Origin of the sequence: Variovorax boronicumulans, assembly GCF_030812215.1 — a bacterium.
GTDB classification, from domain to species: domain Bacteria; phylum Pseudomonadota; class Gammaproteobacteria; order Burkholderiales; family Burkholderiaceae_C; genus Variovorax; species Variovorax boronicumulans_C.
In genome coordinates this window covers 443,569-499,645 of the sequence record NZ_JAUSSG010000002.1, presented here as the reverse complement: position 1 = coordinate 499,645, position 56,077 = coordinate 443,569, and the positions used below count along the sequence as shown (strand labels likewise).

Below are 56,077 nucleotides of genomic sequence, written 5' to 3'. Positions count from 1 at the left end.
TGAAGGTGTTTGCGCCGAACGAAGACCTGCCCGTGGTCGATTCGCTGCAGCCCGTCTGGAATGCCGCGACCTGGTTCGAGCGCGAAGCGTTCGACCTCTACGGCATCGTGTTCGATGGCCACGACGACCTGCGTCGTATTCTGACCGACTACGGCTTCATCGGCCACCCGTTTCGCAAGGACTTCCCGGTGTCGGGTCACGTCGAGATGCGTTACGACGAAGAACAGAAGCGCGTCGTGTACCAGCCGGTCTCGATCGAGCCGCGGGAAATCACGCCACGCGTGATCCGCGAAGACAACTACGGCGGCGGTTTGCACTGATATGGCCGAAATCAAGAACTACACCCTCAACTTCGGCCCGCAGCATCCGGCCGCCCACGGCGTGTTGCGCCTGGTGCTCGAGCTGGACGGCGAAGTGATCCAGCGTGCCGACCCGCACATCGGCCTGCTGCACCGCGCGACCGAAAAGCTCGCCGAATCGCGCACCTTCATCCAGTCGCTGCCGTACATGGACCGCCTCGACTACGTGTCGATGATGTCCAATGAGCACGCTTATTGCCTCGCCATCGAGCGGATGATGGGCCTCGATGTGCCGATCCGCGCGCAGTACATCCGCGTGATGTTCGCCGAGATCACGCGTCTGCTGAACCACCTGTTGTGGCTCGGTGCGCACGGTCTCGACTGCGGCGCGATGAACATGCTCATCTACTGTTTCCGCGAGCGTGAAGACCTGTTCGACATGTACGAGGCCGTCTCCGGCGCGCGCATGCACGCGGCGTACTTCCGTCCGGGTGGCGTCTACCGCGACCTGCCGGACGCGATGCCGCAGTACAAGGTCAGCAAGATCAAGAACGCGAAGGCCATCGAGCGCCTGAACGAAAACCGCCAGGGTTCGCTGCTCGACTTCGTCGATGACTTCTGCAAGCGCTTCCCGAAGATGGTCGACGAGTACGAGACGCTGCTCACCGACAATCGCATCTGGAAGCAGCGCACCGTGGGCATCGGCGTCGTGACGCCGGAGCGCGCGCTGAACCTGGGCTTTACCGGCCCTATGCTGCGCGGCTCGGGCATCGAATGGGACCTGCGCAAGAAGCAGCCCTACGACGTCTACGACCGGATGCAGTTCGACGTGCCCGTGGGCAAGACCGGCGACTGCTACGACCGTTACCTCGTGCGTGTCGAAGAAATGCGCCAGGCCAACAAGATCATCCAGCAGTGCTCGGCATGGCTGCGCGCCAACCCCGGCCCGGTGATCACCGACAACCACAAGGTCGCTGCGCCCGCGCGCGAATCGATGAAGGCGAACATGGAGGAGTTGATCCACCATTTCAAGCTCTTCACCGAAGGCTTCCACGTGCCCGAAGGCGAGGCCTATGCCGCTGTCGAGCATCCGAAGGGCGAGTTCGGCATCTATCTCGTGAGCGACGGCGCCAACAAGCCCTACCGCCTGAAGATCCGCGCCCCTGGCTTCCCGCACCTCGCCGCCCTCGACGAAATGTCGCGCGGTCACATGATCGCCGACGCTGTCGCGGTGATCGGCACGATGGACATCGTGTTCGGCGAAATCGACAGGTGAGAAAGAGCGAATGACGACTTCCTCGACCCATCACCACGACACGGCGCCCTCGGCGCCGTTGAAGGCTGAAATCCTCGAGCGTTTCGCGCGCGAGGTCGCCAAATACCCCGAAGCCGGCAAGCAATCCGCCGTGATGGCGTGCCTGGCCATCGTCCAGCAGGACGAAGGCTACGTCAGCATGCAGCGCGAGCGCGAGATTGCCGACTACCTCGGCATGGCGCCCATTGCCGTGCACGAAGTGACGACCTTCTACAACATGTACAACCAGCATCCGGTGGGCAAGTTCAAGCTCAACGTGTGCACCAACCTGCCGTGCCAGCTGCGCGACGGCGTCACCGCGCTCGTCCACCTCGAGAAGAAGCTCGGCATCAAGATGGGCGAGACGACCGGCGACGGCCTGTTCACGTTGCAGCAAAGCGAGTGCCTGGGCGCCTGTGCCGACTCACCCGTGATGCTGGTCAACGACCGCACCATGTGCAGCTTCATGAGCAACGAGAAGCTCGACCAGCTCATCGAAGGCCTGCGTGCTTCGACCAAAGGGGAGGCTGCCTGATGTCGCCCGAACAAGTACTCCAGCAGTTCCAGGCCACAGGCGTCCAGACCTGTTTCCATGACCGCCACATCGAACCGCAGATCTACGCGGGCCTGAACGGCACCAACTGGCGCCTGGCCGACTACGAAGCGCGTGGCGGCTACAAGGCGCTGCGCAAGATCCTCACCGAGGGCCTCACGCCCGACCAGGTGATCGCCGAAGTCAAGGCCTCGGGCCTGCGCGGCCGTGGCGGTGCCGGTTTTCCGACGGGCCTGAAGTGGAGCTTCATGCCCCGCCAGTTTCCGGGCCAGAAGTACCTCGTCTGCAACTCCGACGAAGGCGAGCCGGGCACGTGCAAGGACCGCGACATCCTGCAGTTCAACCCGCACATCGTGATCGAAGGCATGGCCATCGCCGCGTATGCGATGGGCATCAGCGTGGGCTACAACTACATCCACGGCGAGATCTTCCAGAGCTACGATCGCTTCGAGGAAGCCCTCGAAGAAGCGCGCGCCGCCGGCTACCTCGGCGACAAGATCATGGGCAGCACGTACAACTTCCAGTTGCACGCCGCCCACGGCTTCGGCGCCTACATCTGCGGCGAAGAAACCGCGTTGCTCGAATCGCTCGAGGGCAAGAAGGGCCAGCCGCGCTTCAAGCCACCGTTCCCGGCGAGCTTCGGCCTGTACGGCAAGCCGACCACGATCAACAACACCGAGACCTTCGCGGCGGTGCCCTGGATCATCAACAACGGTGGTCCGGCGTATCTCGAATGTGGCAAGCCGAACAACGGCGGCACCAAGATCTATTCGGTGAGCGGCGACGTCGAGCTGCCGGGCAACTACGAAGTGCCGATGGGTACGCCGTTCTCCAAGCTGCTCGAACTGTGCGGCGGTGTCCGCAAGGGCCGCACGCTCAAGGCCGTGATCCCCGGTGGATCGTCGTCGCCGGTGCTGCCGGCCGACATCATGATGGCTTGCACCATGGACTACGACTCCATCGCCAAGGCCGGCTCCATGCTGGGCTCGGGCGCGGTGATCGTCATGGACGACAGCCGCTCGATGGTCGAGTCGCTCAAGCGCCTGTCGTACTTCTACATGCACGAGTCCTGCGGCCAGTGCACACCGTGCCGCGAAGGCACGGGCTGGCTCTACCGCGTGGTGGACCGCATCCACAACGGGCAGGGCAAGGCGACCGACATGGACCTGCTCAACTCCGTGGCAGACAACATCCAGGGCCGCACCATCTGCGCCCTCGGCGATGCAGCGGCAATGCCGGTGCGCGCCATGATCAAGCACTTCCGTCACGAGTTCGAGGCCTTGATTCCGGGCTACGTCCCGAAAGCGCCCGTTCAGGCCTGAGCCCGAGAAATACATATATGGTTGAAATCGAACTCGACGGCAAGAAGGTCGACGTGACCGAAGGCAGCATGATCATGCATGCGGCCGACAAGGCAGGCACGTACATCCCGCACTTCTGCTATCACAAGAAACTCAGCATCGCGGCCAACTGCCGCATGTGCCTGGTCGACGTGGAAAAGGCGCCCAAGCCGATGCCGGCCTGCGCCACACCCGTCACGCAGGGCATGATCGTTCGCACCAAGAGCGAGAAGGCCATCAAGGCGCAGCAGTCGGTCATGGAGTTCCTCCTGATCAACCACCCGCTGGATTGCCCGATCTGCGACCAGGGCGGCGAATGCCAGCTGCAGGATCTGGCCGTCGGCTACGGCGGTTCTTCTTCGCGCTACGAAGAAGAAAAGCGCGTCGTCTTCCATAAGGACGTCGGCCCGCTGATCAGCATGGAAGAGATGAGCCGCTGCATCCACTGCACGCGCTGCGTCCGCTTCGGCCAGGAAGTGGCCGGCGTGATGGAGCTGGGCATGACGCAACGCGGCGAACACTCCGAAATCGAGACTTTCCTCGGCGACTCGGTCGACTCGGAACTCTCGGGCAACATGATCGACATCTGCCCGGTCGGCGCGCTCACGAGCAAGCCTTTCCGTTACAGCGCCCGCACCTGGGAACTGTCGCGCCGCAAGTCGGTGAGCCCGCACGATTCCACCGGCTCGAACCTGATCGTCCAGGTCAAGAACCACCGCGTGATGCGCGTGGTGCCGCTGGAGAACGAAGACGTCAACGAATGCTGGATCGCCGACCGCGACCGCTTCTCGTATGAAGCGCTCAACGGCCCGGAACGCCTGACGCAGCCCATGCTCAAGCAAGGCGGCCAATGGCAGCAGGTCGACTGGCAGACCGCGCTCGAATACGTGGCCAATGGCCTGAAGCAGATCAAGACCGACCATGGTGCGCAAAGCATCGGCACGCTGGTCAGCCCGCACAGCACGCTCGAAGAGCTGCAGCTCGCCGCCATGCTCACGCGTGAACTGGGCAGCGACAACATCGACTATCGCCTGCGCAACGCCGAATTCACGGCGTTCGAAGGCGTGCGCTGGCTCGGCACCTCGATCGCCTCGCTCACGCAAGTGCAACGCGCGCTGGTTGTCGGCTCGAACCTGCGGAAGGACCACCCGCTGTTCGCGCAGCGCATCCGCCAGGCCGTGCGCAAGGGCGCCGCGCTGTCGGTGATCACCTCGGCCGGCTTGATGGCCGACCGCGAAGCCTGGGCCATCAGCGTGGCGCAGTCGACCATCGTCGACGCAGACCAATGGGTCGAAGCGCTGGCCGCGGTTGCCGCCGCCATCGGCAAGACCAACGGTGTTGCTGCACCGCTGGCGCCGAAGAACGAACCCGATGCCGCCGCGCAAGCCATCGCAGCATCGCTGCTGGGCGGCGAACGCAAGGTCATCCTGCTCGGCAATGCCGCCGCCCACCACGCACAAGCCAGCAGCCTGCTGGCCCTCGCGAACTGGATCGGCGCACAGACCGGCGCGACCGTCGGCTACCTGACCGAAGCTGCCAACACCGTGGGCGCGCAGCTCGTCGGCGCCTTCCCGAAGAACGGCGGCCTCGATGCCGGCCGCATGCTCGCCGCGGGCTCCGGCCTGAAGGCCGTGCTGCTGCTGAACACCGAACCGGTGTTCGACTCGGCCGCCGGTGCTGCCGCCGCCGATGTCATCGGCAATGCGCAGATGGTCGTCACGCTGAGCCCGTTCAAGGCCAACCTCGAATTCAGCGACGTGCTGCTGCCCATCGCCCCGTTTACCGAAACCCCCGGCACGTTCGTCAATGCCGAAGGTCGCTTGCAGGGTTTCCATGCCGTCGTGAAGCCGCAAGGCGAAGCGCGTCCGGCGTGGAAGGTGCTGCGTGTGCTGGCCAACCTGCTCGGCCTGCCCGGCTTCGCGTTCGAATCGACCGCTGAAGTGCTCAAGACGGTAGGCGAGGGCGGCACCGTGCCGGCCAATGCGCTGAACAACGCAACGGCCGCAACGGCCATCAACGCTGTCGCATCCAGCGGCACCGCACAGGCACCTGTGGTCGCGAGCATCTACCAGCTCGATTCCATCGTGCGCCGCGCCCCGTCGTTGCAATTGACCGCCGATGCGCGCAACGCTTCGACCGCGCCGGTCGCATCGGGTCAGGCCGAGGAGGCATTGGCATGATCGACGCGATTCATGGCTTCGGCCAGGGACTGGTTGCCGCAGGCTGGTGGACGGCCGTGGCATGGCCCGTGATCTGGACGCTGATCAAGATCATCGTGGTCGTGATCCCGCTGATGGGCGCCGTGGCGTACCTCACGCTGTGGGAACGCAAGGCCATCGGCTTCACGCAGATCCGCATCGGCCCCAACCGCATCGGACCGCTGGGCCTGCTCCAGCCGATCGCCGACGCGCTCAAGCTGATGACCAAGGAAATCATTCTTCCGACGGTTGCCAACAAGGGGCTGTTCCTGCTCGGCCCGATCATGACCATCATGCCGGCGCTCGCCGCATGGGCCGTGATTCCCTTCGGCCCCGATGTGGCGCTCGCCAACATCAACGCCGGCCTGCTGTTCGTGATGGCCATCACCTCGCTCGAGGTGTACGGCGTGATCATTGCCGGCTGGGCGTCGAACTCGAAGTACGCGTTCCTCGGCGCGCTGCGCGCTTCGGCGCAGATGGTGAGCTACGAAATTGCGATGGGCTTCTGCTTCGTCGTGGTGCTGATGGTCACCGGCAGCCTGAACATGAGCGACATCGTCACGGTGCAGGGCAAGGGCATGTTCCATGACTTGGGGCTTGGCTTCCTGTCCTGGAACTGGCTGCCGCTGCTGCCGATCTTCGTCGTCTACTTCATCTCGGGCCTGGCCGAGACCAACCGCCATCCGTTCGACGTGGTGGAAGGCGAATCGGAAATTGTTGCGGGCCACATGATCGAGTACTCGGGCATGAGCTTCGCGATGTTCTTCCTGGCCGAGTACGCCAACATGTGGCTGGTCTCGATCCTGACCGTCATCCTGTTCCTTGGTGGCTGGCTGCCTCCGTTCGAGTTCCTCGCCTTCATTCCGGGCTGGATCTGGCTGGGCCTCAAGACCTTCTGCGTGGTCACCATGTTCCTGTGGGTTCGCTCGACGTTCCCGCGCTTCCGTTATGACCAGATCATGCGTCTGGGCTGGAAGATCTTCATTCCGGTCACCCTGGTGTGGCTGGTCGTGGTCGGTGGCTGGATGCAGACGCCGTTCAACATCTGGAAATAACTGGAAGCGCCAACATCATGTCTGCTGCGCACACCGCAACACCGTCCGCGCCGTTCTCGCTGAAGGACTTCCTCGGCAGCTTCATGCTGTTCGAATTGTTCAAGGGCCTGGCGATCACGGGCAAGTACGCCTTCGCCCGCAAGATCACGGTGCAGTTCCCCGAAGAGAAGACGCCGCTGTCGCCGCGTTTCCGCGGCCTGCACGCACTGCGCCGCTATGACAACGGCGAAGAGCGCTGCATTGCCTGCAAGCTTTGCGAAGCCGTCTGCCCGGCGCTGGCGATCACCATCGAATCCGATGTGCGTGACGACGGCTCGCGCCGCACCACGCGCTACGACATCGACCTGACCAAGTGCATCTTCTGCGGCTTCTGCGAAGAGAGCTGCCCGGTCGACTCGATCGTGGAGACCCACATCTTCGAATACCACGGCGAAAAGCGCGGCGACCTGTACTTCACCAAGGACATGCTGCTGGCCGTGGGCGACCGCTACGAAAAAGAAATTGCAGCGAACAAGGCGGCCGACGCCAAGTACCGCTGATCCGTCCAGCCCGAAACCCGTACCCACTCGAATTCCAATGGACGTCAAGACCGGTCTGTTCTATCTGTTTGCCGCGGTGCTGCTCTTTGCGGCTTTCCGCGTCATCACCGCCCGCAATCCCGTGTACGCCGCGCTGTACCTGGTGCTGGCTTTCTTCCAGGCTTCGGCCATCTGGCTGCTGCTGCGCGCCGAGTTCCTCGCGATCTCGCTCGTGCTGGTGTATGTCGGTGCCGTGATGGTGCTGTTCCTCTTCGTCGTGATGATGCTGGACATCAACGTCGACAGCTTGCGGCAGGGCTTCTGGAAGCACTTCCCGCTCGCGGCCGGCGTGGGCGCGCTGATCGCGCTCGAAATGGCGGCCGTGCTGATGGGGGGCTTTCGCCTCGGCGAAGCACCGCGCGCCATGGCGGTCACCTCGCCCAACACCTCGAACACGATGGAACTGGGCAAGCTGCTCTATTCCGAGTACCTCTATCCGCTGGAAATCGCCGCGGTCATCCTGCTCGTGGCCATCGTGGCCGCCATTGCACTGACGCTGCGCACCCGCAAGGACAGCAAGTACACCAACCCGTCGGACCAGGTGCGTGTGAAGGCGCGCGACCGCGTGCGCATCGTGCAGATGCCTGTGACGCGTGCGGCCGAACCCGTGGCGGAAGCGGCACCGGCTGACGCGGCAAAGGAAAACAAGGCATGACGATCACGCTCGGACACTTCCTCTCGCTCGGCGCGATGCTCTTTGCGCTGTCGGTGATCGGCATCTTCCTGAACCGCAAGAACCTGATCGTGCTGCTGATGGCCATCGAGCTGATGCTCCTGGCGGTCAACATGAACTTCGTGGCTTTCTCGCACTACCTGGGCGACATGCACGGACAGATCTTCGTGTTCTTCATCCTGACGGTGGCGGCGGCCGAGTCGGCCATCGGCCTGGCCCTGCTGGTCTTGCTGTTCCGCAACAAGTCGAACATCAACGTCGACGAGCTCAACTCGCTCAAGGGTTGAAATCAACATGAGCGCAACCCTTTCCGCATCCACATTGCTGGCCGTGCCTCTGGCACCCCTGGCCGGCGCCGCCCTCGCGGGTCTCTTCGGCACCAAGTTCGGCGGCAATCACATCGGCCGCAAGGTCACGCATTCGCTGACCATCCTCGGCGTGCTCGTCGCCTTCATCATCTCGGCCATGACGCTCAAGAGCGTGGTGGTCGACGGCGCCCGCTTCAACGCCACGCTCTACGAATGGATGATCGTCGGCGGCCTGAAGATGGAAGTGGGCTTCCTGGTCGACGGCCTCACGGCCATGATGATGTGCGTGGTGACCTTCGTGTCGTTGATGGTGCACATCTACACCATCGGCTACATGGAAGAAGACGACGGCTACAACCGCTTCTTCTCATACATCTCGCTGTTCACCTTCTCGATGCTGATGCTCGTCATGAGCAACAACATGCTCCAGCTGTTCTTCGGCTGGGAAGCGGTGGGCCTGGTGTCATACCTGCTGATCGGCTTCTGGTTCAACAAGCCGACGGCCATCTTCGCGAACATGAAGGCCTTCCTGGTCAATCGCGTGGGCGACTTTGGTTTCATCCTCGGCATCGGCCTCATCGCGGCCTACGCCGGCACGCTGAACTACGGCGAAGCCTTCGCCAAGGCCAACACGCTGGCCGGCATCACCTTCCCCGGCACCGAGTGGATGCTGATCACCGTGATCTGCATCTGCCTGTTCATTGGCGCGATGGGCAAGAGCGCGCAGTTCCCGCTGCACGTGTGGCTGCCCGACTCGATGGAAGGCCCGACGCCCATCTCCGCGCTGATCCACGCGGCAACGATGGTGACGGCCGGCATCTTCATGGTGGCGCGCATGTCGCCGCTGTTCGAGCTGAGCGACACGGCCCTGAGCTTCATCCTCGTGATCGGCGCCATCACAGCGCTCTTCATGGGTTTCCTCGGCATCATCCAGAACGACATCAAGCGCGTGGTCGCGTACTCGACGCTCTCGCAGCTGGGTTACATGACCGTGGCGCTCGGTGCCTCGGCCTACTCGGTCGCGGTGTTCCACCTGATGACGCACGCGTTCTTCAAGGCGCTGCTGTTCCTCGGCGCGGGCTCGGTGATCATCGGCATGCACCACAACCAGGACATCCGCTGGATGGGCGGCGTGCGCAAGTACATGCCGATCACCTGGATCACGTCGCTCCTGGGTTCGCTCGCGCTGATCGGCACGCCGTTCTTCGCCGGCTTCTACTCGAAGGACAGCATCATCGAGGCGGTGCACGAGAGCCACCTGTGGGGCGCGAACTTCGCGTACTACGCGGTGCTGGCCGGCGTGTTCGTCACGGCGTTCTATTCGTTCCGCATGTACTTCCTGGTCTTCCACGGCAAGGAACGCTACGACCAGAATCCCGATGCGCACCACGACGACCATGCGCACGATGCCCATGGCCACGACGATCACGGCCACGGCCATGACGCTCACAAGCCGCACGAGTCGCCCTGGGTGGTCTGGCTGCCGCTGGTGCTGCTGGCGATTCCCTCGGTGGTGATCGGTTTCATGACCATCGATCCGATGCTGTTCGGCAGCTTCTTCAAGGACGCGATCTTCGTGGACGGTGCCAAGCACCACGCGATGGGCGAACTGAAGGAAGCCTTCCACGGCCCGGTCGCCATGGCGATCCACGGCCTGCAGACCGCGCCGTTCTGGCTGGCGCTGGCCGGCGTGGTGCTGTCGTTCTACATGTACATGATCAACCCGGCGCTGCCGGCCGCGATCAAACGCGCGTGCAGCCCGATCTACAACCTGCTCGAGAACAAGTACTACCTCGACTGGATCAACGAGAACATCATCGCCCGCGGTGCGCGCCTGCTCGGCACGGGCCTGTGGAAGGGCGGCGACCAGGCCCTGATCGACGGTGCCGTGGTCAATGGTTCGTGGAAAGTGATCGGCCGTGTCTCCAGCGTGGTGCGCTGGGTGCAGTCGGGCTACATCTATCACTATGCCTTCGCGATGCTGCTCGGCATCTTCATCCTGATGACGTACTTCGTCTGGTTCAAACGCTGAGCCCGAACGCTGGAGAAAAAGAAAAATGGGTTTGTTGAGCCTTGCCATCTGGGTGCCGATCGCATTCGGCGCCGTGCTGCTGGCGTTTGGCCGCGAAGAGCATGCCAAGGGCGTGCGCTGGGTCGCGCTCGTCGGTGCCATCGTGAGCTTCCTGGTCACGGTGCCGCTGTTCACGCGCTTCCAGAACGGAACCGCCGCCATGCAGTTCGTCGAGAAGACGAGCTGGATCTCCCGCTTCAACGTCAACTACCACATCGGTCTTGACGGCCTGTCGCTGTGGATGGTGCTGCTGACCTCGTTCATCACGGTCGTGGTCGTCATCTCGGCCTGGGAAGTGATCACCGAGCGCGTGAACCAGTACATGGGCGCCTTCCTGATCCTGTCGGGCTTCATGATCGGCGTGTTCTCCGCGCTCGACGGCATCCTGTTCTACGTGTTCTTCGAAGCCACGCTGATCCCGATGTACCTGATCATCGGCATCTGGGGCGGCCCGAACAAGATCTACGCGGCGTTCAAGTTCTTCCTCTACACCTTGCTCGGCTCGCTGCTGATGCTGGTGGCGCTGATCTTCCTGTACAACAAGTCGGGCGGCAGCTTCGACATCCTGGCCTGGCACAAGCTGCCGCTGGGTTCGACCGCGCAGACCTTCCTGTTCTTTGCCTTCTTCGCGGCCTTCGCCGTCAAGGTACCGATGTGGCCAGTCCACACGTGGCTGCCCGACGTGCACGTCGAGGCACCCACCGGTGGCTCCGCCGTGCTGGCCGCGATCATGCTGAAGCTCGGTGCCTACGGCTTCCTGCGCTTCTCGATGCCCATCGCTCCCGACGCGTCGCACGAATGGGCCTGGCTCATGATCGCGCTGTCGCTGATTGCGGTGATCTACGTGGGTCTGGTTGCCCTGGTGCAGCAGGACATGAAGAAGCTGGTGGCTTACTCGTCGGTCGCCCACATGGGCTTCGTGACGCTGGGCTTCTTCATCTTCAACGAGCTCGGCGTGTCCGGCGGCATCGTGCAGATGATTGCCCACGGCTTCGTCTCGGGCGCCATGTTCCTGGGCATCGGCGTGCTGTACGACCGCGTGCACTCGCGCCAGATCGCCGACTACGGCGGCGTGGTCAACACCATGCCCAAGTTCGCCGCGTTCGCGTTGCTGTTCGCCATGGCCAACTGCGGCCTGCCGGGCACCGCCGGTTTCGTGGGCGAGTGGATGGTGATCCTGGGCGCCGTGAAGGCCAACTTCTGGATCGGCCTGGGGGCAGCCACCGCGCTGATCTTCGGCGCCGCATACACCCTCTGGATGTACAAGCGCGTGTACCTCGGCCCGGTCGGCAACGACCACGTCAAGGAACTCACCGACATCAACGCCCGCGAGTTCCTGATGCTGTCGCTGCTGGCGATCGCCGTGTTGTGGATGGGCCTGTATCCGAAGCCCTTCACCGATGCGATGGACGCCTCGGTGACCGAGCTCCTGCGCCACGTGGCAGTTTCGAAACTGCCCTCCTGATGCCACGCTGAAGACAAGAGAACGAGATGATTGACAAACTCAGCTGGGTCACGATCTACCCCGAAATCGTGTTGCTGGTCATGGCCTGCATCATTGCGCTGGTCGACCTGTCGGACACGAGCCCGCGCCGCACCCGCACCTATGTGCTGACGCTGCTCACGCTGCTGGTCGTGGCCGTGCTCACAGGCATGGCCGCCCTCGACGGCAAGACCTCGTACGGCTTCGGCGGCATGGTCGTGAGCGACTCGATGGGCAACTGGCTCAAGTGCTTCTCCACCATCGCCTTGATGGTCACGCTGATCTACGGCCGTCCGTATGCGGCCGACCGCGAGATGCTGCGTGGCGGCGAACTGTTCACCATCAGCATGTTTGCGCTGCTGGGCATGTTCGTGATGATCTCGGGCAGCAACTTCCTGTTGATCTACCTGGGCCTGGAACTGCTCACGCTCTCGAGCTACGCGCTCGTGGCGCTGCGCCGCGACAACGCGGTGGCCAGCGAAGCGGCGATGAAGTACTTCGTGCTCGGCGCGATGGCCAGCGGTTTCCTGCTGTATGGCCTCTCGATGATGTACGGCGCGACCGGCTCGCTCGACCTGAATGAAGTGTTCAAGGCCATCTCGACCGGCAAGGTCAACCATCAGGTGCTGGTGTTCGGTCTCGTGTTCATCGTGGCCGGCCTGGCGTTCAAGGTGGGGGCAGCGCCTTTCCACATGTGGGTGCCTGACGTCTACCAGGGCGCGCCCACGGCTGTCACGCTGCTGATTGGTGCCGCGCCCGAGCTGGCTGCCTTCGGCATCATCATCCGCCTGCTGGTGGACGGCCTGCAACCGCTCGCGATCGACTGGCAGCAGATGCTCGCCGTGCTGGCCATCGCCTCGCTGCTGATCGGTAACCTAGCCGCCATCGCGCAGAGCAACCTCAAGCGGATGCTGGCCTACTCGACCATCTCGCAGATGGGCTTCATGCTGCTGGGCCTGGTCGCCGGTTCGGACCTGTCGGGCACGCAGAACGCACAGGCGGCCTACAGCGCCTCGATGTTCTACATCGTGACCTACGTGCTGACCACGCTCGCGAGCTTCGGCATCATCCTGCTGTTGGCGCGTGAAGGCTTCGAGAGCGAAGAGATCACCGATCTCGCAGGCCTCAACCAGCGCAGCCCGCTGTACGCCGGCGTGATGGCCATCGCGATGTTCTCGCTGGCAGGCTTGCCGCCGCTGGTCGGCTTCTACGCGAAGCTGGCCGTGCTGCAGGCGCTGATCGCCTCGGGCCAGGCCATCTACATCGGCCTCGCGGTGTTCGCCGTGATGATGTCGCTGGTCGGCGCCTTCTACTACCTGCGCGTGGTCAAGGTCATGTACTTCGACGCACCGGTCACGGCCACCACGGTGTCGGCATCGTTCGACGTGCGCACCGTGCTCACGATCAATGGCGCGCTGATCCTGATTCTCGGCGTCGTGCCCGGGGGCCTGATGACGTTGTGCTACGAGGCCATCGCGGCCACGCTGGCCCACTGACGCGGCCGGCCCACGGTGTCGCAAACCGCGTCGGTCTGGGTCGTCCTGCTGGTGGCACTTGTGGCCGCCAACCTGCCGTTCTTCAACGAGCGCCTGTTCGGCGCCGTGCCGCTGCCTGCGGGACGCAAGTCGCTCGCGATCCGCGTTGCCGAACTCGTGGTGCTGTACTTCATTGCCGGCGGCATCGGCCTCTTGTTCGAACGCAGGGCGGGGCAGATCTCGCCGCAGGGTTGGGAGTTCTATGCGGTGACCGGCGCGCTCTTCATCGTGCTGGCCTTTCCAGGGTTCACCTGGCGCTACCTGATGAAACACAGGCACTGACCACATGACGTCTCCCATCGCCGATTCGCACCTGAAGGAAGAGCTCGTCAGCAGCGAAGAGCTCTTCAAGGGCAAGTTCCTGCAGGCCAAGCGCGACACCATCCGCCTGCCCGACGGCCACAACGCCACGCGCGAGTACGTGGTGCATCCCGGCGCGGTGGTGGTGATTCCGCTGCTTGACGATGGCCGCGTGGTGCTGGAGCGGCAGTTCCGTTATCCGGTGGGCCATGTGATGGTCGAGTTTCCGGCTGGCAAGCTCGATCCGGGCGAAGACCCGCTGGTCTGCGGACAGCGCGAGCTGCTCGAGGAAACCGGCTACACCGCGCGCGAATGGGCGCATGCGGGTGCGATGCACCTGGCGGTGGCGTACTCGACCGAGATCATCCATATCTACTTTGCGCGTGGCCTTTCGCTTGGCGAGCGGCAGCTCGACCATGGTGAATTCCTCGATGTGTTCACCGCCACGCCGCAGGAGTTGGCCGGCTGGTGCGGCGACGGCACGGTGACCGACGCCAAGACGCTGACCTGCACCCTCTGGTTGCAGAACGTCCTTTCCGGCGCATGGGCACTCGACTGGAAAGCGGCGGCGTCGCAAGGCGGCGCGGGATAATCCGCGCATGAAGGTCCTCGATCTCCGCTGCGCGCATGGCCACGGCTTCGAAGGCTGGTTCGCGTCCAATGAGGCCTTCGAGACGCAACTTGCCGGGGGGCTGGTCGAATGCCCGGTTTGCGGCGACACCGCCATCGTCAAGTTGCTGAGCGCGCCGCGCCTCAATCTCGGCAATGCCAAGGCGCCGGCGGCAGAAGCGGCGCCTGCCGCACCTTCGCAGGTGCCGGCTCAACTCTCTCCCGAAGCCCGCTGGATGCGCGCCGTGCGCGAGGTCATCGCCAAGACCGAAGACGTCGGCGACCGCTTTGCCGAGGAAGCCCGCAAGATGCACTACGGCGAAACGGAGGAGCGCGGCATCCGTGGACAGGCGACGCCCGAGCAGACCGAAGCGCTGCTCGACGAGGGCATCGCGGTGATGCCGCTGCCGATGCCCGCAGCGCTCAAAGAGACGCTGCAGTAACCAACCGCCCCGCGGCTCAGGCCGTGAACTGAAGCGCGGCGAGGCGGGCGTAGACCCCGCCTTGCGCCACGAGCGCCGCGTGCGTCCCCTGTTCGACGATGCCGCCGTGGTCCAGCACGATGATGCGGTCGGCCTTCTGCACGGTCGCCAGGCGGTGGGCGATGACCAGCGTCGTGCGGCCTTCCATCGCCGATTCGAGCGCAGCCTGCACCATGCGCTCGCTCTCCGCATCGAGCGCACTGGTGGCCTCATCCAGCAGCAGCAAGGGCGGGTTCTTGAGGATCGCGCGTGCAATGGCGATGCGCTGGCGCTGGCCGCCGGAGAGGCGCACGCCGCGTTCGCCGAGGAAGGTGTCGTAGCCCTCGGGCAACGTTGTCAGGAAGTCGTGCGCGAACGCGGCGCGGGCGGCTGCATGCACCTCGTCGGCCGTGGCATCGGGCCGGCCATAGCGGATGTTCTCGAACGCGCTGGCCGAGAAGATCACCGCGTCCTGCGGCACAAGACCGATGCGGGTGCGCAGGTCGGGCAGCGCGAGCGATGCGAGCGGTGCGCCGTCGAGCAGCAGCTGCCCCGACTGCGGGTCGTAGTAGCGCAGCAGCAACTGGAACACCGTGCTCTTGCCCGCGCCGCTGGAGCCGACCAGCGCCACCGTTTCGCCAGGAGCGATGTCGAGGCTGAAGTCGCGCAGTGCCGGCGTGCCGGGCCGTGAGGGGTAGTGGAAGGTCACCGCATCGAGCTTGATCGCACTGCCCGCGGCTGGAACTGGTGTGACCGTCGGATTGGGCGGCGAAGTGATCACGGCTGGCGCATGCAACAGTTCCATCAGGCGCTCGGTGGCGCCGGCTGCGCGCAGCAGGTCGCCGTACACCTCGCCGAGCACGGCCGTCGCGCTCGCGAGGATGGCCACGTAGACCACGGTCTGTCCGAGATGGCCCGCCGTGATGTCGCCGCGCAGCACGGCTTGCGTGCCTTGGTAGAGGCCCCAGAGCAGCGCCGCCGAGGTCGCGATGATGATGAAGGCCACCAGCACCGAACGCGCCTTGGTGCGGCGCACGGCGGTGCGGAAGGCGTTTTCGGTCGAGGCGTCGAAGCGGGCCGCCTCGCGCGACTCGGCCGTGTAGCTCTGCACCACCGGAATCGCATTCAACACTTCGGCGGCGATGGCGCTCGAATCGGCCACGCGGTCCTGGCTGGCGCGCGAGAGCTTGCGCACCCGCCGGCCGAACCACATGCTCGGCAGCACCACCAGCACGAGGATCCCCAGCACCTGCACCATCACATAGGGGTTGGTCCAGACCAGCACGGCCAGCGCGCCCACGCCCATCACCGCATTGCGCAGGCCCATGCTGAGGGACGAGCCGACGACCGTTTGCACCAGCGTCGTATCGGCCGTCAGGCGCGAGAGCACTTCGCCTGTCTGCGTGGTCTCGAAGAAGGCTGGGCTCTGGTGCAGCACGTGGCCGTAGACCGCATTGCGAAGGTCCGCGGTGACGCGCTCGCCGAGCCAGCTCACCGTATAGAAGCGTGCAGCTGAAAACAGGCCCAGTGCCACGGCCACGGCGAAGAGGGCGCCGAAGTGCTCGCGCAGCGCCATGGTCTGGGCGCCTTTGTCGGGGTTGATCAGCCCGCCGTCGATGAGGCTGCGCAGCGCCAGCGGAAAAGCCAGCGTCGTGATGGCCGCCATCACCAGGAAAACGCCCGCCAGCACGATCTGCACGCGGTAGGGGCGAAGAAAGGGGCTCAGGCCCGACAGCGACCGGGGCGAGCCCTTGGCCATGGAAGACGGTGGGGAGGAAGCCATGGGCGCGGATTCTACCGACCGCTGCCGCTACAAAGGCAGCCTTGACAATAATTGCCTCGGCAGCTAATATTTCGGCCCATGAGCGATGCAAACATTCCCAAGGCCTCGTCGGTCTCCGATGACGCTGTGCGTCGGCCCCCTGTCTTCTATCGGGCGGAGGACTATCGCGCCGAGGAAAGCATCGGCTACCTGATGCGCCGCATCGTCTCGGCGGTGGGTCAGTCGGTGGAAACCCGCATGTGCGAGCCGGGCAGCCCGACCTATCCGCAATGGGTGCCGCTGTACAAGCTGCACATCGGCGCGGCCACCACAGTGGCCGAATTGGCCCGGGCCTGCGAGCTCGACACCGGCGCGATGACGCGGCTGCTCGACCGCCTCGAAGCCAAGGGCCTGTGCCGCCGCGTGCGTTCGCTGGAAGACCGCCGCGTGGTCAACATCGAGCTCACCGACGAAGGCCGTGCCGCCGCAAAGGAAGTGCCTTACGTGCTCAGCCGCGTGCAGAACGAGCACCTGGCAGGTTTCACCACCGAGGAATGGGAGCAGCTCAAGGGCTACCTGCGCCGCATCCTCGACAACGCGCAGGCCCTCGCGGCCCGTGGAGATAAAAATGAATGATTCCTTCGCCGTGCGCGCTGTGCGTCGCACTCCTGTCGTGGCAGCCGCGTTGCTGCTGGTGGCGCTGGCCGGCTGTGCCGACATGGCCGGCATCGGCTCGCAGGCCAAACTGCGCGATGCGTCGTCGCTGGGCATCGCGCCCGACAGCGCCGCTGCACCGGCTTCCAAGCTCGACGCCCAGTGGTGGCTCGCCTTCGGCGACACGCAGCTCAACACGCTCATCGACCAGGCCGTGGCCGGCAACCCGAACCTGCAGGTCGCGCAGGCCCGCCTCGCGCGTGCGCAGGCCTCGGCGGACATCGCGGGTGCGGCGCTCAAGCCCAAGGTCAACGGCGAGCTCGACCTGAACCGCCAGAAGTTCAACAGCAACTACATCTACCCGGCACCGCTCGGCGGCTCGACGCAGAACATCGGCCTGCTGCAGCTCGGCGCGAGCTGGGAGCTCGACTTCTTCGGCAAGAACCGCACCGCGCTGGACACCGCCATCGGCGCCGCCAATGCAGCAGCGGCCGATGCCGATGCCGCCCGCGTGCTGCTCGCCAGCAACGTCGCACGCAGCTACTTCCAGTGGGCGCGCCTGAACGACCAGCTCACCGTGGCGCAACGCACGCTGGCCCAGCGCGACGAAACCCTGAAGCTCGTGCGCGACCGCGTTTCCGCCGGCCTCGACACCCGTCTCGAACTGCGCCAGAGCGAAGGCGGCCTGCCCGAAGCGCGCCAGCAGATCGAAGCGCTCAACGAGCAGATCGCACTGCAGCAGCACGCGCTCGACGCGCTCGTCGGCCAGCCCAACGCGTCGGCCTCGCTCAAGCCGCCGGTGCTCGCCGGCGTCAAGCCGATGGCGCTGCAGGCCAACATCCCTGCCGACCTGCTGGGTCGCCGCGCCGACATCGCCGCCGCTCGCTGGCGCGTCGAGGCGGCCACCAGCGACGTGGCCAATGCCAAGACCCAGTTCTATCCCAACGTGAACCTCACGGCCTTCGCCGGCTTCCAGAGCCTGGGCTTCGGCAAGCTGCTCAAGTCGGGCAGCGAGCAGTGGGGCGTGGGCCCGGCCATCAGCCTGCCGATCTTCGAAGGCGGGCGGCTGCGCGCCAACCTGCGCGGCAAGTCGGCCGACCTGGACGTGGCGGTCGAAAGCTACAACGCGACGGTCATCGACGCGGTGCGCGATGCGGCCGACCAGGTGTCGAGTGCGCAGTCGATCACCCGCCAGCAGACCGAGCAGCGCGCCGCGCAAACGGCCGCCGAAGGTGCCTACGACATCGCCGTGCAGCGCTACCGCGCGGGGCTGGGCAACTACCTCAACGTGCTGACGGCGGAAACCTCCGTGCTGGCGCAGCGCCGGCTGGCGGTCGATCTCGCCGCGCGTGCGCTCGACACCCAGGTGGGCCTCGCGCGGGCCCTCGGCGGCGGCTGGCAGCCCCCGGCGACTTCGACTGCCACGGCATCGGCCCCGACGGCCGCAGTGAACTGAACGGAACCGCGCCGACACGGCTCCCGACTCCCTCGTTTTCGGAAAGAAATTCATCATGAGCGACAACAACACTCCGACGTCCGCTGCTTCCGCAGCCCCTGTTGCACCCGAAGCGCCCGCCGGCAACGGCAAGCGCCGCCGCGCGCTGACCGCACTGGCAGCCGTGGTCATCGTCGCCGGCGGCGGCTGGGGCCTCTACGAATGGCTGGTCGCCAGCCACTACGAGGACACCGACAACGCCTACGTGCAGGGCAATGTCATCCAGATCACGCCGCAGATCGGCGGCACCGTCATGGCCATCAACGCCGACGACACCGACTTCGTGAAGGCCGGCCAGCCGCTGGTGCAGCTCGACCCGGCCGATGCCAAGGTCTCTCTCGAACAGGCCGAGGCCGCGCTGGCCCAGACCGTGCGCCAGACGCGCACGCTCTACGCCAACAACGGGTCGCTGGCCGCGCAGATCACGCTGCGCCAGGCCGACATCGTCAAGGCCCAGAGCGACATCGCCAAGGCACAGGACGACCTGCAACGCCGCCGCGCGCTGTCGGGCAACGGCGCGGTGTCGAAGGAAGAACTCAACCACGCCGAAACGCAGCTCGACACGGCCAAGAGCCAGCTCGCCGCCGCGCAGGCCGGAGTGGTCGCCGCGAAGGAAGCGCTGGTCAGCAACCAGTCGCTGACCGAAGGCACCAGCGTCGCCCAGCACCCCAGCGTGCTGGCCGCCGCCGCCAAGGTGCGCGAGGCCTACCTCGCCACGCAGCGCGTCGCGATGCCCGCGCCGGTCGACGGTTACGTCGCCAAGCGCACCGTGCAGCTCGGCCAGCGCGTGGCCGCCGGCACGCCGATGATGTCGATCGTGCCGCTCAACCAGCTGTGGGTCGATGCCAACTTCAAGGAAGTGCAGCTGCGCAACATCCGTATCGGCCAGCCCGTGAAGCTCACGGCCGACGTCTACGGCAAGAAGGTCGAGTACGACGGCAAGGTCGCCGGCCTGGGCGTGGGCACCGGCAGCGCGTTCGCACTGCTGCCTGCGCAGAACGCCACCGGCAACTGGATCAAGGTGGTGCAGCGCGTGCCCGTGCGCATCGCGCTCGACCCCGAGCAGCTCAAGGCCAACCCGCTGCGCATCGGCCTGTCGATGGACGCCGAGATCGACATCTCCTCCAAGAGCGGCAAGATGCTCGCCGACGCACCGCGCGGCAGCGCGCTCACGCAGACGCAGGTCTACAGCCAGCTCGATCGCGGCGCCGATGCCGAAGTGGACCGCATCGTCGCGGCCAACCTCGGCCGCAGCGCTTCGGCGAATGCCGCGAGCACCACGAGCGTGCCCGCGAAGCATCCGGCTGCGACGCCGGCCACCGGCGCTCAGGTGGCGGTGCAGGGCCAGCCCGGTTGATCGTTGCCCGCTTCGCTTGACATAAAGAAGCACGCGCAATGGCCACCGCCGCTCCCGCTTACATAGCGCACGCACCGCTCGAGGGCTCCGCCCGCGTGTGGGGCACGATCGCGCTGTCCGCGGCAACCTTCATGAACGTGCTCGATTCCTCGATCGCGAACGTGTCGTTGCCAGCCATCTCGGGCGACCTGGGCGTGAGCACCACGCAGGGCACCTGGGTCATCACCAGCTTCGCGGTGGCCAACGCCATCGCGGTGCCGCTCACGGGTTTCATGACCCAGCGCTTCGGCCAGGTGCGCCTGTTCATGGCGAGCGTGATCCTGTTCATGATCAGTTCGCTCCTGTGCGGCCTCGCGCCGAACATGACCACGCTCATCCTGTTCCGCGCGCTGCAGGGCTTTGTCGCGGGCCCGATGATTCCGCTGTCGCAGACGCTGCTCCTGTCCAGCTATCCGAAGGCCAAGGCGGGGCTCGCGATGGCGATGTGGTCGATGACCACGCTGGTCGCGCCGGTGATGGGACCGCTGCTGGGCGGCTGGATCACCGACAACATCTCGTGGCCGTGGATCTTCTACATCAACATTCCGGTGGGCATCGTCGCGGCTTCCATCACCTGGGCGCTCTATCGCAAGCGCGAGAGCAACACGCACAAGGTGCCCATCGATGCCATCGGCCTCGCGCTGCTGGTGCTGTGGGTCGGCTCGCTGCAACTCATGCTCGACAAGGGCAAGGAGCTCGACTGGTTCCACTCGGCGCAGATCGTCACGCTGGCGGTGGTCGCCGTGGTTGGCTTCGCGTTCTTCCTGATCTGGGAGCTGACCGACAAGCACCCCGTGGTCGACCTGTCGCTCTTCAAGCGCCGCAATTTCTGGTCGGGCGCGGTGGCAACGGCGGTGGCCTACGGCCTGTTCTTCGGCAACGTGGTGTTGCTGCCGCTGTGGCTGCAGCAATGGATGGGCTACACCGCCACGCAGGCGGGGATGATCATGGCGCCGGTGGGGCTGCTGGCGATCTTCTTCTCGCCGATCGTCGGGCTCACGGTGGCCAAGATCGACCCGCGCCGCTATGCAACGTTCTCGTTCCTGGTGTTCGCGCTGATCCTGTGGATGCGGTCGAACTTCAACACGCAGGCCGACTTCGTGACGATCATCATCCCGACGATCATCCAGGGCATCGCGATGGCGTTCTTCTTCATTCCGCTGGTGACGATCACGCTCTCGGGCCTCACGCCCGACCGCATTCCCGCCGCCTCGGGGTTGTCGAATTTCCTGCGGATCACCGCCGGCGCCATGGGCACCTCGCTCACCACCACGCTGTGGGACAACCGTGCGACGCTGCACCACGCGCAGCTTGCGGAATCCATCAACCAGGGCAACAGCGCGGCCACCAGTGCGATGTCGGGGCTCTCCAGCAGCGGCTTCAGCGCAGACCAGGTGATGGGGCAGATCAACCGCCTCGTTGACCAGCAGGCCTACATGCTGGCGACGAACGACATCTTCTATGCGTCGGCGATTCTGTTCCTGTTGCTGATTCCGCTGGTGTGGCTGGCCAAGCCGCAGAAGGGCGGCGCCGGCGGCGACGCCGCAGCCGGCGCGCACTGACCTCGCGGTTTCCATCACCCCGTCACCGTCACCCCCAGGCTTCGCAAGAGCCCTGGGGGTTTCTTTCGAAAGGCAGCTTCCCGCATGGACCAGTTCACCGCCATGAAGGCTTTTCGTGCGGTCGTCGAGGCCGGCGGCTTCACCGCCGCCGCCGAGGCGATGGATGTTTCGCACACCGTCGTCTCGCGCCACGTGAAGCAACTGGAAACCGCCCTGGGCGTGCAGTTGCTCAACCGCACGACACGGCGTTTCGCCCTCACGCAAGCCGGCCAGACCTACTACGAACACAGCCGCCAGATCCTCGACCAGGTCGAGGCCGCGGCGCTCCTCGTGGCGCAGCACCAGGTCGAGCCGACGGGCCTGCTGCGCATCAACGCGCCGATGTCCTTCGGCCTGGAAGCGCTGGCGCAATGGCTGCCCGCCTTTCTCGACGCGCATCCTCGGGTCAGGGTCGATCTCGTCTGCAACGACCGCTTCGTCGACCTGATCGAGGAGGGCTTCGACGTGGGCCTGCGCCTTGCCTACTCGCTCTCGGATTCGACGCTGATCGTCAAGCGCCTCGCCGGCTTCGAGGAGTGGTGGGTGGCATCGCCCGCCTATCTCCGGCAACACGGCACGCCTGCCGTTCCCGCCGACCTGCGCGCGCACCAATGCCTCAACTATTCGCTCGCGGGGAAGGCCGGCCAGCCCAGCTTCACCGCGCAAGACGGCAGCGTCCACACGGTCGACGTGGGCGGCAGGTTGCAGGCCAACAGCGGCATCGTGCTGCGCGCGGCCGCGCTGGCCGGCACGGGGCTCGCGGCGTCTCCGGAATTCCTCGTGCGCGAGCAGGTCGCGCGAGGTGAGCTGGTGCGCGTGCTGGCTGGGTTCAGCCAGCAGCGGCTGAACCTCTACGCGCTCTATCCACAGAACCGGCACCTGTCGCCGAAGGTGCGCGCGTTCGTGGATTTCGCCGCTGCGCGCTGCTTGCAGCCAGCCGCTCAGGCAGGCTGCAGCGACTGATCGAGCAAGCGCAGCACGTCGTCGGTCGTGCGCACTTCGGCCACCACGTCCGACACGCCGCGCAAGGCGGCGCGATGCAGCTCGCGATGGCCCAGCACGCCGCCGCCGTCTTCCTGATCCAGGTCCAGGTCGCGCGTCGCGCAGGCGTCGCTCACGATCAGGCTCTGGTAGCCGCGCGGCGCGGCGTCGAAGGCCGTGGCCGAGACGCACATGTGCGTCATGAGTCCGGTGAGGAGCAGCGTCTTGATGCCGCGCGCCTGCAGTTCCGCTTCCAGCGAAGTGCCCGCGAAGGCGCTCGGCGTCGCCTTGGTCAGCACGGTGTGATGCGCGGCCGGACGCAGTTCGGCGTGGATGCCGAAGGCCTTGCTGCCCTCCGCGAAGATCGGGCTGTCCGCGGGCGCGAGGTGCTGCGCATGGAACACCGGCATCGCATGCCGGTCCGCCCAGTCGATCAGGCGCCTCGCCTGGCGCAGCGCCGCCGGGCCATCGGGAATGGGCATGCGGCCGTCGAAATATTCGTTCTGGAAATCGATCGCGAGCAATGCCGTCGTGGATGGGTCGAGATGGGTCGTCGGCTGGGCGCCGGTGAGGGTGCGGATGCTGGGGTGCTTCATGCGGCTTCTCTGGGTGAAAAAAAGAAGCCTGAAGCGTACGAAGCGGCAGCGCTGCCGTGTAGATGCGAAACCGCACAAGACTTGTGCGGATCGCGACCGTCGACCGGTTACTTCACGGCGCTGTCCAGCGCCTTCAGCACGTCGTAGCACGCGCCCATCGTGTGATAGTCGGTCTTGCCGGCCGGGCTCTTTTCATCGCTGATCTTCTGGTTCTGCGGCGTGAGGATGCGATACCACGCGCCGTGCCTGTGGTCCACGAAGTGTTTCCACGAATACGCCCAGATGCTGTCGTACCAGTTCCAGTAGCTCGCATCGCCGGTGCGCAGCGCGAGCAGGGCGGCGGCGGCGAAGCTCTCGGCCTGCACCCAGAAATACTTGTCGCCGTCGTACACCGAGCCGTCGGGCGCAAAGCCGTAGACCAGCCCGCCGTTGTCCGCATCCCAGCCGCGGAACATCGCGGTGTCGAAGAAGTGCCGGGCGCGCGGCACGATCCAGTCGGCTTCGGTGCCTTGCGCATTCAGCAGGCGTTCCAGCTGCAGCAGCAGCTTGGCCCACTCGGTCAGGTGGCCGGTCTGGAAACCCCAGGGCCTGAAGATGTCGCTGCGGTCGCCGCGGTTGAAGTCCCAGTCGACCGACCAGTCGGCGCGGTAGTGCTCCCACACGAGGCCATTGGCCAGCGCGGCCTGCTGCCCCGTCACGGCTTCGGCGAGTGCGAGCGCGCGGTCGAGGTAGCGCGCCTCTTGCGTTGCCTCGAAGGCGGCCATCATCGCTTCGCAGGCGTGCATGTTGGCGTTCTGGCCGCGGTAGGGCGACACGCGCCAGTCGGCCGTGGCCTCGTCGGCATACAGGTGGTGGCGCGGTTCCCAGAAATGCTGCTCCATCAGGTCCCACGCATGTTCAAGTCCTGCACGTGCCTCGCTCACGCCGGCCATCAGCGCGTGCGCGTGCGCGAGCAGCACGAAGGCCAGGCCGTAGCAGTGCTGGGTGCCGTCCAGCACCGTGGCGCGGCCTTCGTGCCAGTCGATCTGCCATGCGTAGCCGCCGCCGGGCAGCGCATGCGCGCGCCGCAGGAAGGCCAGGCCGCGCCGCACGGCGTCCAGGTCCGCCGCGTTGCCGAAGCCGCGGTAGGCGTTCGCGTGGTTGAACACGAAGCGCGTGCTGCTCACCAGGTGGCGCGTGCGGCGGTCGTAGACCGTGCCGTCGTCCTTGAAGAAATGAAAGAAGCCGCCTGAAGGATCGGTGTCGCGCGGTTCGTAGAAGGCCAGCGTGTGCCGGATGTGGTCGATCAGGAAATCGGGTGAGCGGAAGTCGGGCATGAAAAAAAGAAATGGGGTTCGTCAATCCCAGGCGTGCAGGCCCATCTGGCGCAACCCGAGGGGCGTCAGGTCATCGGGCGTGGCACGGCCTTTGAAATCGACTTCGTAGTCTTCGGGTGCGAAATCGGGGCTGCTGCGCCCGGCCAGGAAGGCAGGCGCCTGCCGCGCCATGAAAGCGCGGTTCTTCTCGCACCAGGGTGCGGCGGCGATGTAGATCACGCTGCTGTGCTGGCTGCCGCGGTGTTCGTCCTCCACGGCGTGGATCACGTCGGAGTGCCACCACACGGTGTCGCCGGGCTCGACCAGCGGAATCGGGATCAGCCCGTCGCGCAACTCGGCATGCCACTCGGCCGTGGCGCCGAGCGCGCGGCCGGGCTGCGCGCCGCAGAGGTCGCCTTCGGGCACGTCGGGCTGCAGCGCGCGCAGCAGCATCCAGGGCGCGGTGCGCGCGATCGGCACCAGCCGCAGCGTGCCGTCGCCCGGGCCCTGCCGCGACAGCGCGGTCCAGCCCTGGAAGGTGCGAAAGGCCGAGCACACGGCGGGGGAGGGGATCTCGCGCGTCTCGATGCGGCCTTCGGCATCGAAGGGGTCGAAGCGCGAGAGGTCGCCTTCGAACACCTCGCGGTACACGTGCCGGAAGGTCGGCTCGCACCAGCGCTCGACCGAGCCGCCATCGGAATGCGGCGACAGCCCCAGCGTCGAATCGCCGGGCTCGCGGCGGCGGATGCGGTCGGCGTAGTTGGCCTGCCGGTCGGGGTCGAAGAAGCGGGTGCCGTTCTTCTCGAAGGTCCAGAGGCGGTTGAGGAAAGCGCGCGTCGCGTGCATGCGCTCGTCCTGCCGGGCCTGCATCTGCGGGCGCGACCAGTAGAGGCCGAAGATCTGAGGCCGGCCCGAGGCCAGCGCGCTGAAGTACTTGTCCAGGCCCGCCTTGGCGCGTGCGTGCGCGTAGTAGTCGTTGCCGTCGATGTAGCGGTGGATCTCCTCGTTCCACGCCTGCACCTGCGCCGCGTCGAACACGCCGCGCACCACCACGCAGCCGCGCCGGTGGATGCGAGCGATCTGTTCCGGCGACACGCGCCCGTGCGCGATGTCGGCATAGGCCAGCTCGGGCACCGCGCCGCCGCTGGCCTGCTCGGCACGCACCGTCGCCACCTCGTCCTCGAGGAACTCGGTTTCGAGCGCGAAGCGCCGGGCGAGGTCGGGCACGCTCGCGCGCAAGGCCCGTTGGGCCTGCACCACCGCACGGGGAATGTCGTTCATCCAGTCGGCCATGGGCGTCATCTCGTTGTCCTCCGTGCCAGAGGTCAGCCGATCAGCGTTTCCGCCTCGGCGTCGAAGAAGACGATCTTCGACAGGTCGATCGAGAAATGCGCCGTGGCCCCGGGCTGCAGCGTCACGTCAGGTGGCAGGCGCGCGGTGAAATCATGCCCGCCAAGATCGAGCAGCACCAGCGTATCGGCCCCAGTCGGCTCCACCACCTGAACGCGCGCATTCACCCGTTGCTGCGTACCGCGCCCTTCGGCGCCGTAGTCTGCCAGCCCGACCGCCTCGGCCCGCAGTCCCACGATCACTTCCTGGCCCGCATACGCATGCAGCTGCGCGGGCGTCAACGACAGCGGCAGGTCGATGCGCACCGCGCCGCCGCCGCCGGCCGTCAGCAGTTCCAGCCCGCCGGCGGGCGTCATCGCCACCCGCATGCGCAGCAGGTTCATGCGCGGCGAGCCCATGAAGCTCGCGACGAAGGTGTTGGCCGGCCGGTTGTAGACCTCGTGCGGCGTGCCCAGTTGCTGCAGCACGCCGCCCTTCATCACCGCAATGCGCGTGGCCAGCGTCATCGCCTCGATCTGGTCGTGCGTGACGTAGACGATGGTGGCGTTGAGCCGCTGGTGCAGCTTCTTGATCTCGGTGCGCATGTCCAGCCGCAGTTGCGCATCGAGGTTGGAGAGCGGCTCGTCGAACAGGTAGAGCTGCGGCTCGCGCGCCAGCGCCCGTCCGATGGCCACGCGCTGCCGCTGTCCGCCCGAGAGCTGGCGGGGCTTGCGGTCCATCAGGTGGCCGATCTGCAGCAGCTCGCCGACCTTCTTCACGCGTTCGGCGCGCGCGGCCTTGTCGACCTTGCGCATCTCCAGCGGGAACTCGATGTTCTTGGCCACCGTCATGTTGGGGTAGAGCGCGTACGACTGGAACACCATCGAGATGTTGCGCTCCGCAGGGGCGGTCTTCGTGATGTCCGCGCCGTTGAGGCGCAGCTCGCCCTCGGTGGGTTCTTCCAGCCCCGCGATGATGTTCATCAGCGTGCTCTTGCCGCAGCCCGAGGGCCCCACCAGCACCAGGAACTCGCCGTCCTTCAGCGCGATGGAGATGTCATGAAGTATCTGGACGGGGCCGAAGCTCTTGCGAATACCAATCAGGTCCAACGAAGCCATTCACTAACCTTTGACCGAGCCGGCCATGAGGCCGCGCACGAAATATTTTCCAGACACCAAATACACCACCAGCGTGGGAAGCGCCGCGATGAACGCTCCCGCGAAATGCACGTTGTATTCCTTGACCCCGGTGGAGCTGTTCACCAGGTTGTTGAGCGCCACCGTGATCGGGAACGAGCTGTAGTCGCTGAACGAAGCGCCGAACAGGAATTCGTTCCAGATGTTGGTGAACTGCCAGATCACCGTCACCACGATGATCGGCGTGCTGTTGGGCAAGAGGATGCGCAGCAGCACCCCGAAGAAGCCCGCGCCGTCCATGCGCGCCGAGCGCACCAGCTCCTGCGGAAAGGCCGCGTAGTAGTTGCGAAAGAAGAGGGTGGTGAAACCGATGCCGTACACCACGTTCACGAAGATCAACCCCGTCACCGTGCCCGCGATGCCGAGGAACCCGAGCGTGCGCGCCATCGGGATCAGCACGATCTGGAACGGGATGAACACCGAGAACAGCATCGCCGCGAACAGGAGATGCGCGCCGCGAATGCGGTACTGCGTGAGGATGTAGCCGTTCAGCGCGCCGATGAGCGTGGAGATTGCCACGGCAGGAACCACCAGCAGGAACGAGTTGATGAAGTAGGGCTTCAGGCCCGTGGGCTGCACGCCGATCTGCGCCGTGCTCCAGGCCGCGCGCCAGGGGTCGAGGGTCCAGTCGATGGGCAGCGTCATCAGGTTGCCGCTGCGGATTTCTTCCAGCGGCTTGAGCGAGTTGATGACCATCACATAGACCGGCATCAGGAACACGAAGGCCAGCACCAGCAGCACGGCATACAGAACGAAGCGCATCGTGCGTTCAGCCATGCTTTGCTCCTCGCATCTCGCGCAGCAGATAGGGCACCACCACGACGCCGATGGCAGCGAGCATCAGCACCGAGCTCGCCGCACCCACTGCCATCTCGTTGCGGGTGAAGGTGTACTGGTACATGAAGACCGAGGGCAGCCAGGTCGAGCGCCCCGGCCCACCGTTGGTGAGGGCGATCACCAGGTCGTACGACTTGATCGCCATGTGCGCGAGGATCACGAAGGCCGAAACGAAGACCGGCCCGAGTTGCGGAATCACGATGCGCGTGTAGATCTGCCAGGGGCGCGCGCCATCGACCCGTGCCGCGCTGATCTGCTCGCCGTCGACGCCGCGCAGCCCCGCGAGGAACATCGCCATCACGAAGCCGGTGGTCTGCCAGACGGCGGCGATGACGACGCAGTAGATCGCCATCTCGCCGTCCTTGATCCAGCCGAACGAGAAGCCGCTCCAGCCCAGGCTCTGCAGCGTGTGCTCGATGCCCACGCCGGGGTCGAGCAGCCACTTCCACGCCGTGCCCGTGACGATGAGCGAGAGGGCCATCGGGTACAGGTAGATCGAGCGCAGCACGCCCTCGGCGCGCACCTTCTGGTCGATGAGGATCGCCAGCACGAGGCCCAGCACCATCGCCACCGCGATGTAGAGGCTCGCGAAGACCGCGAGATTGCGCAGCGACACCTCCCAGTTCTCCAGCCCCGTCAACCGGTCGTAGGCGGCCGTGCCGGCCCACTCGGTGGTGGGCAGCATGGTCGACGTCGTGAACGACAGGTAGACCGTGAACATGATGTAGCCGTACACGCACACCAGCACGAGCAGGGCGCTCGGCGTCAGCAGCAGCTTGGGCAGCAGTCCGGCTTTCATGATCGTGCGGGTGCCTCGAACACCCTCGACACCCAGGAACAGCGGCGCATCAGTTCTTCGCGGCAGAGACCATCGCTGCCACGGCCTTCTTGTCGTCGAGCTGGCCGTTGAAGTGGCGCGTGATCACGTCGTAGAACGCGTTCTTGATCGAAGCCGGCTCCGCATGGCCGTGGCCGATGGAACCCACCAGCGTGTTGGCCTTGCTGGCTTCGGCCAGGTCCTTGATGGCCTTCTTGCCGCAGGCGTCGAAGGCGGTGTCGGGCACGTCGGTGCGCGCGGGCGCGGAGCCCTTGGCCACGTTGAAGGTCGACTGGAAGCCCGGGTCCATGATCGCGGCGGCCAGCTTCTGCTGCGCGGCGGTCTTGCCCGCGTCCTTGAGCGTGAACATCACGAACTGGTCGGCGTTGAAGGTGACCGTGCCCTGCGTGCCCGGGAAGCGGAAGCAGGCGAAGTCCTTGCCCGGCACGAGTTTCGCGTTGACGAACTCGCCCTTGGCCCAGTCGCCCATGATCTGGAAGCCGGCCTTGCCGCCGATCACCATGCCCGAGGCCACGTTCCAGTCGCGGCCCGAGAAGTCCTTGTCCACCAGCTTGCGCAGTTGCGCCATGCGCTGGAACACTTTTTCGGTGGTCGGCGAAGCGATGGTCTTCGTGTCGAAGTCGATGAAGGCCTTGCGGTAGTAGTCGACGCCGCCGGTGGCCATGGCCACGCTGTCGAAGAGCGTCGCGTCCTGCCACGGCTGGCCGCCGTGGGCGAGGGCGATGAAGCCGGCCTTCTGCACCTTCTCGGCGGCGGCGATGAACTCGTCCCAGTTCTTCGGCTCGGCGGTGACGCCCGCCTTCACGAGCACGGCCTGGTTGGCCCAGACCCAGTTGGTCGAGTGCACGTTCACCGGCGCGGCGATCCACTTGCCGTTGTACTTCGAGAACTTCTGCAGGGCGGGGGGCACCACCTTGTCCCAGCCGTCCTTCTGCGCGAGCGCGTTGAGGTCGGCCACCACGCCCTGCTTGCCCCAGTCGAGGATGTCGAAGCCCAGCATCTGCGAGGCGGTGGGCGGGTTGCCCGAGGTCACGCGGGCGCGCAGCGCGGTCATCGCGGCCTCGCCGCCGCCGCCGGCCACGGGCATGTCGTTCCATTTCACGCCCTGCTTCTCGAGGTTGGCCTTGAGCACGTTGAGCGCGCCGGCCTCGCTGCCCGAGGTCCACCAGTGCAGGACCTCCACGCTCTGTTGCTGGGCTGTGGCGACGTTGCCGGCAAGGCCGATGGCAAGACCGATCGAGAGTGCGATGGCGTTCTTCTTCATGTGTTTCTCCGGTTGCAGGGTGCGCGGCAGTTTAGGCAGCGCACCGTGGCTTCACGCCTTGTGCTTTCCCGGACGAAACACGGCGTTGGCAGCGCAACAAAGGCCGCCCCCACCGGAGAGAAAAGAGGGTCCTAGCCCACCGTGCTTTGCCGAACGATGAGTTCGACCGGCAGCGTGTTCAGCCGCGGCAGTGAGCCGCCCTGCATTGCCAGTTCGACGCCCATGCGACCCAGCGCCTGGCGGTCCACGCGCACCGTGGTGAGCGGCGGCTTGGCCGATGCGGCGGTCTGCACGTCGTCGAAGCCCACGATCGCGACGTCCTCGGGCACGCGCAGGCCCGCCGCGAGGCAGGTGTCGAGCGCTGCGAGCGCGGCCATGTCGTTGCAGGCGAACACGGCGTCGGGTGGTTTGCGCAGGCGCAGCAGCTGCTGCATCGCAGCGGAGGCGCCGCGGTCGTGCGGCAGGCCCAATGGCGCGACCACTTCCAGCTCCGGGTCGGCGAGGATGCCGGCCTCGAACAGCGCGCGGCGGTAGCCGTGGGCCCGCTCGAGGATGCTCACATGCGCGAGCGACCCCGCGATGTAGGCGATGCGCTGTCTGCCGATGTCCAGCAGGTGGCGCGTGGCCAGGAAGCCGCCGGTCGTGTTGTCCGGGTTCACCGCGAGCATGTCGCGCAGCGAGAAGTCGATCAGCGCGAAGGGCAGGTCGAGCCCGGCCACCATGTCGAGCACCTCGGTCTCGAAGAAGCCGGCCGCCAGGATCATGTCGGGCTCGTGCAGCCGCAGCTGCTCGCGGATCGGGTCGGTCGGGCCGCAGGTGAGCAGCGTGGGCACGATGCCCGATTCGCGGCAGGCTTCCTCCACCCCATGCAGCACGTCCGAGAAGAAGGGGTTGACCGAGAAGTGGCTGTGCTGGCGATGCACCATGAAGACCAGCCGCTTGGCCTTGGCGCTGCGCAGGCGCCCGGCGTTGTAGCCGACTTCGCTGGCGATCTTGCGGATCATGCGGCGGGTCTCGTCCGAGAGGCCGCGCTGGTTCTTCAGGGCACGCGACACGGTGCTGATCGACACACCGGCGGCCTCGGCCACATCGCGGATCGTTACGGGCATGGATGGCATGAAGAGTTGTCGGGAGAGGGCGGAGGGGGCGTCATTGTCAACGCGACGACAGTTGGTGATCGTGCATAACTTGTCCGTCTTGTGCAGGTTGCACTGCAGCATAGGCATTTGCCCCAGTATGCAAGCGCGGGTCGCCCACCAACAATCGGTCCGCGCTCCATGGTGGCGCGCCAAGATGGACCGCATGACCGACTTCTTTTTTCCGAACCCGGGCGACCTCGCGAGATGAGCGACGTCATCCTCGAAACACGCCAGCTCACCAAGGAATTCAAGGGGTTCACCGCGGTCAGCAAGGTCAACCTCTCGGTGGTGCGCGGCTCGATCCACGCCCTCATCGGCCCCAACGGCGCCGGCAAGACCACCTGCTTCAACCTGCTCACGAAGTTCCTGGAGCCGACCACGGGCACGATCCTGTTCAACGGCGAGGACATCACCGGGGAGCGCCCCGCGCAGATCGCACGGCGCGGCATCATCCGCTCGTTCCAGATCTCGGCCGTGTTCCCGCACCTCACGCTGCTGGAGAACGTGCGGCTGGGCCTGCAGCGCCGCCTGGGCACGTCGTACCACTTCTGGAAGAGCGAGAAGTCGCTCAAACCCCTGGATGCCAGAGCACGCGAGCTGCTGGCTGAAGTCGGCCTGGAAGAACTCGCCGATGAACAGACCGTGAACCTGCCCTACGGCCGCAAGCGCGCGCTGGAGATCGCCACCACGCTGGCGATGGAGCCCGAATTGATGCTGCTGGACGAACCCACGCAGGGCATGGGCCACGAAGACGTGCATCGCGTGGCCGAGCTCATCAAGCGGGTGTCGGCCGGGCGCACCATCCTCATGGTCGAACACAACATGAGCGTGGTCTCGACGATTGCCGACACCATCACCGTGCTGCAACGCGGCGCCGTGCTGGCCGAAGGCCCCTACGCCGAAGTCTCGAAGAACCCGCAGGTCATGGAGGCCTACATGGGCACGACGGACGGCGAAATGCAGGGCGCGCATTGACATGAACCCCCACGCTCATCACTTCGTGTATTCGCTGCCCCCCGAGGGGGCGCGGGCCTCCCTTGGGGCGGCCCGGCGGGAGGCCCAATGACCGCCGCACTCGAAATCAAGGGCCTGCAGGCCTGGTACGGCGAATCGCACGTACTGCATGGCGTCGATATGGTCGTGCAGCCCGGCGAAGTCGTCACGCTGCTGGGCCGCAACGGCGCGGGCCGCACCACCACGCTGCGCGCCATCATGGGCCTGACCGGCGCACGCAAGGGCAGCATCGAGGTCAACGGCAAGGAAACGATCGCGATGCCCACGCACCGCATCGCCCACCTCGGCATCGGCTACTGCCCCGAGGAACGCGGCATCTTCGCCAGCCTCTCGTGCGAAGAAAACCTGATGCTGCCGCCCGAACTCAAGGGTGCGGGACAGGGCATGTCGGTCGAAGAAATCTACGCCATGTTCCCCAACCTGGCCGAGCGCCGCCACAGCCAGGGCACGCGCCTGTCGGGCGGCGAGCAGCAGATGCTGGCCGTCGCGCGCATCCTGCGCACGGGCGCCAAGCTGCTCTTGCTCGACGAGATTTCCGAAGGCCTCGCGCCGGTCATCGTGCAGGCGCTGGCCCGCATGATCACCACGCTGCGCGCCAAGGGCTACACCATCGTGATGGTGGAGCAGAACTTCCGCTTCGCCGCACCGCTGGCCGACCGCTTCTACGTGATGGAGCACGGCCGCATCGTGGAGAAGTTCGGCGCCGCCGAGCTCGAAGCCAAGATGCCGGTGCTCACCGAGCTGCTCGGCGTCTGAACAAGAAAAGTCCACAAGACTCCCCTTTCCCCATCCCACAAAGATTCTTTCAGGAGACACAACACCATGAACAAGAAACTCGGCCTCATCGCCACCGCCGTCGCTGTCCTCGCCATGGGCGCAGGCGCCGCGCAGGCACAAGAGAAAGTGAAGATCGGCTTCGTCACCGACCTGTCGAGCCTCTACGCCGACCTCGAAGGCAAGGGCGGCGCCACCGCCATCCAGATGGCCATCGACGACTTCGGCGGCAAGGTGCTGGGTCAGCCCATCGAGCTCTTGGTCGCAGACCACCAGAACAAGGCCGACATCGCCGCCTCGAAGGCCCGCGAGTGGGTCGACACGGCCGGCGTGACCATGATCTTCGGCGGCACCAATTCGGGCACCGCGCTCGCGACTGCCAAGGTGGCGGAAGAGAAGAAGCGCGTGTACTTCAACAACGGCGCCGGCAGCTCGGTGCTCACCAACGAGCAGTGCTCGCCCTACACCGTGCACTATGCCTACGACACCGTGGCGCTGGCCAAGGGCACGGGCGCCGCGGTGGTGGACCGTGGCGGCAAGAGCTGGTTCTTCCTGACGGCCGACTACGCCTTCGGCCATGCGCTCGAAGCCGACACCACCAAGGTGGTGAAGGAAAAGGGCGGCACGGTGGTGGGCGCGGTGCGGCATCCGCTGAACGCATCGGACTTCTCCTCGTTCCTGCTGCAGGCGCAGAACTCCAAGGCGCAGATCCTCGGCCTGGCGAACGCGGGCGGCGACACCATCAACGCCATCAAGGCGTCGAAGGAATTCGGCATCAACAAGACCATGAAGACCGCGGGTCTCCTGGTCTTCCTGAGCGACGTGCACAGCCTCGGCCTTAAGAACACCGAGGGCCTCTTGCACACCACCAGCTGGTACTGGGACCTGAACGACGACACGCGCAAGTTCGCCAACCGCTTCTTCGAGAAGACCAAGCGCATGCCCACCGACGTGCAGGCCGCCGACTACTCGGCCACCACCACGTACCTGAAGGCCGTGGCTGCTGCCAAGACGACCGATTCCGACAAGGTGATGGCGCAGCTCAAGAGCATGAAGATCGACGACTTCTACGCCAAGGGCCAGATCCGCGCCGACGGCAGCTTCATCCACGACATGTACCTGGTCGAGGTGAAGTCGCCGGCCGAGTCGAAGAAGCCCTGGGACTACCTGAAGGTGCTCAAGACGCTGCCGGGCGACCAGGTCTTCACCACGAAGGCCGAGAGCAAGTGCGCCGCCTGGAAGTGATTCGCGCCTCCGTGATTTTTCGTTCCTTCACTAGGAGTTCTTGACCATGAAAAAGACGTTCGTGCTTTCCGGCCTCTCTCTTGCCATTGCGCTGGCCGCCGGCGCCGCGCAGGCGCAGGACAAGGTCAAGATCGGTTTCATCACCGACATGTCCAGCCTCTATGCGGACGTGGAGGGCAAGAACGGCGCCCTCGCGATCCAGATGGCCATCGACGATTTCGGCGGCAAGGTCAACGGCATGCCCATCGAGCTCCTGTCGGCCGACCACCAGAACAAGGCCGACATCGCCGCCTCGAAGGCGCGCGAGTGGATCGATACGCAGGGCCTGACGATGCTGTTCGGCGGCACCAGCTCGGGCACCGGCCTCGCGATGGCGAAGGTGGCGCAGGAGAAGAAGCGCGTCTTCATCGTGAACGGCGCGGGCAGTTCGGCGCTCACCAACGAGCAGTGCTCGCCCTACACCGTGCACTACGCCTACGACACCGTGGCGCTCGCCAAGGGCACCGGCAGCGCGGTGATCGCGCGCGGCGACAAGAGCTGGTATTTCCTCACCGCCGACTACGCCTTCGGCCAGGCCCTGGAAGCCGACGCCACCAAGGTGGTGAAGGAGAAGGGCGGCACCGTGCTCGGGAGCGTGAAGCACCCGCTCAACACCTCGGACTTCTCTTCGTTCCTGCTGCAGGCGCAGAACTCCAAGGCGCAGGTGCTCGCGCTCGCCAATGCCGGCGGCGACACCATCAATTCGATCAAGGCGGCCAAGGAATTCGGCATCACCAAGTCGATGAAGATGGTGGGCCTGCTGGTGTTCGTGACCGACGTGCACAGCCTGGGCCTGAAGAACACCGAGGGCCTGCTGCTCACCACCAGCTGGGACTGGAACCTGGACGACAAGACGCGCGCCTTCGGCAAGCGCTTCTTCGAGAAGACCAAGCGCATGCCCACCGACATCCAGGCGGCCGACTACTCGGCCACCATGACCTATCTGAAGGCCGTGCAGGCCGCCAAGACGGTCGATGCCGACAAGGTGATGGAGACGCTCAAGTCCACGCCCATCGACGATTTCTATGCCAAGGGCAACATCCGCGCCGATGGCCGCTTCGTGCACGACATGTACCTGGTGCAGGTGAAGTCGCCGGCCGAATCCAAGCAGCCCTGGGATTACTACAAGGTGATCCAGAAGCTCAAGGGCGAGGACGTCTTCACGACCAAGGCCGAGAGCAAGTGCGCCCTCTGGAAGTGATCTCCCGCGGGCGCCTTTCTTGCGGCGCCCGGGTTCGTTGAAACGCTTATGAACATTTCCCTCCCCGCCTTGTTGAGCCAGCTCCTCCTGGGGCTGGTCAACGGCTCGTTCTACGCCATCCTGAGCCTCGGGCTGGCGGTGATCTTCGGTTTGCTCAACGTCATCAACTTCGCGCACGGCGCGCTGTTCATGCTGGGGGCCGTCCTGACCTGGATGGCCATGGAGTATTTCGGCATCAACTACTGGGTGATGCTGATCGCGGCGCCCATCCTCATCGGCCTCTTCGGCGTACTGATCGAGCGGTTGCTGCTGCGCTGGATCTACAAGCTCGACCACCTCTACGGTCTCTTGCTCACGCTCGGTCTCACGCTGCTGATCGAAGGCGTGTTCCGCTCGGTCTACGGCGTCTCGGGCCTGCCCTACGACGCACCCGATGCGCTCTCGAGCGCCACCGACCTCGGCTTCATGGTGCTGCCCAACTACCGCGCCTGGGTGGTCGTCGCCTCGCTGGTGATCTGCTTTGCGACCTGGTACGTGATCGAGAAGACGCGCCTGGGTGCGTACCTGCGCGCCGGCACCGAGAACCCGCGCCTGGTGGAAGCCTTCGGCGTCAACGTGCCGCTGATGATCACGCTGACCTACGCCTTCGGCTGCGCGCTCGCCGCCTTTGCGGGCGTGCTGGCCGCACCGGTGATGCAGGTCTCGCCGCTGATGGGGCAGAACCTCATCATCGTGGTGTTCGCGGTGGTCGTGATCGGCGGCATGGGCTCCATCATGGGCGCCATCCTCACCGGCTTGGGCCTCGGCGTGATCGAGGGGCTCACCAAGGTTTTCTATCCCGAGGCATCGTCAACGGTTGTGTTCGTGATCATGGTCATCGTGCTGCTCATCCGCCCCGCCGGCCTGTTCGGCAAAGAAAAATAAGGCGGACGGCATGAACATGAAAAAGATCTCCACCGTCGTCTACGCGCTGCTGCTGGTTGCGCTGGTGCTCGCACCGTTCTTCGGCGCCTACCCGGTGTTCGTGATGAAGCTCATGTGCTTCGCGCTGTTCGCCGCGGCCTTCAACCTGCTGCTGGGCTTCACGGGCCTGCTGTCCTTCGGGCACGCGGCCTTCCTGGGCGGCTCGGCGTACGTGGCGGGCCATGCGATCAAGGTCTGGGGCCTCACCCCCGAACTCGGCCTCATCGCCGGCACCTTGAGCGGGGCCTTTCTCGGCTGGATCTTCGGCATCCTTGCCATCCGCCGCCAGGGCATCTACTTCGCGATGATCACGCTGGCGCTCGCGCAGATGATGTTCTTCGTCGCATTGCAGGCCAAGTTCACCGGCGGGGAAGACGGCCTTCAGGGTGTGCCGCGCGGCAAGCTCTTCGGCGTCATCGACCTCGCCAACGACCTCACGATGTACTACGTCGCGCTGGTGATCGTGGTGGCCGCGTTCTTGCTGATCGTGCGCACCATCCACTCGCCGTTCGGGCAGGTGCTCAAGGGCATCAAGGAGAACGAGCCGCGCGCGCTCTCGCTGGGCTACGACGTGAGCCGTTTCAAGCTGCTGGCCTTCGTGATCTCGGCCGCGCTTTCGGGCCTCGCGGGTTCGCTCAAGACGCTGGTGCTGGGCTTCGCCACCCTGTCGGACGTGCACTGGACCGCTTCGGGCCAGGTCATCCTGATGACGCTGGTGGGCGGTCTCGGCACGCTCTCGGGTCCCATCGTGGGCTCGGCGGTGGTGGTGCTGCTGGAGAACAAGATCGGCGAACTCGGCAACTTCCTCGCGCGCATCACGACGGTGGACTGGTTCAACACGCTGGGCGAGTCGGTGACCATGGTCACGGGCCTGATCTTCGTGATTTGCGTGCTGGCTTTCCGCAAGGGGATCATGGGCGAGATCATCGCGTTCATCGACCGGCGGCGCGCCAAGCAGGCCAAGGACTGACGATCAACACCAAAAAAAAGGGAGCGCAGGCTCCCTTTTTCATTGGCGTCAGCAGTTGCCTTTTTTCGCCTGGCCGGGCGGGCAGAAATCGCCCCGGTCGTGCCCGTGCCGTTTGCCATGACGGTGGTCGTCGCGGTCGTGCCGCCGGTGGCCGTCGTCCCATTCGCGGTCGCGGCGGGCCTCACGGCGGCGCCAGTCGCCTTCGGTCCAGCGCCAGCCGCCACGGTCTTCGACCCAGCGGCCCGGGGCATAGGCATAGCCTGCCCGCGCGGGCCGCCAGCTGCCGCGTCGCCACTCATACGCGCGCCCATCCCAGGCCCAGCGGCCCGGCACCCAGACATAGCCGCCGCGCGGTGGCGGTGGTGCCTCGTAGCGTGGTGGCGGCGGCGCCACCATGACCAGTCCGGGCACGTTGATGTTGACCGAGACTTGCGCGCTGGCGCCGATCGGTGCTGCAAGCAGAGACAGGGCACCGGCCAGGGCCAGCGCGGAGATTCGTATCGTCATGGGGTCCTCTTTTCTTGATGTGCGATGTGCATGTGCTGTTCCCAACGCCCAACGCAACCGGAGGCCGGTCGGTTGTCAGGCTTTGCGCTGCCATGCCGCGCCATCGGCACTCTACAGCCTCAGCGGGGCGGCATAGCCGGTCATTTCCAGGTAGCCGCGGCCGATGCGGCGCCCCTGGGCGTCGATCAGGTCGCTGAGCCCTTCCCAGTACACCCCGCCGGTCGAACCCCGGCTGTCCAGTTCCTGGTCGTCGAGCAGGGCGCGCACTTCGAAAGTTCCAGAGGGCGTCTGCACACGCCACCGCGTCGGGTACTGCGCCTGCGTGCGCGGACTGCGCCACGCGTCGAGGCTCTCGAAACGCACGTCGTCGTTCCTGAAGACGCGCAGCGCCCCGTCGCGCGTGCGGAACGAACCGCCGCCCCACAGCGCGCTGCCGTCCTTGCGGCGCAGGTGAAAGGCGGTGAGCGCGCTTCCGTCGTCCAGGTTCATGCCGATCCAGTCCCAGCCCACGGCGTCGGGGTGCATCAGCGCCTCGCTCCACTCGTGGTCCAGCCATGCGGTGCCGGCGACGTCGAAGGCCTGGCCCTTGAGCGTGAGCTTGCCCTGCGTCCCGAGCTGGGGCTCGCTGTAGTAATAGCTCGCCTGGGCTTCGTCGGGCCCCTTGCGCGAGAGGCCGGCGTTGCCTTGCAGCAGCACCGGCTGCGTCGGCGTGAAGCGCAGGTCGAGTGCGAACTCGCCGGCAGGGATGCGCGCCGAGTAGCTGCCTTCCTTGCGCACCAGTGACCAGTCGCGCAGTCGCACCTCGGTGTCGGCTTCGCTGGCCGATGCGACGCCGAAGCCCGCGCGCGCGATGCGCTGGTCGTGCAGCAGCACGCGGCCTTCGAGGTCGGTGACGGCCGCGTGCGCGAACACGAGGTTCTTCGCGGCGAAGGCCGAGCGCATGTTCTGGGTCGCGTCGATGCGCGAGCGAAAAAAGGTCACCTGGAAGCCGAACTCGCGCCCCGCCGCGTTCCTGGCGTGGCCGGTGATGTACCACCACTCGGTATGAAGGTCGGGGTGGCTGCCGAAGTCGCGCGGGAATTCCAGCGTCCGTGGAGGCAATGCCCAGCTTGCGGGCGCCGCGGCCAGCGCGGCGAGCAGCAGGCTGCGCCGCGACAGGCCGAAAGCACTGGGAGGCATCATCACCTCGCCACCAGCGCATCGATGCGCTGCTGCGCCGGCCCGATGTCGCCGAACGCGTTCTTCACCCACGCGGCATCGTGGTAGCTCGGCAGGTAGCGTTCACCCGAATCGCACAGCAGCGAAAGAATCGAGCCCTGCCGTCCGGCCGCGCGCATCTCGTTGGCCACGGCCAGCATGCCGATGAAGTTGGTGCCCGTCGACGGCCCGACCTTGCGCCCGAGCAGTGCCGAGAGCGCATGCATCGCCGCCACCGATTCCAGGTTCGGCACTTCGATCATGCGATCGACCAGCGTGCGGATGAAGCTCGGCTCCACGCGCGGCCGCCCAATGCCTTCGATGCGCGAGCCGACCGCCGTCAGCGTGGCGTCGCCCGTGCGGTGATATGCCGAGAACACCGAGCCCTCGGGATCGGGCACGCACACCTGCGTGTCGTGGCAGCGGTAGCGCAGGTACCGGCCGATGGTCGCGCTGGTGCCGCCCGTGCCCGCGCCCACCACGATCCACGCCGGTATCGGGTGCCGCTCGCGCGCCATCTGTTGGAACATGCTCTCGGCGATGTTGTTGTTGCCGCGCCAGTCGGTCGCGCGCTCGGCGTAGGTGAACTGGTCCATGTAGTGGCCGCCGGTGCGCTCGGCCAACGCGCGGGCCTCTTCGTACACCTCTGCCGCGTGGTCCACGAAGTGGCAGCTCGCGCCGTAGAAGGCGATTTGCGCGACCTTCTCGGGCGAGGTGCTGCGCGGCATCACCGCGATGAAGGGCAGGCCCAGCAGGCGCGCGAAATAGGCCTCGCTCACCGCCGTCGATCCGCTCGAGGCCTCGACGATGGTCGTGCCCTCGCGCACCCAGCCGTTGCACAGCGCATAGAGAAAGAGCGAACGCGCGAGCCGGTGCTTGAGGCTGCCGGTCGGGTGGGTGGATTCGTCCTTCAGGTACAGGTCGATGCCCGCTGCCGCGAGCGCGGGCAGGGGGAGCGGGATGAGGTGCGTGTCGGCGCTGCGTTGGTAGTCGGCTTCGATGCGGCGGATGGCGCTGTCGAGCCAGGCGCTGCAGGACGGGGATGTGGGGGCGGGCTGCATAGCGCGCCAGTCTACAAGTCATGCCTTGTAACCCCGCAGCCGGTGGAAATCGGGATACTGTGCGCTGCCATCAACAAGGCAGGAGACGAGACACATGAAAAGAACGAGCCCGCGCCTCGCCGCGCGACGCATGCCGAGCCATCGGCTTTCCCTCATCGGCGCACTTGCCGCCATCGCACTCGCAGGTTGTGCGTCCGGTCCTTTGGGCAGCGCCACACCCACCCGCCCCTCCTCATCCTTCACCGTCCCCGGCCTCGAGAAGCCCGCCGAGGTGCTGGTCGATCGCTGGGGCGTGCCCCACCTCTATGCCGGAACCCTGTACGACGCCTTCGTGGCGCAGGGCTTCATCGCCGCGCGCGACCGGCTCTGGCAGATGGACCTGTGGCGCAAGCGCGGCCTCGGCGAAATGGCCAAGGACTTCGGCCCCGCCTGGGTCGAGAGCGACCGTGCCGCGCGCGCCGTGCTCTATCGCGGCGACATGTACCGCGAGTGGCTCGCCTACGGCTCCGATGCGAAGCGCGTGGCCGAGGCTTTCACCGCCGGCGTCAATGCCTACGTCGCGCAGGTGCGGGCGCAGCCCGCGCTGCTGCCGACCGAGTTCGCATTGCTGGGCTATCAACCGGCGACGTGGTCGCCTGAGGACGTGGTGCGCATCCGGCACCACGGGCTCACGCTCAATTTCACTTCCGAGGTCGACCGTGCACGCGCCTTCTGCGCGGGCGGCCCGGGCATCAAGGCCGACTGGCTGCGCCGCGAGCTCGATCCGCCGGTCACGCCCAAGGTGCCGGTGGGCTTCGACCCCTGCACCATCCCCGCGGCGGAACTGCGCGCAGCCTACCTGCGGGCGACCGATTCGCCGCGCTTCACCAAGGAGAACACGCGGGTGGGCATGAATGCGGGCGCGCCCTCCGCGCCGGTGGCCTTGCTGCCCGGCAGTGCCGAGTCGATCGCAGCGAAGGCCGAGCAGGACGAGGCGCAGCAACAGGCGCTGCAAGGCGACCCCACGGGCGCCTACGGCAGCAACAACTGGGTCATCTCGCCGAAGCTCACATCCACGGGCCGGCCCATCCTGGCCAACGATCCACACCGCTCGCACGGCGCGCCGAGTCTGCGCTACATGACGCACCTGAGCGCGCCCGGCATGGACGCCATCGGCGCGGGCGAGCCCTTCCTGCCGGGCCTGTCGATCGGCCACAACGGCACCATCGCCTTCGGCCTCACGCGCTTCTACATGGACCAGGAAGATCTGTACGTGTACCAGCTCAACCCGCGCAATCCCAACGAGTACCGCTACCAGGGCCGCTGGGAACCGATGACGCGCGTCACCGAGCGCATCGCGGTCAAGGGCGAGAGCGCGCCGCGCGAGGTGGTCAACACCTTCACGCGCCACGGTCCCGTGCTGCTCGCCGAGCCCGGCAAGCGCCGTGCATTCGCGTTGCGTGCCGCATGGCTGGAGCCCGGCATGGCGCCGTACTTCGGTTCGATGGACTACATGCGCGCGCGCAACTGGGACCAGTTCCGCGCCGCGATGAACCGCTGGGGCGCGCCGGGCGAGAACCAGGTGTATGCCGACAGCAGCGGCAACGTCGGCTGGATTCCGGGCGGCCTTACGCCGATCCGGCCCAACTGGGACGGCCTCATGCCGGTGCCGGGCGACGGCCGCTACGAGTGGTCGGGCTTTCGCAATGGCGACGAACTGCCTTCGGAGTTCAACCCCCCGCGCGGCTACGTGGTGACCGCGAACGAAAACAACATTCCGCCGGATCACCCGGCCGCGAAAAAAGGCGTCGGCTACGAATGGAGCGATGCGGCCCGCGCGCGCCGCCTGAAGGAGCTGTTCGCCGCGAAGGTGGCGGCGGGTTCGCGCTTCACCATCGAGGACTCCGAGCGCATGCAGAACGACATCGTCGCGACGCCCGCGCAGCGGCTCCTGAAACTGCTGGCGGGCTTGCGCAGCGACGACGCGCAAACCGCCGCCGGCCTGCGCCTGCTGCAGAGCTGGGACGGCACGATGGACCGCGACAGCGCCGCGGCCGCGCTCTACGAGGTGTGGAGCAGCAAGACCCTGCGCGCGGCCGTGCTCAAGGCCGGCGCGGGCGAGGTGGGCGCGCCGTTGGCGGCGCCGGGCGACAACACCCGCATGGTGCTGCTGCTGGAGAACCCGTTCGGCTGGGTCTCCGATGCGCAACGCGATGCCTTGCTGCTGCAGACACTGCCGCCCGCAATGCAGGAGCTCACCGCCAAGCTCGGGCCCGACATGACGGCCTGGAAGTGGGGCACCCTGCACCGCGCGGAGTTCCGCCATCCGCTGGCCGGCGTGGTCGACGCGGCCACGCGCAAGAAGCTCGACGTGGGCGACTGGCCGATGTCGGGTTCCAGCTTCACGCCGATGGCCGCGACCTACCGGGCCAGCGACTACAAGCTGACCTCGGGCGCGTCGTTCCGCATGGTGCTCGACGTGGGCAACTGGGACGCCTCGCGCGTCATCAACACGCCGGGCCAGTCGGGCAACCCGGACAGCCCGAACTACCGCGACCTTGCGCCGCTGTGGCTCGAAGGCAAGTACGTGCCGCTGGTCTACAGCCGCGGGGCGGTGGAGAAGGAAACGGTGGAGCGGATCCAGTTGACGCCCGCAAAATAGGCTGCATGACCCTCGACGAACTCAACCGGAAATTTGCCGAAGTCCCCGCGCGCCACAAGGAGGTCTCGATCATCGCGAGCATGGATGACGAGCCCGCCCGGCCCAGCCGGCGCCTGATGGACATCGCCCTCAAGGCGTGTTCGGCGGCGATGGATGTCGCGTTGCCCATCTACGAAGGTCGTGCCTCGAAGGAGCCGCACTGGTTCGACACCTGGCCCGGCGAGCACTACCGGTTGCTGGCCGCGCTGGTACGTACCTTGAACCCGAAGACGGTGATCGAGATCGGCACCTTCACCGACATGGGCACGCTGGCACTTGCGCAGGACCTGCAGCCATCGGGCACCCTGACCACCTTCGACCTGCTGGCATGGAACAGCTTTCCCGACACCTGGCTCGCGGCTTCCGACTTCGAAGGAGGCCGCGTGCGGCAGGTGCTGCACGACATCTCCGCGCCGGGTGGCATCGAGCCGCATCGCGCGCTGTTCGAGTCGGCCGACCTGATCTTTGTCGATGGGCCCAAGGACGGGCGGACTGAAGCGGACATCCTCGTCAACCTGAGCACGCTGAAGCTCTCGCGCGATGTCGTGATCGTGTTCGACGACATCCGCGTCATCAACATGATCGATATCTGGCGCCGCATCGGGCTGCCCAAGATGGACCTCACTTCCTTCGGCCACTGGAGCGGCACCGGCCTGATCGACTGGAACGGAACGGCCGATCTCTGAGCGTTGAAGCAAGAGGAGGGCTACCAGTCCTCTTTCACCGCCAGCACCACATCCTTGCCCGCGGCAGCCCGTCCCGCCAGCCACGCGGTGACGGTGCCAGCCACGACCACCGCGCCGCACAGCGCGACGAGCCGCGCCCAGGGCACCAGCAGGTCCATCGTCCAGTGAAAGCTCTGCGGGTTCACCACCTTCACGAGCACCACCGACACCGCCAGTCCGAGCACCAGCCCGGCCACGGCGCCGATGGCCGTCCATGCGGCGCCTTCGCCCGCGACCACCGCCAGCACCTGCCGCCGCGTGAAGCCCAGGTGGGCGAGCAAGCCGAATTCCTTCCGCCGCGCGAGCACCTGCGCGCTGAAGCTCGCGGCAATGCCGAACAGGCCGATGGCGATGGCCACGGCCTGCAGCCAGTAGGTCACCGCGAAGCTGCGGTCGAAGATGCGCAACGAGGTCGCGCGGATCTGCCCGACCGAGGCGATCTCCACCGAGTCGGGCGACCCGTCTGCTTGGCGCGCCGCGAGCGCGCGCACGGCGGCCTGCACCGCCCCTTCGGATGCGTCCGGTGCGAGCCACAGCGCGATGTCGCTCACGTCGCGCTGGCCGGTGATCTGTTCGTGGTCGCGCGCATCCATCGTGATGGCGCCGAACTGCCGCGCGTAGTCGCGCCACACGCCGGCCACGAAGTAGGTGCGCGCGACTTTCGTCGGGAGCGCGGTGGCCGACAGCGCGGCGGCCAGCGGTGCGAAGGCCGTGCCCGGCTTCGCACCGTAGAGCTCCACCATCGGCTCGCTCACGTAGATGCCGATCTGCCCCGCGGGCACGGGCAATGCCGAGCCCACCAGCGGAAGCGACTGCGATGCATTGCCTTCCAGGCTGCGCGCGATCAGCGTCACGGCCGGCTGCGAAGCGTCGAGCTGCAGCGACTGCGTGCGCAGCGTGCCTGTGCGCGCCACGCCGGGCAGTTGCGCCAGCGCCTGCACGAAGGCGGGCGGGAAGGTCGCGGTGTCGGTGCTGCTCGCTCCGCCGCTGTTGCCGCCTCTGCCGCCCGAGGTGGCGCGCACGTACAGGTCGGCGGGCAGCACCACGTCGAGCCAGTGCGTCACCGAATCCCGAAAGCTCGCGACCATGACCGTGAGCGCCACCGCAAGGCTCAGGCTCGCGACCACGCCGCTCACCGCCACGGCCGCCGTGCCGCGCATGCGCCGCGCGCGTTCGATGGCCAGCATCGGCAGCACGCGCTGCGCGAACACCGGTGCGATGCGGTCGTACAGCAACGCGATCAGCCAGGGCAGGGCGGTGATGCCGCCCACCAGCAGGCACGCCACCGAGAGGTACGCCGCCACCGGAATGCCGCCGATGGCGGGAATGTTTGCCAGGGCCGCGCTCGCCGCGATCAGCCCGAGTGCCAGCCAGTGGCTGCGGCTCTGCGTGGGCGCGGCGCCGAGCCCCTTGAGCGTTTGCGCCTCGGGCAGCGCCTGTGCCGCGCGTGCGGGCCACCAGCCGCCCACCAGCGCGGCCGCCACGCCGAGCCCGCCGTACAACAGCGCTGCGCCGCCGCTCCAGTGCAGCTTGGGCGCGACGCCTTCGAAGTACCCGCCGCCCAGGTCGCCGCCCAGCACCCGCAGCGCAAAGGCCGCGAGCGCGGTGCCGAGCGCAAGGCCTGCGGCGCTGCCGATCACGCCCAGCACCAAGGATTCCGCCAGCACCAGCCGCAGCCGTTCGCGCGGTGTGAGGCCGAGCACGCCGAGCAGTGCGAACTGCTGCGCGCGCCTGGCGACGCTCAAGGCCAGCACCGAGAACACGAGGAACGCACCAGTGAACAGCGCCACCAGCGCCAGCACCGTGAGGTTGACGCGGTAGGCGCGCGAAAGATTGCTCACGCGCTCGGCCGCATCGCCGGGTTCCGCGAACTGCACGCTCGCGGGCCAGCCGGGCGACTTCCGAAGCGCATCGATGAAGGCGGCGCGGTCGGTGCCGGGCGCGAGCCGCAGGTCGATGCGGCTGAGGCGGCCGACCTGGTCGAACAGGTCTTGCGCGGCTGCGATGTCCATCACCGCGAGCGCGGTGCCGCTGGCGGCGACGTGGCCTGCCACGTCGAGCCGGTGCCACGTGGCGCCGCCGCGCAATTGCACCGTCTCGACGGTGTCGCCGCTGGCTTGCGCAGGCAGGCCGAGCACGCTGCGGGCGGCGGCGTTGAGGAATACATGCCCCGGCGCGAACAGCGCGAAGCGGTCGGCGCCCGCTGCGGGTTGCGGCATCAGCGCGGGCGCGATGGTCGGGAGCACCAATGCATCGACGCCGATCACGCGCATCGGCACCTGCCGTTCGCCGCCGGCCAGGGCCAGGCCCTGGAATTCGAGCACCGGACTTGCGAGCGTCACCTGCGGATGCCGGGCCAGTTGCGCGAACACGGCTTCGTCGAAGCCGCCCTGCACGGCGCGCACTTCGAGATCCGGTTGACCGTTGACAGAGCGCACCGCGCTGGAGAATTCGTCGAGCGCCGAGGCATTGATGAGCTGCACCGAGAACGCGAGCGCCACGCCCAGCATCACGGCCAGCACGGCCGCCGCGTTGCGCCAGGGGTGGTGGCGCAGTTCCTGCCAGGAGAAGGTGGTGAGCAATGCACGCATTCAGCGATTGTGGCCGCGGGGCGCCTTTGTTACATCGGCGTGGCACGATGGCGCCTCTTTCGATGACGCCCCGAGGAATTCGACGATGCGGCTCCTGCCCCCAGCCTTGTCCACAGCCATGTTCCCGGTGATGCGCCGTCGTTGGTTCGCGGCCTGGCTTCTCGCCCCGCTGCTGGCCGGCAGCGCCGCTGCGCAACTCCAGCCGCCGCAGCAACAACAACAGCAGCAACAGCTTTCTCTGGCGAGCGACCCGGCCGTGCTGGCCAAGACGGCGCTCGGGACCGAGCGCGGAACGCTGGTCATCGGTCTCCTGCGCAACGGCAAGGCCTCGTACGGCGCGGCCTACAACCCCGAGCCGCTTTCACCTCCGCGCCCCATCGAGCCCAACAGCGCCGAGCAGCCGATGTTCGAGATCGGCTCCGTCACCAAGGTCTTTACCGGCCTCCTGCTCGCGCAGGCGGTGGAGCGTGGCGACCTGAAGCTGGACGACACCGTGGGCAAGGTGCTCGCGGGCAAGGTCCAGGGCGTGCCGCCGGCGGCGGCCGCGGTCACGCTGAAGCAACTCGTCACGCACACGGGCTGCATGCCGGTGATGGCCGACGGCGTGACGGGCGGTGCGCCGCTGGCCGAGCAGCTGCGCAGCTTCGACAAGCCGATGTTCTGGGCCGCGCTCTCGCGCATCAAGCTCACCGCGCCGGCGGCGCCGTGCGAAGCTGCGTACAGCAACTTCGGCATGGCGCTGCTCGGTCAGTTGCTGGCCGAGCGCTACAACACCTCGTGGGGCGAGCTGGTGCGTGCGCGCATCACCGAGCCGCTGGGCATGAACGACACCGTGATCCCGCTCGGCGACAAGGCCTCGCGCATGGCCCCGGCCTTCGCCGGCGACCGCCGCCAGCCGCTGCTGGACATGGTGGCCTACGCACCGGCCAGCGCGCTGCGTTCGACGGCTGCGGACATGATGACCTTCAGCCGCGCGATCCTCGCAGGCGCGAGCGGCCCGCTGGGCCCTGCCGCCGTGCGCATGCTCACGCCGCTCGCGCACTACGAGGGCGCCGAGATCGGCTATGCGGTGATGGTGCGCGGCCCCGAGGGCGGGCGCCGCACCTACTGGCACGCGGGCCTCACCGAGGGCTACCGCACGCTGTGGCTGCTCGCGCCCGACACCGGCGAAGCGCTGATCGTGCTCAGCAGCAACGCGCGCGCGCCGCTGCAGCCGGTGATGCTGGCGATCGGCAAGAGCCGCTATCCGGTGTCGACGACCGAAGTGCCGGTCGATCCGAAGCGGCTGGAAGACTACAAGGGCGAGTACCGCATCAGCAAGACCAAGGCCCTGGGCTTCACGGTGCGCAACGGGCGCCTGCTGGTGCGCGAGACGGGGCGCGGCTACAACGCGCTCACACCGACGGGGGCCGACCGCTTCGCGGTGGCCGCCATCGGTGCGCAGATCGTGTTCCAGCGCGGCGCAGGCAATGCGGTGGTGGGGGTGACGCTGGCGCAGGGTGGGAGCCAACTTGAAGGGCGGCGTGTGGGGGAGGCGGTCGCCCTACCTCAGGAGTGATGCGCGGGCGCTTCAGCGTCGCGCCAGCGCAAGCAGATCGTCGGCCATCAGCGTGATGTCTTTGCGCATCACGAGCTGGTGCAGCCAGCCGGTCGGAATGCCGTCCACACCGTAGAAGGCACCTGCGATCTGCCCGCAGATCGCGGCGGTGGTGTCTGCGTCGTCGCCAAGGTTGGCTGCTGCGAGCACCGCGTGCTCGAAGGACTCGGTGTGCGCAAAGCACCAGAGTGCTGCCTCGAGCGATTCGACGCAGTAGCCCGAGCCCTTGATCTTCTCGATCGGTTTCGACGCGTAGTCACCCCGCGCCAGCGCCGCGACCTTTTCGCTCAAGGGGGCCAATGGCGCAGTGGCCAGGATCGCCGCCTTGTCTTCGCCCTGCAGCGCTGCGCGCAGCTGCAACGCGAAGAGTTGCGAGCATTCGATGGCCTCCTGTGCGCCATGGGTGGTGCGGGTGCTTTCGCCGGCTTGCTGCCAAGTGGCTCGGGCGCTCGCGGCGAAAAACATCGGCACAGGTGCGAGCCGCATGAGCGCGCCGTTGCCAGCAGTGCGCGGGCTGGGGTTGCCTGCGAACGGATCGCCCGAAACTAGGTAGCGGGTCAGGGCTGCCGACACCGTGCCGCCGATGTCGAAGCAGCGCCCGTTGCTGCTCATGTAGCCCACGTTGCGCCAGTTGCAGTAGCGGTTCATCTGGTCGACTGCATCGAACCCCTGGCAATGAATCAGGCTTGCCGCGAGGCACAGCCCCATCGAGGTGTCGTCGGTCCATTCGCCCGGCTCAAGACCGAACGGACCGCCGCCGTGCATGCCGGTCACCGGTAAGAAGCTGCCACGCGGGCTGAATTCGACGGTCGTGCCGACGGCATCGCCGCAGGCAAGCCCGAGCAGGCAGCCCTGATAGCGTTCTGTGTTCATGCGGCCAGCCTCATTGCATCGCGTGCGGCCATCAGCGCATAGCCCAGCAGGTTCAGACCATTCCAACTGCGCGGGTCTTGTGCTGCCGCGTCTGTCGCAGCCAGCCCGATGCCCCAGATGGCATCGACGGGGCTCGCTTCGACCAGCACCTGCTGCCTGGTGCCGAGCAGGAACGCGCCGAGCGCCGCGTTCTGCGAGAACTTCGCGATGTTGCCGCGCGTCACCAGGTCGAAGCGGGCTTCGAGCCACTTTGCTTCGTCGAAGTCGCGAATCTGCCGGCCCAGCTTCTTGGCCTCACCGGGCGTGTGTGCGGCCAGAATCTTCTCGCAGGTGGTCGTGTCGCCGAAGAGGCGCGCCTTGCCGGCCATCATGAAGTGCTCGGCGGTGCGGTACGTGACGCCTTCGACAGTGAAGGGCGCTTCGTACCATTGGCTGAAGCAGCTCTTGCCGACGCTGCCGTCCTTCGGGACCTGATGGCCCCAGAAGAACAGGTAGTCGACCTTGTGCCCTTGGGCGATGCACGTCAGCAGGTCTTCGTTGCTGCGCAGCGCATTGGATGTGTTCGTCGTCATTCCTTGTTGTCCTCAGGTTTCAAGATCGAGCGGATGCTCGACCGGCAGCATCAGTTCGGGGTTGTCGTTCTGGGCCATTGGGCGCTGTGCTTCCACGAAGGCGCGCATGTCGATCACTTCGAGCAGTTCTTCGCCTGCAAATGCGGCCAACGTGCGTCCGCGCAGGCCCAGCTGGATCGCACGGCGCTCCAGCTTGTTGCCTGCCGGCGCGTGGTCCGGGTCCCATTGCAGACGTACCTCGGAGGGACCGACGGCTGCCTGCCACGCTTCGCGGCTCGGATAGCGCCTGTCGTCGAAGGTCGAGGGCACGGCCTCGCGGACCACCCGCTCGAAGAAAGCGCGGCGCAGCCGCAGGCCGAGAACGACCTCCTGGCCTTCCTTGGTACCCCACCCCGAGCGATACATCATCCATAGGAAGTTGGGCTTGATCCAACTCATGCGCGAAAGGCTGAAGTCGGGGCTGTCCAGTCGCCCGTGCCGGATTGCGTACTCGCCAATGGCGGGACGGTAGGCCTGGTAGACGACGACGGACTGCGCATCGTGATGCGCCAGGATGTGCCTTCCGCTTTGTGGCCAGCGTTCGCGCTGGGCGAGGTGTGGTTCGGTGGGAAGGGGTGTAGTCAGGTCTTTCATTGTTTTGAGTTCCTCTCTTTGTTTTTCTTGTTGCTTGCTTCATTGGTTGCTCTGTACAACTAATGAAGAGTTGTATAGTACAACTAATAAACTAGGAGTCAAGCCATCGTTGTGAGCACACCCAAGCCGAACTTCCCATCTCTGACCTTCCCGCGTCCGCTGGTCACGGTCGACGTGGTGATGTTCACCGTGCTCGACGATGCCCTTCAGGTCTTGCTGGTGCGTCGGCCTTCCGATACGGCCGAGCCATTTCCGGGAAAGTGGGCGCTGCCCGGCGGTTTCGTGAACGTCGACGAAGATGCCACGCTGCTCGATTGCGCTTTGCGCAAGCTGCGTGAGAAGACCGGTGTGGTGACGCCGTACCTGGAACAGTTGGGAAGCTGGGGAGGTGCGAAGCGCGATCCGCGCGGCTGGTCGGCCACGCACTGCTTCTATTCACTGATCCCGGTGCAGGCGATGCAACTGCGCAGTGGTGCCAATGCCGCAGAGGTCGCATGGTTCGAAGTCGATGCCGCGTCGCGCAAGCGGCTGGCTTTCGACCATGGCGAATTGCTCGACGCGGCCGTCGCCCGGTTGCGCAGCAAGGTCGAATACACCTCGCTGCCAGCCTTCCTGTTGGAGGAGCCTTTCACCCTGCCGGCGTTGCAGCACACCTACGAGGTCGTGCTGGGCCGGGCCATGGACAAGAGTGCTTTCCGCAAGCGCATGCTCGACGGTGAATTCATGGAAGAGGCGGGGATGGTCACCGGCAGCCTCGGTCGTCCGGCCATGAGCTACCGGCTGCGCGACCGTTCGCAGGCGGCGTTGTTCCCACGCACTTTCAACGCCCGGTAGTTATTTCGGTGATCGAAGGTTTCGGATCGCCTGAAACCAATACCGAACCCACCCGGAAGCCGCTGGAAACCGCTGCTCCCAAGTCACCCCCAAAGCATCGGACGATTCTTTCTGCTTAGGCACTAACCCTAGACGGTCCCGGCCTCGCGCTGCCTACACTGCGCGGGCGTCTCGGGAAGGCGTGCGGCCAGCACATGGCAGAGACCAAGGCAGAAACAACAAGAGACAGGCCTACCCATGGAATGCAATTGCACGGAATCTTCCGGTCTTCGGATTCGCGCGAGCCGTGCAAGGCGTTCGTGCAATGAGTGAGCAGAGCCTGCTGCACCTGTGGGATGACGGCTTCATCTACATCACGCCGGGTATCCAGTCGGGGTTGACCGCCCGTCCGGCGCTGACGTTGCTGGCCTCGATCAGCGGACATCCATTCACCCTGGAGGCGCGCGACGGCACGCGCGCGCACTGCACAGCCGCGGTGGTGGCGCCGGATGTTCCGCGCCGGCTCGAGGCCGAAGGCTGCGGACTCATCTCGATCAATCTCGATCCGGTGTCGAGCACCTACCGCATCGTCTCGGCGTGGATGGGCGGGCGCAGCATCGTGCCGCTCGACGCGCATGTCTTCGGTGGCTTGCGCGAGGGCTTCGAGCCGGCACTGCACGGCGTGCTCTGCGATGCACAGCTCCGGTCGCTCACCCACCGCATGGTGGACGCGGTCACCGAGTCGGCCGCATTCTCGAAGTTGATGGATCCGCGCATCGAGCGCCTGTTGCTGCTGATCCGCACGCACCCGAGCCTGCTGCAGCGCGAAGACCTGTCCGCGATGGCCTGCCTGTCGGGCGGCCGCCTGAGTCATTTGTTCCGCGAGCAGGTGGGGTTGTCGGTCAAGCGCTACCTGCTGTGGAGCAAGGTGCGGCGCTCCAGCGTGCAACTGGCCGACGGCCAGCCGCTGACGCACATTGCGCTGGCCAGCGGCTTCTCGGATGCGGCGCACATGAGCCGCACCTTCCGCGATTCGTTCGGCCTGCAGCCTTCGTTCGTGGCGCGACAAGTGAAGCTGGTCATGGACGGGCACACGCCGGACGCCTGGCGATCCCTGGTCGGCACGGTCTAGCGGACAGAGGCCGCCCCGGGGGGTGGCTGGATCGGCCGGGCCTCAATTCAGCACCTTCGTACAAGTCAGCGCATGTCTTGCTGACTAGTCTCCACGCGTGCCCCGAGAGGCACCCAAGCGCAACTGGAGACAAGTGAGACATCGCATGAAATTTCGTTTTCCGACTGGCGGCAAGCTGATCGCGGGTGTTGGCATCGTGACCGTCGTTGCAGTGCTCTGGCTGCTGTTTGCCGACCAGGGCAATGCGCAGGCAACCTCGGCAGCGCAGAGCAATGGCGCCGCATCGGCGGGTGCGCAAGCAACAGCGCAGGGCGGCGTCGTGTTGGCACCGCGGGCGGCCGCGTACAAGCCGTTCGCTCCGGGCGCATCGCCCTATCTCATGTCAGCTGGCCCCATGGAGCGCGGCCTCGACATCGACCAGCTGAGGAGCGACCTGGCCACCAGCGGCAAGAGCGTTGAAGACGAGGTCGATCGCCTCGTCAAGCTGGCGCGCTTTCGCGACCGGATGAACGTTCTCGCCGAAGTGCTCCCGACCCTGAGCGACGATGAGCGGCGGCAGGAGTCGTACGAGGTCCTGCACCAGTTGCCCGAGCATGTGGCCAAGGGCGAGATTCTTCCGCGCGAGGCGCTGGCGACCACCCGTGCACTGCTTGAGATCGGCGAGGCGGACCCGGTGGTCCGCGACGAACTCACGAAGCGGATGACGGCTTCGCTGCAGGCCTATGTCAAGCAGGTCGTGGGGCCCGAGCCCATCACCGAATCGCGCTTCCAGAGCTATGCGCAAGAACGCGACCGGATGGTCAGCGAGGTGCAGTCCTCCGTGCAGGACCCCGAGGCGCGGCAAGCGGCCATGGCGCAGCGCGATCTCGAGATACGTCAGCGCCACTACTGATTTCGATCCATCCGACCGATTCGACCCCTATCCACAACGCAGGAGACACACAGCCATGCATCGAACACAAACACTCTGGAGGCTCGCGGCGGCGCTGGCCTTCATGCTCTCGATGGCCGCGGCGGGCGCGGCACCGGCCGCAACCCCGCCGGCCCAGAACAGCAGGGCCGATGCGCAGGCATTCATCGACGAGTCGACAGCCAAGTACAACGCAGGGCTCCAGTCCAGCTCCAAGAGGGGGCAGACCATCGTGCCCGCGGCCGGCCCGGTATGGACCGCCGATCTGGACACCTGGGTGGAGTACACCTTCCCGGCCAGCTCGGGCGCCTCCTGCATGAACGGAACGCCCTATCGCATGTACTACAGGATCGCGTCCGAGGCCAGCATGCGCGACAAGGTGCTGATCGACTTCGAAGGCGGCGGTGCATGCTGGGACTTCGATTCGTGCAAGCCGGACGCCAAGCTCGGGGCATCCAATCCCGACGGGCTGCCTTCTGGCTACCTCCAGGGCAACGGCATCGCGACCACGACCACGCTCAACCTCACGTCTCCGGTGCTGGATGGCAACACCCCGCTGGTGAATGCGGCCGCGGCCTTTTTCTTCAAGCGAGGCACGGGCACGCTGGAAGACCGAAGCTGGTGGAATTTTCTGAAGCTCACTTCGCGGCCGGAAACGCAGCGATGGACCCAGCTGGTGTTTCCATACTGCACCGGTGACGTCAACTCGGGCGCGAGCTTCAGGGTTTTCGAGGACCCGAGCAATTCGCAGAACAGCAAGAAGGTCAACTTCAACGGCCTGAACAACGTGCGCGCCGCGATGGAGTTCCTGCGCAAGAACAAATTTGCCGAGAGTCTGTCGAGCAGGAAGTCGATCCAGCAGTTGTTGGTCTACGGTGCCAGCGCCGGTGGCTACTCGACGCTGGCCAACTACCCGATGATTCGGGAGGCCCTGGCAGGCGGCAAGACGCGGGTTGCGATGTTCAGCGACTCCGGCACGCTCCTTCCGGCGCCGGTCTACAAGGCTGGTGAAGAAATCCTGGCGAGCGACCTCGACAAGACGCCTGCGGTGAAGTTCTGGCAGAAGGTCACCCATGCGTGGGGATGGTTCCAGCAGCCCACCGTTGCCGATGCGCAGACGCCGGGACATCCGGAATACGCGGAGCAGGCCAAGGGGCTGGTCGCCCGCTGGGAGAAGGCCACCGGCGAGAAGCTCGAACTTCTCAAGAGCCGTGGCGGCGACACGGGCAACCTCAACAGGCTGCTTTCCAAGCGGTATGCCGAAGACCGTTTCGGCCTGAGTACCTTCCAGCAGGACCAGATCATCTCCAGCTTCGCCTTCGCCGGAGGGCAGAACGCCGAAGTCGTTGGCCTGACAGGCAGCGCTTTCCGCGAGGCGAAGATGAAGCTCTTCACCAAGGAATTGGACCTCGTGCGCGCCGAACTCGGCCCGCTTCCCAACTACGGGTACTACATGCCCTGGTCGCGCTATGTGATCGTGGGCAGCCATGTGACAACGGCGCTCACGTTCGCCGGCACCGACATCTGGCGTCCGGCGAACCTGCGCGACGACGGTGGGCGGGTCGCTCCCGAGTTCTACGGCGACGTGGGTTTCTTCCTGAACAACCTTATAAGTACCCAGAGCCTGGCGAGCCTCCCGGTGCTCAAGGAGGTTGGAGCACCCGGGGAGGCGTTCAACCCTGCCAACATTGTTGGCACGATCCTCAGCTGGTTCAAATTCTGGGATGCACCCGCCGCTTGAGCTCGCGTGCGGTGCGATGCGCCGGATAAGACTCTGCTGAGTCTTCTTCAAAGCCGGTCGGCCATCGCACCCAGATAGCTGCGCACCGCGGCGTTCGCACTCAACCCGATCGCGCGGTCATAGGCCTGCCGCGCGGCGGCACGCGCACCGCCGGCCGCGAGCAGGTGCGCGCGGGCTGCCCAGTACGGCTGGTAGCTCGCCACTTCGTCCGAAGGAATGGCTTCGAGCGCGCGCAACCCGATCTCGGGCCCGCGCGCATTCGCAAGCGCGCAGGCGCGGCTCACTTGCGCACCGATGCTGGGCCGCAGGGCCAGCAGGCCTTCATACAACGACACCAGCACCTCTGGCGCCACCGGCGCGCCCACGCGGCGCTCGCAATGGGCCGACTGGATGGCCGCCTCCAACTGATAGGCGCCGAGGGACTTCATCTCCGACGCCAGCCGCAGGCACCGCTCGGCCTCCGCGAGCAGGTCGGGGTCCCAGCGCAGGGTGTCCTGCTGGTCGAGCGGCACGTAGGCGCCGGTCTCGCTGCGCCGGGCCGCGGCGCGGCTTTCGCAGAAGAGCATCAGCGCGAGCAGGCCCAGCGGCTCGGCCTCGTTGGGCATCAGGCGGCAGAGGATGCGGCCGAGGTCGATGGCTTCGGACGTGAGGCCGCGCGGCAGCGCATCGGCGCCGTCGACGTCGTCCCAGCCGGTGCCGTAGGCGGCATAGATGCCGTCGAGCACGTCCTGCAGCCGCTGCGGCAGGTCGCGCGCTTGCGGGTATTCGAAGGGAATGCCCGCTGCCCGGATGCGCGCCTTGGCCCGCACCAGCCGCTGGCCGAGCGTGGAGGGCGCGGTGAGAAAGGCGCCGGCCATGCGCGCCGCGTCCAGGCCGAGCACGGTCTGCAGCATCAGCGGCGCGCGGGCCGCCGCGTCGATGGCGGGGTGCGCGCAGACGAAGAGCAGGCGCAGCCGCTCGTCGGGCACGGCGGTGCCTTCGGCGCTGGCCTCGTCCATTTCGCCGGCCAGCAGCAGCAGGGTCTGGGTGGCCTGGTCCTGCACGCGGCTGTGGCGCCAGGCGTCCAGCTTGCGGTGCCGTGCCACGCTCAGGAGCCAGGCATCGGGCTGCGCCGGAACGCCGTCGGACGGCCAGCGTTCGAGCGCGCGCGCGAAGGCGTCGGCGAGCGCGTCTTCGGAGGCGGCGATGTCGTGCGTGCGCGCCGACAGGATCGCCAGCAGCCGGCCGTACGACTCGCGCGCCGCCTTTTCGGCGGCCTGAGGAGCCGCCGGGTCGTTCACGATGTGGCTGCCGTGGCCGTGAAGACGGGCCGCACCTCCACGCCCCCGCTGGAAGCGCAGGGCGCGCGTGCGGCCCATTCCAGCGCGGCGTCGAGGTCGGGCACGTCGACCACGAAGTAGCCGCCGAGCTGTTCCTTGGTGTCGGCGAAGGGACCGTCCTGCACCTGGCGCTTGTCGCCGCGCACGCGCAGCGTAGTGCCGGTCATGGGCGGAAAGAGGCCGTGGCCGCCGAGGGCAACGCCCGACTGGCGCACCGCGTCGGCGTACGCGACCCAGCTGGACCGATAGGCCTCTGAGGACGCGCCTTCGCGCTGTTCGAATTCGGCCGCGGGCTGATAGAACATCAACATGTACTGCATGGTGTCTCTCCGTGAAGGAAAAGCTTGCTGAGCAAGATCGCTCACCACAATGACGGCCCG

The 56,077-nt window shown here is 66.3% G+C and carries 51 protein-coding genes (1 of these 51 cut by a window edge); 33 read left to right on the top strand and 18 right to left on the bottom strand.

Features of this window, described 5'->3' with window-relative positions:
* The 15 genes in view from J2W23_RS08620 to J2W23_RS08550 are tightly spaced (at most 37 nt apart) and all read left to right on the top strand, a layout consistent with a single transcriptional unit that may run on beyond the window.
* On the top strand, nt 1–320 hold the 3' portion of the coding sequence (locus tag J2W23_RS08620) for an NADH-quinone oxidoreductase subunit C (RefSeq protein WP_176656432.1). 292 nt of this gene lie to the left of the window's left edge; only the last 320 of its 612 coding nucleotides appear in the window; its start codon lies beyond the left edge, outside the window; the stop codon is at nt 318–320.
* A 1-nt stretch (nt 321) separates the two neighbouring features.
* Entirely contained in the window at nt 322–1,575 is a 1,254-nt protein-coding gene (locus J2W23_RS08615; RefSeq protein ID WP_176656433.1) for an NADH-quinone oxidoreductase subunit D, read from the top strand.
* A 10-nt stretch (nt 1,576–1,585) separates the two neighbouring features.
* A complete protein-coding gene (locus J2W23_RS08610) occupies nt 1,586–2,128 on the top strand; it encodes an NADH-quinone oxidoreductase subunit NuoE family protein (RefSeq protein ID WP_307648403.1) in 543 nt (180 codons plus the stop codon).
* On the top strand, nt 2,128–3,468 hold the full coding sequence (nuoF, locus tag J2W23_RS08605; protein ID WP_176656434.1) for an NADH-quinone oxidoreductase subunit NuoF: 1,341 nt from the start codon (nt 2,128–2,130) through the stop codon (nt 3,466–3,468). Before J2W23_RS08610 ends, nuoF begins: the two co-directional genes overlap by 1 nt.
* Before the next feature lie 17 nt (nt 3,469–3,485).
* A complete protein-coding gene (nuoG, locus tag J2W23_RS08600; RefSeq protein WP_307648402.1) occupies nt 3,486–5,666 on the top strand; it encodes an NADH-quinone oxidoreductase subunit NuoG in 2,181 nt (726 codons plus the stop codon).
* Complete coding sequence (gene nuoH / locus J2W23_RS08595) at nt 5,663–6,739, top strand: NADH-quinone oxidoreductase subunit NuoH (protein ID WP_176656436.1); 1,077 nt, start codon at nt 5,663–5,665, stop codon at nt 6,737–6,739. Before nuoG ends, nuoH begins: the two co-directional genes overlap by 4 nt.
* A gap of 17 nt (nt 6,740–6,756) precedes the next feature.
* A complete protein-coding gene (gene nuoI, locus J2W23_RS08590) occupies nt 6,757–7,278 on the top strand; it encodes an NADH-quinone oxidoreductase subunit NuoI (protein ID WP_176656437.1) in 522 nt (173 codons plus the stop codon).
* Nucleotides 7,279–7,315: 37 nt separating this feature from the next.
* Nucleotides 7,316–7,972: an NADH-quinone oxidoreductase subunit J gene (locus tag J2W23_RS08585; protein WP_176656438.1), complete on the top strand. Its 657-nt coding sequence runs from the start codon at nt 7,316–7,318 to the stop codon at nt 7,970–7,972.
* Entirely contained in the window at nt 7,969–8,277 is a 309-nt protein-coding gene (nuoK, locus tag J2W23_RS08580; protein ID WP_176656439.1) for an NADH-quinone oxidoreductase subunit NuoK, read from the top strand. The genes J2W23_RS08585 and nuoK overlap by 4 nt, the downstream gene beginning before the upstream one ends.
* A 7-nt stretch (nt 8,278–8,284) precedes the next feature.
* The gene (gene nuoL / locus J2W23_RS08575) at nt 8,285–10,330 is read left to right on the top strand and encodes an NADH-quinone oxidoreductase subunit L (protein ID WP_176656440.1); all 2,046 of its coding nucleotides are present in this window, start codon (nt 8,285–8,287) and stop codon (nt 10,328–10,330) included.
* 25 nt (nt 10,331–10,355) lie between these two features.
* Entirely contained in the window at nt 10,356–11,834 is a 1,479-nt protein-coding gene (locus tag J2W23_RS08570) for an NADH-quinone oxidoreductase subunit M (protein WP_176656441.1), read from the top strand.
* Between the two features lie 26 nt (nt 11,835–11,860).
* The gene (gene nuoN, locus J2W23_RS08565; RefSeq protein WP_176656442.1) at nt 11,861–13,348 is read left to right on the top strand and encodes an NADH-quinone oxidoreductase subunit NuoN; all 1,488 of its coding nucleotides are present in this window, start codon (nt 11,861–11,863) and stop codon (nt 13,346–13,348) included.
* 15 nt (nt 13,349–13,363) lie between these two features.
* Nucleotides 13,364–13,669, top strand: coding sequence for a DUF2818 family protein (locus J2W23_RS08560; RefSeq protein ID WP_176656443.1), 306 nt, complete (start codon nt 13,364–13,366; stop codon nt 13,667–13,669).
* Nucleotides 13,670–13,673: 4 nt separating this feature from the next.
* Entirely contained in the window at nt 13,674–14,279 is a 606-nt protein-coding gene (locus J2W23_RS08555; protein ID WP_307648401.1) for an NUDIX domain-containing protein, read from the top strand.
* A gap of 7 nt (nt 14,280–14,286) precedes the next feature.
* A complete protein-coding gene (locus J2W23_RS08550) occupies nt 14,287–14,739 on the top strand; it encodes a DUF1178 family protein (protein ID WP_307648400.1) in 453 nt (150 codons plus the stop codon).
* Between the two features lie 16 nt (nt 14,740–14,755).
* Here J2W23_RS08550 and J2W23_RS08545 read toward each other — a convergent pair whose 3' ends face one another.
* Nucleotides 14,756–16,540, bottom strand: coding sequence for an ABC transporter transmembrane domain-containing protein (locus J2W23_RS08545; RefSeq protein WP_307648399.1), 1,785 nt, complete (start codon nt 16,538–16,540; stop codon nt 14,756–14,758).
* Nucleotides 16,541–16,618: 78 nt separating this feature from the next.
* Between J2W23_RS08545 and J2W23_RS08540 the strand changes: the two genes are divergently transcribed.
* The 5 genes from J2W23_RS08540 to J2W23_RS08520 all read left to right on the top strand — a co-directional run bounded on the left by J2W23_RS08540 (nt 16,619) and on the right by J2W23_RS08520 (nt 22,628).
* Nucleotides 16,619–17,155 (top strand): MarR family winged helix-turn-helix transcriptional regulator, encoded by a 537-nt coding sequence (locus tag J2W23_RS08540; RefSeq protein WP_176656447.1) that lies wholly within the window; start codon nt 16,619–16,621, stop codon nt 17,153–17,155.
* Nucleotides 17,148–18,629 carry an efflux transporter outer membrane subunit gene (locus tag J2W23_RS08535; RefSeq protein WP_307648398.1) on the top strand — a complete coding sequence of 494 codons (1,482 nt, stop codon included), beginning with the start codon at nt 17,148–17,150 and terminating at the stop codon, nt 18,627–18,629. Before J2W23_RS08540 ends, J2W23_RS08535 begins: the two co-directional genes overlap by 8 nt.
* A 55-nt stretch (nt 18,630–18,684) precedes the next feature.
* Entirely contained in the window at nt 18,685–20,025 is a 1,341-nt protein-coding gene (locus tag J2W23_RS08530; RefSeq protein ID WP_176656449.1) for an efflux RND transporter periplasmic adaptor subunit, read from the top strand.
* Between the two features lie 38 nt (nt 20,026–20,063).
* A complete protein-coding gene (locus tag J2W23_RS08525) occupies nt 20,064–21,626 on the top strand; it encodes a DHA2 family efflux MFS transporter permease subunit (protein WP_176656450.1) in 1,563 nt (520 codons plus the stop codon).
* 84 nt (nt 21,627–21,710) lie between these two features.
* Nucleotides 21,711–22,628 carry a LysR family transcriptional regulator gene (locus tag J2W23_RS08520; protein WP_307648397.1) on the top strand — a complete coding sequence of 306 codons (918 nt, stop codon included), beginning with the start codon at nt 21,711–21,713 and terminating at the stop codon, nt 22,626–22,628.
* Here the strand turns inward: J2W23_RS08520 and J2W23_RS08515 are convergent.
* The 8 genes from J2W23_RS08515 to J2W23_RS08480 all read right to left on the bottom strand — a co-directional run bounded on the left by J2W23_RS08515 (nt 22,607) and on the right by J2W23_RS08480 (nt 31,110).
* A complete protein-coding gene (locus tag J2W23_RS08515; protein ID WP_307648396.1) occupies nt 22,607–23,242 on the bottom strand; it encodes a cysteine hydrolase family protein in 636 nt (211 codons plus the stop codon). The genes J2W23_RS08520 and J2W23_RS08515 overlap by 22 nt on opposite strands.
* Nucleotides 23,243–23,349: 107 nt before the next feature.
* The gene (locus J2W23_RS08510; RefSeq protein WP_176656453.1) at nt 23,350–24,558 is read right to left on the bottom strand and encodes an AGE family epimerase/isomerase; all 1,209 of its coding nucleotides are present in this window, start codon (nt 24,556–24,558) and stop codon (nt 23,350–23,352) included.
* A 21-nt stretch (nt 24,559–24,579) separates the two neighbouring features.
* A complete protein-coding gene (locus J2W23_RS08505; RefSeq protein WP_307648507.1) occupies nt 24,580–25,830 on the bottom strand; it encodes a YbiU family protein in 1,251 nt (416 codons plus the stop codon).
* A gap of 32 nt (nt 25,831–25,862) precedes the next feature.
* Nucleotides 25,863–26,984 carry an ABC transporter ATP-binding protein gene (locus J2W23_RS08500; protein WP_307648395.1) on the bottom strand — a complete coding sequence of 374 codons (1,122 nt, stop codon included), beginning with the start codon at nt 26,982–26,984 and terminating at the stop codon, nt 25,863–25,865.
* A gap of 3 nt (nt 26,985–26,987) precedes the next feature.
* On the bottom strand, nt 26,988–27,839 hold the full coding sequence (locus J2W23_RS08495; protein WP_307648393.1) for a carbohydrate ABC transporter permease: 852 nt from the start codon (nt 27,837–27,839) through the stop codon (nt 26,988–26,990).
* On the bottom strand, nt 27,832–28,698 hold the full coding sequence (locus tag J2W23_RS08490) for a carbohydrate ABC transporter permease (protein ID WP_307648392.1): 867 nt from the start codon (nt 28,696–28,698) through the stop codon (nt 27,832–27,834). Before J2W23_RS08490 ends, J2W23_RS08495 begins: the two co-directional genes overlap by 8 nt.
* Nucleotides 28,699–28,747: 49 nt before the next feature.
* Nucleotides 28,748–30,001 carry an ABC transporter substrate-binding protein gene (locus J2W23_RS08485; protein ID WP_307648391.1) on the bottom strand — a complete coding sequence of 418 codons (1,254 nt, stop codon included), beginning with the start codon at nt 29,999–30,001 and terminating at the stop codon, nt 28,748–28,750.
* 131 nt (nt 30,002–30,132) lie between these two features.
* Nucleotides 30,133–31,110 (bottom strand): LacI family DNA-binding transcriptional regulator, encoded by a 978-nt coding sequence (locus J2W23_RS08480; protein WP_307648390.1) that lies wholly within the window; start codon nt 31,108–31,110, stop codon nt 30,133–30,135.
* A gap of 234 nt (nt 31,111–31,344) precedes the next feature.
* Here J2W23_RS08480 and J2W23_RS08475 point away from each other — a divergent pair, with 234 nt between their 5' ends.
* The 6 genes from J2W23_RS08475 to J2W23_RS08450 all read left to right on the top strand — a co-directional run bounded on the left by J2W23_RS08475 (nt 31,345) and on the right by J2W23_RS08450 (nt 37,346).
* On the top strand, nt 31,345–32,115 hold the full coding sequence (locus J2W23_RS08475) for an ABC transporter ATP-binding protein (protein WP_176656459.1): 771 nt from the start codon (nt 31,345–31,347) through the stop codon (nt 32,113–32,115).
* Between the two features lie 87 nt (nt 32,116–32,202).
* Nucleotides 32,203–32,910 (top strand): ABC transporter ATP-binding protein, encoded by a 708-nt coding sequence (locus J2W23_RS08470; protein WP_176656460.1) that lies wholly within the window; start codon nt 32,203–32,205, stop codon nt 32,908–32,910.
* Between the two features lie 114 nt (nt 32,911–33,024).
* Entirely contained in the window at nt 33,025–34,173 is a 1,149-nt protein-coding gene (locus tag J2W23_RS08465; RefSeq protein ID WP_307648506.1) for an ABC transporter substrate-binding protein, read from the top strand.
* Between the two features lie 46 nt (nt 34,174–34,219).
* Nucleotides 34,220–35,413, top strand: a complete 1,194-nt coding sequence (locus J2W23_RS08460) for an ABC transporter substrate-binding protein (protein ID WP_176656462.1) — start codon at nt 34,220–34,222, stop codon at nt 35,411–35,413.
* A 48-nt stretch (nt 35,414–35,461) separates the two neighbouring features.
* The gene (locus J2W23_RS08455; protein WP_176656463.1) at nt 35,462–36,337 is read left to right on the top strand and encodes a branched-chain amino acid ABC transporter permease; all 876 of its coding nucleotides are present in this window, start codon (nt 35,462–35,464) and stop codon (nt 36,335–36,337) included.
* A gap of 10 nt (nt 36,338–36,347) precedes the next feature.
* Complete coding sequence (locus J2W23_RS08450; RefSeq protein ID WP_176656464.1) at nt 36,348–37,346, top strand: branched-chain amino acid ABC transporter permease; 999 nt, start codon at nt 36,348–36,350, stop codon at nt 37,344–37,346.
* A 48-nt stretch (nt 37,347–37,394) separates the two neighbouring features.
* Here the strand turns inward: J2W23_RS08450 and J2W23_RS08445 are convergent, their stop codons facing one another.
* The 3 genes from J2W23_RS08445 to J2W23_RS08435 all read right to left on the bottom strand — a co-directional run bounded on the left by J2W23_RS08445 (nt 37,395) and on the right by J2W23_RS08435 (nt 40,111).
* Nucleotides 37,395–37,853 carry a hypothetical protein gene (locus tag J2W23_RS08445; RefSeq protein ID WP_307648389.1) on the bottom strand — a complete coding sequence of 153 codons (459 nt, stop codon included), beginning with the start codon at nt 37,851–37,853 and terminating at the stop codon, nt 37,395–37,397.
* 111 nt (nt 37,854–37,964) lie between these two features.
* Nucleotides 37,965–39,032, bottom strand: a complete 1,068-nt coding sequence (locus tag J2W23_RS08440; RefSeq protein WP_307648388.1) for a lipocalin-like domain-containing protein — start codon at nt 39,030–39,032, stop codon at nt 37,965–37,967.
* Between the two features lie 2 nt (nt 39,033–39,034).
* Nucleotides 39,035–40,111: a PLP-dependent cysteine synthase family protein gene (locus tag J2W23_RS08435; RefSeq protein ID WP_307648387.1), complete on the bottom strand. Its 1,077-nt coding sequence runs from the start codon at nt 40,109–40,111 to the stop codon at nt 39,035–39,037.
* A 130-nt stretch (nt 40,112–40,241) separates the two neighbouring features.
* Between J2W23_RS08435 and J2W23_RS08430 the strand changes: the two genes are divergently transcribed.
* On the top strand, nt 40,242–42,752 hold the full coding sequence (locus J2W23_RS08430; RefSeq protein ID WP_373423909.1) for a penicillin acylase family protein: 2,511 nt from the start codon (nt 40,242–40,244) through the stop codon (nt 42,750–42,752).
* Between the two features lie 5 nt (nt 42,753–42,757).
* Nucleotides 42,758–43,477, top strand: a complete 720-nt coding sequence (locus J2W23_RS08425; RefSeq protein ID WP_307648385.1) for a methyltransferase — start codon at nt 42,758–42,760, stop codon at nt 43,475–43,477.
* A gap of 20 nt (nt 43,478–43,497) precedes the next feature.
* Here the strand turns inward: J2W23_RS08425 and J2W23_RS08420 are convergent, their stop codons facing one another.
* The gene (locus tag J2W23_RS08420; protein ID WP_307648384.1) at nt 43,498–46,107 is read right to left on the bottom strand and encodes an FtsX-like permease family protein; all 2,610 of its coding nucleotides are present in this window, start codon (nt 46,105–46,107) and stop codon (nt 43,498–43,500) included.
* 106 nt (nt 46,108–46,213) lie between these two features.
* On the opposite strand from J2W23_RS08420, the gene J2W23_RS08415 reads away from it, so the two are divergent.
* Nucleotides 46,214–47,665, top strand: coding sequence for a serine hydrolase domain-containing protein (locus J2W23_RS08415; protein WP_307648383.1), 1,452 nt, complete (start codon nt 46,214–46,216; stop codon nt 47,663–47,665).
* A gap of 12 nt (nt 47,666–47,677) precedes the next feature.
* Here the strand turns inward: J2W23_RS08415 and J2W23_RS08410 are convergent, their stop codons facing one another.
* From J2W23_RS08410 to J2W23_RS08400, 3 genes are read right to left on the bottom strand one after another with little or no spacing between them, the layout of a single operon-like run.
* The gene (locus tag J2W23_RS08410) at nt 47,678–48,577 is read right to left on the bottom strand and encodes an ADP-ribosylglycohydrolase family protein (protein ID WP_307648382.1); all 900 of its coding nucleotides are present in this window, start codon (nt 48,575–48,577) and stop codon (nt 47,678–47,680) included.
* On the bottom strand, nt 48,574–49,149 hold the full coding sequence (locus tag J2W23_RS08405) for an NADAR family protein (protein ID WP_307648381.1): 576 nt from the start codon (nt 49,147–49,149) through the stop codon (nt 48,574–48,576). The genes J2W23_RS08410 and J2W23_RS08405 overlap by 4 nt, the downstream gene beginning before the upstream one ends.
* Nucleotides 49,150–49,161: 12 nt before the next feature.
* Complete coding sequence (locus tag J2W23_RS08400) at nt 49,162–49,782, bottom strand: DUF4291 domain-containing protein (protein ID WP_307648380.1); 621 nt, start codon at nt 49,780–49,782, stop codon at nt 49,162–49,164.
* Nucleotides 49,783–49,962: 180 nt separating this feature from the next.
* On the opposite strand from J2W23_RS08400, the gene J2W23_RS08395 reads away from it, so the two are divergent.
* The 4 genes from J2W23_RS08395 (at nt 49,963) to J2W23_RS08380 (ending at nt 54,378) form a co-directional block, all read left to right on the top strand.
* The gene (locus J2W23_RS08395) at nt 49,963–50,616 is read left to right on the top strand and encodes an NUDIX hydrolase (protein WP_307648379.1); all 654 of its coding nucleotides are present in this window, start codon (nt 49,963–49,965) and stop codon (nt 50,614–50,616) included.
* 304 nt (nt 50,617–50,920) lie between these two features.
* A complete protein-coding gene (locus J2W23_RS08390; RefSeq protein ID WP_307648378.1) occupies nt 50,921–51,727 on the top strand; it encodes a helix-turn-helix domain-containing protein in 807 nt (268 codons plus the stop codon).
* A gap of 145 nt (nt 51,728–51,872) precedes the next feature.
* The gene (locus tag J2W23_RS08385) at nt 51,873–52,619 is read left to right on the top strand and encodes a hypothetical protein (protein ID WP_307648377.1); all 747 of its coding nucleotides are present in this window, start codon (nt 51,873–51,875) and stop codon (nt 52,617–52,619) included.
* A gap of 55 nt (nt 52,620–52,674) precedes the next feature.
* Nucleotides 52,675–54,378, top strand: coding sequence for a pectin acetylesterase-family hydrolase (locus tag J2W23_RS08380; protein ID WP_307648375.1), 1,704 nt, complete (start codon nt 52,675–52,677; stop codon nt 54,376–54,378).
* 47 nt (nt 54,379–54,425) lie between these two features.
* Here the strand turns inward: J2W23_RS08380 and J2W23_RS08375 are convergent, their stop codons facing one another.
* Both J2W23_RS08375 and J2W23_RS08370 read right to left on the bottom strand, forming a co-directional pair.
* Entirely contained in the window at nt 54,426–55,658 is a 1,233-nt protein-coding gene (locus J2W23_RS08375; protein ID WP_307648374.1) for an RNA polymerase sigma factor, read from the bottom strand.
* Entirely contained in the window at nt 55,655–56,017 is a 363-nt protein-coding gene (locus tag J2W23_RS08370; protein WP_307648373.1) for a YciI family protein, read from the bottom strand. The genes J2W23_RS08375 and J2W23_RS08370 overlap by 4 nt, the downstream gene beginning before the upstream one ends.
* Nucleotides 56,018–56,077: the final 60 nt, after the last annotated feature.

What these genes read in the sequence shown, in the direction of transcription:
- J2W23_RS08425 (WP_307648385.1), top strand. Translation starts at nt 42,758, where the DNA reads ATGACCCTCGACGAACTCAACCGGAAATTTGCCGAAGTCCCCGCGCGC.
- J2W23_RS08460 (WP_176656462.1), top strand. Translation starts at nt 34,220, where the DNA reads ATGAAAAAGACGTTCGTGCTTTCCGGCCTCTCTCTTGCCATTGCGCTG.
- J2W23_RS08465 (WP_307648506.1), top strand. Translation starts at nt 33,025, where the DNA reads ATGGGCGCAGGCGCCGCGCAGGCACAAGAGAAAGTGAAGATCGGCTTC.
- J2W23_RS08545 (WP_307648399.1), bottom strand. Translation starts at nt 16,540, where the DNA reads ATGGCTTCCTCCCCACCGTCTTCCATGGCCAAGGGCTCGCCCCGGTCG.
- J2W23_RS08540 (WP_176656447.1), top strand. Translation starts at nt 16,619, where the DNA reads ATGAGCGATGCAAACATTCCCAAGGCCTCGTCGGTCTCCGATGACGCT.
- J2W23_RS08385 (WP_307648377.1), top strand. Translation starts at nt 51,873, where the DNA reads ATGAAATTTCGTTTTCCGACTGGCGGCAAGCTGATCGCGGGTGTTGGC.
- J2W23_RS08500 (WP_307648395.1), bottom strand. Translation starts at nt 26,984, where the DNA reads ATGGCTTCGTTGGACCTGATTGGTATTCGCAAGAGCTTCGGCCCCGTC.
- J2W23_RS08530 (WP_176656449.1), top strand. Translation starts at nt 18,685, where the DNA reads ATGAGCGACAACAACACTCCGACGTCCGCTGCTTCCGCAGCCCCTGTT.
- nuoL (WP_176656440.1), top strand. Translation starts at nt 8,285, where the DNA reads ATGAGCGCAACCCTTTCCGCATCCACATTGCTGGCCGTGCCTCTGGCA.
- J2W23_RS08570 (WP_176656441.1), top strand. Translation starts at nt 10,356, where the DNA reads ATGGGTTTGTTGAGCCTTGCCATCTGGGTGCCGATCGCATTCGGCGCC.
- J2W23_RS08520 (WP_307648397.1), top strand. Translation starts at nt 21,711, where the DNA reads ATGGACCAGTTCACCGCCATGAAGGCTTTTCGTGCGGTCGTCGAGGCC.
- J2W23_RS08515 (WP_307648396.1), bottom strand. Translation starts at nt 23,242, where the DNA reads ATGAAGCACCCCAGCATCCGCACCCTCACCGGCGCCCAGCCGACGACC.
- J2W23_RS08405 (WP_307648381.1), bottom strand. Translation starts at nt 49,149, where the DNA reads ATGACGACGAACACATCCAATGCGCTGCGCAGCAACGAAGACCTGCTG.
- J2W23_RS08550 (WP_307648400.1), top strand. Translation starts at nt 14,287, where the DNA reads ATGAAGGTCCTCGATCTCCGCTGCGCGCATGGCCACGGCTTCGAAGGC.
- J2W23_RS08495 (WP_307648393.1), bottom strand. Translation starts at nt 27,839, where the DNA reads ATGGCTGAACGCACGATGCGCTTCGTTCTGTATGCCGTGCTGCTGGTG.
- J2W23_RS08490 (WP_307648392.1), bottom strand. Translation starts at nt 28,698, where the DNA reads ATGAAAGCCGGACTGCTGCCCAAGCTGCTGCTGACGCCGAGCGCCCTG.
- nuoI (WP_176656437.1), top strand. Translation starts at nt 6,757, where the DNA reads ATGTCTGCTGCGCACACCGCAACACCGTCCGCGCCGTTCTCGCTGAAG.
- nuoN (WP_176656442.1), top strand. Translation starts at nt 11,861, where the DNA reads ATGATTGACAAACTCAGCTGGGTCACGATCTACCCCGAAATCGTGTTG.
- J2W23_RS08440 (WP_307648388.1), bottom strand. Translation starts at nt 39,032, where the DNA reads ATGCCTCCCAGTGCTTTCGGCCTGTCGCGGCGCAGCCTGCTGCTCGCC.
- nuoK (WP_176656439.1), top strand. Translation starts at nt 7,969, where the DNA reads ATGACGATCACGCTCGGACACTTCCTCTCGCTCGGCGCGATGCTCTTT.
- J2W23_RS08525 (WP_176656450.1), top strand. Translation starts at nt 20,064, where the DNA reads ATGGCCACCGCCGCTCCCGCTTACATAGCGCACGCACCGCTCGAGGGC.
- J2W23_RS08390 (WP_307648378.1), top strand. Translation starts at nt 50,921, where the DNA reads ATGAGTGAGCAGAGCCTGCTGCACCTGTGGGATGACGGCTTCATCTAC.
- nuoG (WP_307648402.1), top strand. Translation starts at nt 3,486, where the DNA reads ATGGTTGAAATCGAACTCGACGGCAAGAAGGTCGACGTGACCGAAGGC.
- J2W23_RS08615 (WP_176656433.1), top strand. Translation starts at nt 322, where the DNA reads ATGGCCGAAATCAAGAACTACACCCTCAACTTCGGCCCGCAGCATCCG.
- J2W23_RS08510 (WP_176656453.1), bottom strand. Translation starts at nt 24,558, where the DNA reads ATGCCCGACTTCCGCTCACCCGATTTCCTGATCGACCACATCCGGCAC.
- J2W23_RS08505 (WP_307648507.1), bottom strand. Translation starts at nt 25,830, where the DNA reads ATGGCCGACTGGATGAACGACATTCCCCGTGCGGTGGTGCAGGCCCAA.
- J2W23_RS08450 (WP_176656464.1), top strand. Translation starts at nt 36,348, where the DNA reads ATGAACATGAAAAAGATCTCCACCGTCGTCTACGCGCTGCTGCTGGTT.
- J2W23_RS08455 (WP_176656463.1), top strand. Translation starts at nt 35,462, where the DNA reads ATGAACATTTCCCTCCCCGCCTTGTTGAGCCAGCTCCTCCTGGGGCTG.
- J2W23_RS08435 (WP_307648387.1), bottom strand. Translation starts at nt 40,111, where the DNA reads ATGCAGCCCGCCCCCACATCCCCGTCCTGCAGCGCCTGGCTCGACAGC.
- J2W23_RS08400 (WP_307648380.1), bottom strand. Translation starts at nt 49,782, where the DNA reads ATGAAAGACCTGACTACACCCCTTCCCACCGAACCACACCTCGCCCAG.
- J2W23_RS08445 (WP_307648389.1), bottom strand. Translation starts at nt 37,853, where the DNA reads ATGACGATACGAATCTCCGCGCTGGCCCTGGCCGGTGCCCTGTCTCTG.
- nuoF (WP_176656434.1), top strand. Translation starts at nt 2,128, where the DNA reads ATGTCGCCCGAACAAGTACTCCAGCAGTTCCAGGCCACAGGCGTCCAG.
- J2W23_RS08420 (WP_307648384.1), bottom strand. Translation starts at nt 46,107, where the DNA reads ATGCGTGCATTGCTCACCACCTTCTCCTGGCAGGAACTGCGCCACCAC.
- J2W23_RS08395 (WP_307648379.1), top strand. Translation starts at nt 49,963, where the DNA reads ATGTTCACCGTGCTCGACGATGCCCTTCAGGTCTTGCTGGTGCGTCGG.
- J2W23_RS08380 (WP_307648375.1), top strand. Translation starts at nt 52,675, where the DNA reads ATGCATCGAACACAAACACTCTGGAGGCTCGCGGCGGCGCTGGCCTTC.
- J2W23_RS08430 (WP_373423909.1), top strand. Translation starts at nt 40,242, where the DNA reads ATGCCGAGCCATCGGCTTTCCCTCATCGGCGCACTTGCCGCCATCGCA.
- J2W23_RS08370 (WP_307648373.1), bottom strand. Translation starts at nt 56,017, where the DNA reads ATGCAGTACATGTTGATGTTCTATCAGCCCGCGGCCGAATTCGAACAG.
- J2W23_RS08480 (WP_307648390.1), bottom strand. Translation starts at nt 31,110, where the DNA reads ATGCCCGTAACGATCCGCGATGTGGCCGAGGCCGCCGGTGTGTCGATC.
- J2W23_RS08475 (WP_176656459.1), top strand. Translation starts at nt 31,345, where the DNA reads ATGAGCGACGTCATCCTCGAAACACGCCAGCTCACCAAGGAATTCAAG.
- J2W23_RS08470 (WP_176656460.1), top strand. Translation starts at nt 32,203, where the DNA reads ATGACCGCCGCACTCGAAATCAAGGGCCTGCAGGCCTGGTACGGCGAA.
- J2W23_RS08485 (WP_307648391.1), bottom strand. Translation starts at nt 30,001, where the DNA reads ATGAAGAAGAACGCCATCGCACTCTCGATCGGTCTTGCCATCGGCCTT.
- J2W23_RS08610 (WP_307648403.1), top strand. Translation starts at nt 1,586, where the DNA reads ATGACGACTTCCTCGACCCATCACCACGACACGGCGCCCTCGGCGCCG.
- J2W23_RS08585 (WP_176656438.1), top strand. Translation starts at nt 7,316, where the DNA reads ATGGACGTCAAGACCGGTCTGTTCTATCTGTTTGCCGCGGTGCTGCTC.
- J2W23_RS08410 (WP_307648382.1), bottom strand. Translation starts at nt 48,577, where the DNA reads ATGAACACAGAACGCTATCAGGGCTGCCTGCTCGGGCTTGCCTGCGGC.
- J2W23_RS08555 (WP_307648401.1), top strand. Translation starts at nt 13,674, where the DNA reads ATGACGTCTCCCATCGCCGATTCGCACCTGAAGGAAGAGCTCGTCAGC.
- J2W23_RS08535 (WP_307648398.1), top strand. Translation starts at nt 17,148, where the DNA reads ATGAATGATTCCTTCGCCGTGCGCGCTGTGCGTCGCACTCCTGTCGTG.
- nuoH (WP_176656436.1), top strand. Translation starts at nt 5,663, where the DNA reads ATGATCGACGCGATTCATGGCTTCGGCCAGGGACTGGTTGCCGCAGGC.